The organism is Azospirillum sp. P4_B5 (assembly GCF_056402275.1).
In genome coordinates this window covers 1-47,285 of record NZ_JBFUHT010000039.1, presented here as the reverse complement: position 1 = coordinate 47,285, position 47,285 = coordinate 1, and the positions used below count along the sequence as shown (strand labels likewise).

Below are 47,285 nucleotides of genomic sequence, written 5' to 3'. Positions count from 1 at the left end.
GCTCAGGCAATAGCGCGGCGGAACCGTCATAGAGACGTTGACTCATATCCCGAGTCGCCGCGCAACACCCGATCGCCAGCCACCCCCAATGCGCGGCCGCCCCGGCCGGCAGCGTGCGCTCAGCCACCCCCGTGAGCAATCACCCCGGCCCCGCCGAGGCGGCTTTTTTCATGCCCGAAGGAGGGACACCCATCATGCTGCCACTACCTATCCCCATCATCTCTGCCCTGGCCCCGGTGCTGAGGGCACGCTTTTGACGGCATACCGGGTTTCACCGGCGGGAAACGCTCCCATCTCTACGGCACCCGGTCACGGCGGGGAAAGGAGTCCCCAGCCCCAGCAGAGAAGGGAACCATGAGCAACCTGAGCAAAGTTCTCGGTGTCATCCTGGCCAATGGACTGGCCGGCCGCACCAGCCGGGGACCAGCCTTTGCCGCTGCGCTGCCTCTGGTCCTTGGCAAGAAAGGCAAAAAGAAGAAGAGGGGCCATTACGGCCATGGCTACGGCGCTCCGCAGGCGCCGGCTGGTGGCATGGGCTTGTTCCAGAAGGCGGGGCTCGCGTCTCTCGCCTACCTCGCTTACAAGGCGTATCAGGACAACCAGAAGCGCTCCACCGCCGCCGGTCATCCTTCGGCCCAGCCGGGCGGACCGGTGAGCGGCGGGGGCTTGAGTGGCATTCTCGACCGATTCGGCCTCGGAGGGGCGCTGGGCGGTGTTCTGGGCGGCGCGGCGGCGGGAGGGGCCGTCGGCGGCCTCGGCGACCGTCTGGCCAACGTTCTGCGTGGTGGCGCGCCGGAGCCTGACCTCGGTGACGCAAAGGCGCTTCTGTTGATCCGCGCCATGATCGCGGCGGCAAATGCCGATGGCCGCATCTCGATCGATGAGCAGCGGCGGATACTCGACAGCCTCGACGCAGCCCAAGCCGAACCGGAAGACCGCCGGATCGTCGAAGCCGAGTTGCGCACGCCGCGGCCCATGGATGAAATCATCCGTGAAGTCCGCGACCCTGAGACAGCCGAGCAGGTCTATCTCGCCTCCGAACTGGCGGTGCGCGGCGGCAACGACGTCGATCGTCAGTATCTTGCCTACCTTGCCTCTCGTCTCGGCCTGACCGACGCGCGCCGTCGCGAGCTCGATTCGATGATCTGATGTTCTGACCGACGCAGGCCAACGATCTCCCCAGTACACAGATCGGCCGTCAGCAGAAACACGATGTGATCCCGTTGTGGTACTGGGGCTCGGGCACGCCAAGCTCTGATGACCTGCGCATCTGAACAGGATGCGCCTGACGCGCCACCCTGACAATCACCCCGCCGCCCGGCCCCGCCGAGGCGGCTTTTTTCATGCCCGCGCGCTTCTTCTTGTAGCGCGCGGGCATCACGGAGGCACCATGCCCACCCTTCGCTTGATCGTTTACGTCCTGGCCTGTGCACTCACCGCCGGGGCGGCCCTGGCCGCGTCCGATCCCCCGGCCACGGATCAGCTCGCCTCAGCGCTGGACCGGCTGGCCGACCTGCTGGAGGAGGGCGGGCCTGCCGTTTATGCCCTGCTCGGTATCCTGGCGCTTGCCTTCCTGGCAACGCTGGGGGCCTTCGTCATCGTCATCATGGCGGCACTCCAGAACCTGCCGCGAGTGGCCCGCCCGCTGGCCGACGCCGTAGCGACGATCCGGGGCGGCCCGACGCAGCGCGAGGAGGCCCTGCGTCGCGAAAACACGAGCCTGCGCAGCGAGGTCGAAACGCTGACCGGCAAGGTGTCGGTACTGGAACATTCCGAGGAAGAGCACCGCCGCATTGTCGGCGTGCTGCTGGAGCAGCTCGAAGCCGCCAACATCAACGTCGCCGCGGTGCGCGCGATCTACCGGGCTGAACCCGATGCAATCCCGGCCTGACCCCACCCAACCCGATGCCCAGCAGGTCGCCGACAAGGTCCTGGCCGACTGCGGCGGGGGACGAGGCCGCTGCCCGCCTCCTGCTGGCGCACCTACTCATCAACGCGCGCCGGGGCATGTGCTCCGGCTTCCAGCGGCTCGGGCCGTTGGAGCGGCGGTCTGCTGGCTGAACCTCCCCTCTGTCGGAGCCCCGCGCCGGCAAAAGAATGGCGGCCACAGAGAGCCGCCAAGGTTCAGCTAAATCTGCCCTGGAAGGCAGATCGGCGAATCCTATGTGACGCTGCCACCCTAAACAACCACAATGGGAATATGTCGAAATGACCACCACGCCCGCCGGCGCGGCGAACCCGCGCGAAATCCATCACGACGCCTTGGATCTCGTCCGCCGATCCGAGGGCCTGTACCTCAAGGCCTACCTCTGCCCGGCGGGGGTGCCGACCATCGGTTACGGCCACACCGCCGGGGTCCGGATGGGCCAGACCATCACCAGCCTCCAGGCCGAGGTCTTCCTGCGCGCCGACATGGCCGATGCCGCCGCGCAGGTCGCCCGGCTCGTCAAGGTGCCGCTGACCGATCGGCAGCGCGGCGCCTTGGCGTCGTTCGTGTTCAACCTGGGTGCCGGAAGCCTGCAGGAATCGACCCTGCTGCGCCTGCTGAACCAGCGGGACTATGCGGGGGCGGCTGGCCAGTTCGGCCGCTGGGTGTTCGCCACGGTGAATGGCGTCAAGACGGAGCTGCCAGGGCTGGTGAAGCGCCGGGCTGCGGAGGCGAAGCTGTTCGAGGCGGGCTGAACGTGGTCGGTAGACACAGCAGGGCAGAGCAGCCGGATAACTACCCGGGCGCGGTATACCTTGCGAGCCAGCGCACCAACATGTTGTCAGCGTGTTAATCGACTGCACGTCACCCAACGTGCTTGCTCCTGGACGATGATTTCCTCCCTGTGACTCAAGCAATCGCGGCGCCCTATGCCCCCTTTCACGGCGCCGTGATTGCATTTTTCTTTCCTTGGCTCCCCCCACCATTTTCGCTCGGCCCATTGGGTGGGGTGTCAGAGTCGCCTGCTAAAGGCGTCTCGCCGCCTAATACAGGGGAAGCCCCATGATCGAGATCCTCAGCCCGAAACCGGCCCGCCATCAATCCAGCAGCGCGTTCCAGGCATCCCAGCCGTCACGGCTGAGACGCCATGTCCCTGGCCCGTTGCCGGGATTGATCAGTCCCAGGTCGTAGCACTCAGCTATCAGCCATTCCAGAGAACCGCCTGGTTCCGCCACACAGACATGACCGGTCTCAGGATCAGCCGTCAGCAGGAGCAGGATCTGATCCTGCGTCAGGTATCCCTGGACCATGACCCTGCTGCTGTACTCGGGCTTGGGCATGCCGGGCTCCATCGACCTGTGCGCCCCAAAGGATGCGCCTGAACACCGTGCCCAGACAATCGTCTACCCAACCGTCGGTCCGCGATGCGGGCACACACGTCCTGCACTTCAAGCCGGATCTCGACAGCGCGCGAGACCAGTTCCTGGCTCTGTTCTTGCAACGCCACTGCTTGCCTGATGGCGTGCTCTTGAAGGAGCAGCAGTCGCTGAATCCGTTTTGGAGAAAACCGCGTGTTCATGATCGCCTACAATGGCAGAGGACGTAGTTCCCACCAATGCGCTTCTGATCCCGGAGGTAAATTCTGTGCATGCGCGCTTTGGCTGAGACTCCTGAAATTCTTTGCGTAAGCGACGAGACTCTTCGACCGCGGTGCGGGCTCGCGCGATTGCTTCTCGTTGGCGAGAAATCAGGAAATCAATATATAAACGCCGTTTTCGCTCATTCGTGTCTTCCTGCCGCACAGTGATCATTAGTCACTCCCGCTTTGCTCGAAAGGCGAACGACCGACGACAATCAGATAACGAGTAAACCAAAAGCACACCAACTCAACACGTGCTCTCATGACTTACCTATATCGTAAGTGAGCTAAGACAAGGTTGATCAGCTTCACCCACCAGCCGCCCGGCCCCTGCCGAGGCGGCTTTTTTCATGCCCGAAGGAGGGGCGCCCATCATGCTGCCACTGCTCATCCCTATCATCTCCGCCCTAGCCCCGGTGCTGCTGCCGGAGGTCGCCAAGGCCGCCCTCGGCACCGGCGAGACCGCCCAGAAGGTCGGCGAGGCTGCGGTGTCCGTCGTCTCCGCCGTGACCGGCCTGCCGATTACCACTCCGGAGGGTGCCAAGCGGGCTGTCGCCGCGGTCAAGGATGACCCGTCGATGCTGGCCGAACTGTACCGTCAGCAGGGCGATCAGGTCGTGGCGCTGCTCCGGCTGGACAACGAAGACCGGGCCGACGCCCGCGCCCAGACCGTCCAGCTTGCCCAGGCCGGCAGCCGCATCTCCTGGGGGGCGCCCATCGTCTCGACCATCGTCCTGGTGACATTCGGCATCGTGCTGTACCGGGTGCTGAGCCAACCGGCCGGTGCAATCGACCAGAACGCCACGCTGATGCTCGGCGCCCTGACCACCATGGCGTCGGCGGTGGTGTCCTACTGGGTCGGCTCCAGCGCCGGGTCCGCGGCGAAGGACAAGCTGCTCCGGAAGTGAGGGACTTGTTCTGCCCCTTCTTCACCTTTCTGTTCCCGGCATAACGAGCACTCGTGCAGGTGACTGGCGCCCTCAGAAAATCCCTGCATGGCGAATGGAGTGCGGCATGTCCAAGCTATTATCCACCGCTCAACACCAATCAGGTATTCCCGGGCTTCAAAGCCGATGGCGGCTTGATTGTGCTCTCGCAACGTCTTGAGTGCTCGGCAAGCCGAGTTGCACGCTGACGAAACATAATGGCACATGGCCGTTCCTAAAATGTCTTGCTCTGCGAAAAAGGGGTAAGGCAATAACCCAGTAGCCGTCGAGTCAAAATTGAGCTTCTGTCGGAATATCACATCCAAAAATTGCATGCTCGGGTATGTGGGCTGTTGAGCGTTCCCGCCATATCTGGGGCCATGAGTGTTCCGCGCTGGATTAGCTTCTCTGGAGGGTGTTGAGAGACCGTTTGAAAAGGTTTGGCTGTAGCGGCGTGATATGATTCAAACTTCGGATGTGGACCGAAGCGACGCGCAGCCGAATGGCCAGGATCGAGAAGAAGACGAAGCGGTATTCGACGGACCTGACCGATGAGGAATGGTGTCTGATAGAACCGCTGATGCCGCAGAAGGCCGACACCGGCCGCCCGAGGTCTGTGGACCTTCGGGAAGTCTTGAACGCCTTGCGCTACTTGGCCCGGACGGGCTGTGGCTGGCGGCTTTTACCGAAGAACTTCTCTCCGTGGCAGACGGTGTATTGGTGGTTTCGGCATCTCCTGCGGCGCTTGCTGTTTCAGACGATCCACGACGTGGCGTTGATGATCGACCGTGAACGGGCTGGGCGCGAGGCCAGTCCGAGCGCCGGGGTTGTGGACAGCCAATCGGTGAAAGCTCCCGCCGCCGCGGAGCGCGGCTATGACGCGGGCAAGAAAATCAATGGGCGCAAGCGGCACATCGCGGTCGACACCGATGGCCGCTTGTTGATGGTGAACCTGACCACGGCTGACATCTCCGACTCTGCCGGAGCCCAGAAAATTCTGGAGGCGATGCGCAAGCGTTGGCCGTGGATGAAGCACTTCTTCGCCGACAGCGCCTATGATCGCAAGAAGCTGATGGACAAGGCTGCCTTCCTCGACTTCACCATCGAGGTGGTCCGGCGAACCGACACAGAGCCAGGGTTCAAGGTCGTGCCGCGGCGCTGGGTGGGCGAGCGGACCTTCGGATGAATGACCCGCTGGAGACGTCTGGTTCGAGACTATGAAGCCCGGATCGACGTCTCCGGCGGCATGATGCAGCTCGCCATGGCAAGCCTGCTACTTCGACGAGTCTGCCAGTGAAACTGGTTGTCAAACGGGCTCTGAGATCGACCCTGCGGAGTGGGCCGCTTGGTCGGCGCGCCCGCACGCAGCTGGAAACACGCGAATCAACCCTCTACACTTCACCGCCTCGCTGTCGCTAAACTGAAGGTAGACTGGACAACCAGGAAGCCCTGGGGGAGGGTGATCCATGACACCGACCGATGCCGTCGTTGCCGTAGCCATGAAGCCAGTGGCGGAGCGCTTGGCGGTTGAACTCGCCGGCTTGCCGCCGGAGCAGGTCGAACAAGCAGTCTCCCAATATATTCAGCAAGCGCTCCGGGAGCTGGAGTTGAGCGACATCCCGAGGGAAAAGATTGTCCAGGCGGCTCTCGCGCTGCTGATCCACGAGCGGGAGCGGGTGCTGGGGCCGGAGAAGAGATAACTCCGGCTTGACCATGGCCGGATCGTTGCCTCTGCTGTACAAGGCCGGGCCGATGTGGACTGGTTTTGGGATCTCCTCGGAGCGCTTCGGAAACGTGACGTCGAAGCGCTCCCACAGCCACTCCCTACCTCCCAAGGGCCAACGCCGGGGCTGCCTTCCGCTGAGCCGCGATGAGGAGCAGGATCAGGAGGAACGGCCGGATGCAGGTGAGAACGAGAAGGATGCCGGCGTTTCCAGGTGCATAGTTCCCGGCCACCCAAATCTGATGAAAGTGGCCGTATGCCACGCCGACGTAGAACAGCGACGCATAGGTCACGACCGCTGCCTTGAAGTCGAGCGATCTCCGGAAGGCGAACACTCCCATGGCCCCCAGCGCTATGTCGGCGATGCCGATCTCGAACTGAAACGGGCTTGTCGTCCATCCGATGAACGCTGCGGCGCGCTCCGGAGCGAACACGTGGAACAGCCCCGCCCAGAGGGCATCGACGCCAACGGCGAGTAGCAGCAGCCAGGACAAATAGCCTTCCGGGGTCCGATCAGACCGGCTGAGGGTTGGAATGATGATCGCCAACAGGAAGGTGATCAAAGGAATGTGCGTCAGGACAAATCGTATCGAATTAGCGACGTCCATTTCGTCCTCCACGGAAGAGACGACAAGCAGACGTTGAGACGCTTCGCTCGCCCGTTCCAAGAGGCTATCGGAAATACCCCGATGTAGGCGCTGTCCTCGCGCCTGTATCTGTTATGGCGAGGTGCGCAACCCTATCGATCCTGCGAACTGATGTCTGCAGATCGTCGGCCTGACTACCCAATTCCTATCTTCAACCAAAGGATACCAACCGTGAACGTTATGTTCCCGGCGCGCACCGTCGCGTCCGACTTCCGCCTCGTCAAGATCTTGTCGGTGAGCGCCAGCCCGCTGGTCCCGGCGCTGGGATGGGCATGACAGCGGAGCTGGTCAGCGCGATCCTAGTGCACTGACTCATTCAGAAGGTGCAGGCAGACGGCTGAGTTTTTCGAGGATGGCATCGGCGGACTTGGTCCAGACGAATGGCCTGGACGCCTTGTTGTGCTCGCGGATGTAGCTCGCGATAGCATCCTGGAGATCGGCCACGGACTTGAAGACACCCCGGCGGATGCTCCGGCGGGTGATGATCGAGAAGAAGCCCTCGACGGCGTTGATCCACGAGGCCGAGGTGGGCGTGAAATGGAAGACCCAGCGCGGGTGATCGGCCAGCCATTCCAGTACCTTGGGATGCTTGTGGGTGGCGTAATTATCGACGATGGCGTGGATCACCTTGCCCGCCGGAACGGCGCGCTCCACGGCGTTCAGGAACTTGATGAACTCCTTGTGGGTGTGCTTGGGTAGGCAACGCCCGACCACGGTGCCGTCCAGCGTATTCAGCGCCGCGAACAGCGTGGTGGTGCCGTTGCGCTTGTAGTCGTATGTCATCGTTCCGCACTTGCCGGGCTTCAGCGGCAAGCCGGGCTGGGTGCGGTCGAGCGCCTGGATCTGGCTCTTCTCGTCGATGGACAGCACCACCGCATGGCAGGGCGGGTCCATGTAGAGGCCCACAATGTCCTCGACCTTGGCCGCGAAGGCCGGATCGCTGGAGCGTTTGAAGGTGCGCAGGCGATGCGGCTGAAGGCGGTTGGCCTCCCAGATGCGCTGCACGGCGCGCAGGCTGATGCCGACCGCCTTGGCGACCGCCCGACCAGTCCAGTGGGTGACGGCGCCGGGTGGTTCCGAACAGGTCAGCGCCAGCACCTTGGCGACAGTCGCGGGCGGCAGCGGTGCCCGGCCGGGCTTGCGCGTCTTGTCGCGCAACAGCCCCTCGACGCCTTGTTCGGCGTAGCGCACCTGCCAACGCCAAACCGCCGGACGGCTGACGCCGGCTTGGCGCGACACGTCCAGAACGGGCAGCCGTTCAGCCGACAACAGGATGATGTTTGCCCGCTGAACATGCTTCTGCGGGCGGTTGCGGGCGGCGAGGATCGTGGCCAAGCGCGCACGATCCTCCGGTCCAACGATGACGCTGACGGTCTGGGCCATGCCGGCAGAATCGCACGTCGAACGCCGCCTGTGAATCCTCTGTCTGTGTCAGTGCACTAGCTTTGGTGTCAACGACCCTTTGTTCTTGAAAAGTTCTTTTCCCGCGTCATCCTCCCAACAAGGTCAGGTGGGTGGAGGGGAGCATGCAGGCGCCAGAGCCGATAGGGGTCGCGGCTGAAGGATGATTGTCGCGCGCGGCGGCGGTTTTCAAGCCTCCTGTCGCGGCGCGTCAATCTGGTTGGCGTTGATTGTCGCGCGGGAGGGCGGCCGTCCCGGCCCGCGTTTGCGCTCCAGGGCGGCTCGCCGGCGATAGCTTTCGACGTTCATCTCGAAGATGGTGGCGTGGTGGACGAGGCGGTCGATGGCGGCCAGGGTCATGGCCTGATTGGGAAAGATCCGCCCCCATTCGCCGAACGGCTGGCTGGCCGTGATCAACAGCGAGCGGCGCTCGTAGCGGGTTCCGATCAACTCGAAGATGACGCTGGTTTCGGCCTGGTCCTTGTTGACGTAGGCGAAGTCGTCGAGGATCAGCAGGTGGTACTTGTCGAGCTTGGCGATCGCCGATTCCAAAGCGAGGTCGCGCCGGGCGATCTGCAGCTTCTGCACGAGGTCGGTGGTCCGGGCGAACAGGACGCGCCAGCCGTTTTCCACCAACGCTTAGCCGATGGCGGCGGCGAGATGGCTTTTGCCGCCGCCGGGCGGCCCGAACAGGATCAGGTTGGCGCCCTTTTCCAGCCAGCTGTCCCCGGCGGTGAGCGCCATGACCTGGGCCTTGCTGACCATCGGCAGGGCGGCGAACTCGAAGGCCTCCAGCGTTTTGCCCGGCGGCAGGCGGGCCTCGTCGAGATGGCGTTCGATGCGGCGCCGGGCCCGTTCGGCCATTTCATGCTCGGTGAGCGCGGCGAGGAAGCGGGCGGCCGGCCAGCCCTCCTTGTCGGCGCGGGCGGCGAACTCCGGCCAGATCAGCTTGATCGCGGGCAGGCGCAGGTCGCCCAGCGCCAGCGACAGGCGGGCGGCGTCGATGGGATCGGACGGGCTCATGCCGCGGCTCCCGGGCGGACGGTGCCCAACTCGTCGAAAAGGCTCAGCGGCACCAGTTCGACCACGACGTCGGTGATGGTCGGAGCGGCGGGCTGGAATTGCTCGCGCAAGCCCGGCAGATCGGGCAGCCGGCCGGCGTCCAGGTCAGCGTCGAGCCGGTGGGCCAGTTCGGCCTCGCAGCCGCGTTCATGGGCGAGCGACAGCAGGCCGACGGCGATGGTGCAGGCGTGGCGCTCGTTGCCGGCGGCCAGCAGCGCCTTGAAGGCGCGGGCGTAGGCGCGGCGGGGAAACAGCTGGTCGCGGTAGACGAGGTTGAGCAGCGCCATCGGCTTGCGCCGCAGCGCGTGGATGACGTGGCGGTAATCGACGACATGGCCATGCTTGCCGTTGCCACGCGACCGGCCGCGGGGCAGCGTCGCCACCAGCGTGCCGCCCAGGAAGCAGTCCAGACGGTCGTCGCACAAGCGCACGCGCAGGCGATGGCCGATCAGCCGGGAGGGCACGGTGTAGAAGACCTTGCGCAGGGTGAAGCCGCCGCTGGAGGTGACGTGGACCAGGGCCTCCTCGAAATCGCCGGTGCGGCCGGCCGGCAACGGCCTGAGGGCGGCGCGCTCGGCGTCCACCGGCTTGGCCCTGCGGGCGTTCTGCTGGCCGACGATCTCGTCGATGAAGCGCCGGTAGGCGGCCAACTCGTCGAAGTCGCGGGTCCCGCGCAGCAGCAGCGCGTCGCGGACGGCGTTCTTGAGATGGCCGTGGGCGCTCTCGATGCTGCCGTTCTCGTGGGCGACACCGCGGTTGTTGCGGGTCGGGATCATGCCGTAATGGGCGCAGAGCTGCTCGTAGCGGCGGGTGGCGTCCTCGGCGGTGCCGCGCTCCAGGTTGCGGAAGGCGGCCGACAGACTGTCACTGCGGTGCTCGGCCGGCACGCCGCCGAGCGACCACAGCGCGTTCTGCAGCCCTTCGGCCAGAGCGACGAAGCTCTCGCCGCCCAGCACGACATGGGCGTGCTCCCAGCCGGAATAGGCGAGGCGGAAATGGTAGAGGCGGTGGTCGAGAGGCTGTCCAGCAATGGTGACGGCGAGTTCGGCCATGTCGGTGAAGTCGGACAGGCCCATGCGGCCGGGCACGTGCTCCTGTCGGAAGACGACGTCCTGATCGGGGCCGTTGACCGCCCGCCAGGCGCGGATGCGCCGTTCCAGCGTGCGGCGGACGCCCTCGCTCAGCTCGGGATGGCGCCGGCGGATTTCGGCGAACACGGCGATCGCCCGCAAACCGGGGGCGGCCTTGAGCATCGGCACCACCTCGCTGTCCCACAGGCCAGCCAGCGGATCGGGGCGCCGCCGGCCGCGAGGAATTGCTTTTTGTGACGGTGGACGTGGATCGTTTTCGATCCGGTAGGCGGTCGCCGTGCTGAACCCGGCCTTGGCCGCGGCGATGGCGGGGGTGTCGGACTGTCGGTGTTTCATGTAGAGCCTCATTTGGCGGTCGGTGATGTGTGGGCCCGGCAAGGTCGGGGTTCCTCATTGGCGTGAAGACCCTCGATCCTGGCCGCGGCTACCGCTTCCGCCAGCCGGCGTCTGTTCCATCGAACGGACGCCAACGCCGCCGTCGCGCCTTCGGCCGGGCTACGCCCGACCTCCGTCGCGACGGCGGCGTCCTTCATTCTCATCCAGATTGACGCCCATTCTCACCGTGATTGTCGGGCCATAATCACCGGACGCACGATGCCGCTGGCGTCCGGCCGCTTCACGATGCGCCTGGTGCGTCCGGTGAGTTCGGCCACCATGTCGGGGCCGAAGCGATCCAGAAGCTGCTCCAGTGGTCCGTTCGGAACACGGAGGCACCCGATGCGGCCCAGCAGGCTCTCCCGCATCTCCAAGGCTTCCTGGTTTATGATCGGGGCGCCGGTGCTGTCGGTGGCGGTCCGCGTTCGGATGTTTCCGGACTCATCGGCATAGGGTTCGTGCTGCTTCACCGGGAAGCAGAGTTCCAGGTACTGGATCAGGCTTTCCCGCGGCGACGTGTCGAGGTCGTCCAGGTTCTCCTCGGCTCCCTCGCGCGCCAACGCACGTTCCTGGGCGGCCTCGTTGGTGTTCACGAAGTAGAGCAGCGGCGACCGCCCGGCCCGGACATCCTCCTTCATCTCCTGGAGGATCGTTGGCATCATCATGGCGGTCAGCACCTGATTGAAGAAGCGCTGGTGCGTCCCCCAGAAGGCGCTCATTGTCTTGGACATCGCCTGTCCGTCGCTCGCGGTGCCGACCAGCTTGGTGGCTTGGTGGACGTTGGCCAGCACGATCTGCCACGCCTCGGCCATCTCGTCATAGAGCGCGACCTGCTCCGGCGTCAGGTCGTGGACCAGCCGCCGGTACTGGATATCTTCGTAGGAGAGGGAACGGGCACCATAGCGGCCAAGCGCCTTCAGGTCGCGGGTGACGATCTCCATTGCGGCGATGCCGCCGGACTTGATCTGGTCGATGAAGGCGAGCTTGCTGGAGAAGGGGGTGCCGAAGCCCCACAGCCCGAGACGGTCACAACTCGACAGGTTCTCGACTTTGTCCGCCAGGGTCGCCGAGACGAAGACGATCCGCGCCAACGGGAGGGATCGCTGGAGGTCCACCGATGCCAGCCCGGTTTGGCTGGCCTTCGTCTTGCCGCGACTGCCGTCCGTCTCCACCGCGTTCGCGGCGGCGTGGTGCTCGTCGGAGATGATGACGCCATCGAAGTCCGGGCCCAGCCAGTTGAGGATCTGCTGGAGACGGGTGATTTTCTCCTGCGGCTTGCTGCGCAGGGTGCCGGTGCTGACCAGCAGGATGCCGTGTGGCGCCTTGATGGCTTCGCCTGCTGGCGTCTTGGAAAGGGGGAAGATGATCGAGGGATCGCCGCCGAGATCGGACCAGTCCCGGCGCGCGGCGCCGAGCAGGGTGGAGTCGTTCTTGGTGATCCAGAGCGCCTTGCGGCGACCCTGGTGCCAGTTGTCGAAGATGATGCCGGCGGCCTCGCGCCCTTTACCGACACCGGTCCCATCGCCGATTGCGTAGCCGGCGCGGCAGGGCGTTTCCCCTGGCGCGGCCGGGAGGAACTCGCCGTGCGCCTGACCGGCGTAGATCACGGCTTCGAGCTGGGCGAGCGACAGCCGCCCCTCCAGGATGACGCTCTCCGGGAAGTGCGGGGCATACCGCGGTTCCGGCGGCAGCACGGCGGCCATCGCTGCGCTCTCGACCAGCTTGGAAGGGTGCGGCCGCGCGCCGGGCACCTTCAGGCGCTGCGGTTCATAGGGCTCGTATTTGGTGTCGGTGATCGGGGCATCGTGGCGGTCACGCGTCTTGGCCTGCTCGACGGCGATAGCCGGGGCCGGGGCCGGCTGCGGCTCGGGGGCTGGGGCGCTGGGCTTGGCCGCTTCATCGGCGGGGCGCGTGGGGGCCGGTGTCGGCGCCGCGGGGCGGGCGACCCCAGCCGGCATTTTCGGGCCAGCGGCGGGAACGACGTGCGGCCGGTTCAGCCGGACGGTCTCCAGCACCGCCATCATGCTGGCAACGGAGTCCAGTTCCGCCACGATGGGGCGGTTCGTTGCGGACGTCGGCCCGGTCTTGTCGATCACCGCTACCCGGACGGCGATGTCGGTCCCGGCTTTCCGGAAGGCGCGGGCGTCCAGCAGCACGTTCGCCTTGACCGAGTAGACCTGGATGATCTGCCGCCACCAGTCCCGGAACCGCGTGGCACCGAAGGCCATTCCCGGCGGCAGGATCGCGACCAGCCGCCCGTTCACCAGCAGCCGCTTCAGCGCTTGGTCGACGTGGCGGGCGGCGGTCATCGGGTCCGCCTTGTCGCCCAGCCGACCCGCGGTGGCGGTGAACGGCGGGTTGATCAGCACCGCTGTGGGCAGCACCTGTTTCGGCAAGACGGAATGGAGGTGGTCCGCGTTCTCACGGAAGACCGGTGCGAACCCCAGCCCCTCCAGGAGCCCGGCGCGCCGCTCGGACAACTCGTTGCACATCACCGTTGCGCCGGCGTTCCGGGCGTGGATGGCGAGGCCGCCGACACCGGCGCTCGGCTCCAGCACGACGTCGCCGGGCTTCAGGTCCGCGAGCCACGCCGCAGCGAAGCCCAGGGCCGGCGGCGTGCTAAACTGGTCGAACGCCTCGACCTCGTCATCCCGCCGGGTGCGCGTCGGCAGCAACGCGCCCATGGCCTCCAGGTCGCCGACCCGGACTTGGGCCGACACCAGCCCGACAGTCGGCGCCAGCATGACGCGGCGTTCCAAGATCAGCCTGTTGAGAGCCTGTTCCGCAAGGTCGTAGGCGTCCGCCGTCGTGTAGGTGCCTGTGGCCATGGTGCCGCCGAAGTGCTGGTTGGCGATGCCGATCAGGAATTGCGGGGAGATTTTGGTGCCGGCGCCGATCTGGGCGGAGAGGTCGGCAATCTGCGGAGCGCGCACCTGGGCGGAGACGGACATGCGGGTTCCCCAAGAATGGGCAAGAACGGGGGGTGCCCGGCATCGCGAAACGGATGCCGGGTCAGTAGAGCGGGCGGTGATGGTTTGAACTGCGCCGGTTTTCCCGGAGGCCATTTGTGTTGAGTCACGCCGCCATAGCGACGTCCTCGGCTTGGGCATAGTAGCGCGCTTCGGCCTCGGCAGGAGGAATGTTGCCGACGGGCTCGAGGAGGCGTCGGTGGTTGAACCAGTCCACCCATTCCAGGGTGGCGAACTCGACGGCTTCGAGTGTGCGCCACGGTCCGCGGCGGCGGATCACCTCGGTCTTGTAGAGACCATTGATGGTCTCGGCCAAGGCGTTATCGTAGGAATCGCCGACGCTACCGACGGAGGGCTCGACCCCGGCATCGGTCAGGCGCTCGGTGTATCGTATAGCGACATATTGCGACCCACGATCCGAGTGGTGGATGAGACCGCTGCCTCTGGCCGGTCGGCGGTCGTGAAGCGCCTGCTCCAGAGCGTCCAGCACAAAATCAGCGTGGGCTGTGCTGGACACCCGCCAGCCCACGATGCGGCGCGCGAAGGCGTCGATGACGAAGGCCACGTAGACGAAGCCCTGCCATGTTGACACGTACGTGAAATCCGCCAACCACAAGGCGTTCGGGCGGGACGCCTGGAATTGGCGGTTCACCCGGTCAGCGGGGCACAGTGCCGCCCGGTCGCCGATCGTGGTGCGCACCGTCTTGCCACGCATCGCTCCCTTCAAGCCCATCTGCTTCATCAGTCGGGCCACCGTGCAGCGCGCCACGTCGATACTCTCCCGCCGCAACTGCCGCCAGACTTTGCGAACCCCATAGACCTGGAAATTCGCGTCCCAGACCCGCCGGATAGCAATACTCAGTTCCGCGTCGCTTCGCGAGCGGGCTGGCGCCTTGGCCGGATCGGCCCGACGGGCGGCATGGGCATAATAGGTGGACGGGGCGATCGGCAGGACCCTGCAGATCGGCTCGACCCCGTAAACGACGCGGTGCGCGTCGATGAAGGCGATCATTTCTTGAACGGGCGGTCGAGCTCCGCCTGGGCGAAATACGCCGACGCCTTGCGTAGGATCTCGTTCGCCTGGCGCAGCTCCCGGTTCTCGCGCTCCAGCGCCTTGATCCGCTCCTGATCGTCCGTCGTCGCCCCGGGCCGCTTGCCCTGGTTGCGTTCGGCCTGCCGGACCCAGCCCCGCAACGTCTCGGGATTACAGCCGATCTTCGCCGCGATCGAGCTGATCGCCGCCCACTGCGAGGCGTGCTCACCTTCGTGTTCGAAGACCATCCGAACCGCGCGTTCGCGGACTTCAGGGGCGTACTTGGGTGATGCCTGTTTCGTCATGATGACCCCATTCTCTCAAGAAACGGGGCCTCCGGGAATCCCGGTGCGGTTCAGTTGATATTACGGTGGTGCTGTTGAGTGGACAACGAACACACAGAATGAAATAAGAAATTTATGTTTGAAAGAAAACGTGCGTTTTAAAATGGAAGGCGATTCACGAGGCGGCCAAGCTTGCTTCCATTCTGAGCGCGCACTGTTCGTCAGCGATGATCTGGCCATAGCTGGGTGAGGCACTTTTCCCCGATTAAGAGAAGCGGTGAGGCAGGAGGTGTTGGGCTTCCAGGATTATGGCTGGTGGATCGAATGGCGTTTGGGTTCCACGGGCTCTCTTGGGCAGCCGCCGGGACCATTACCGTCGAGCGTAAGGCTTGACTTGTACTCGACGGTGTCAGTCAGGAATGCTCCGTCGAGGACGGTCGGGCCGTGCGCCGCTGCACGACCGGAACCGCAGCAGCCGGCCCGACGAACGCGCGGTGGAAGCGGCGCGCCGCGCGGTCCTGCTGCGCCGGGCTGGTGCCGATGAGCAGGCTCAGAGGCGGCAGCACGACCCCTTGGTCGCGGTCGATGGTCTCCAGCAGCCAGCGGCAGGTTTCCGAATGGTTCCGTCAGTCGCAGATGAACGGGCTCGCGAACAGGCGGTCGCAAAGGAATTCCGTCTGTTCCGGGGCAAGCCGATGGGCATGGTCGTAGCCCTGGGCGGCTTTTGCCGTCCGCTTCGCCGCACGCAGGCTGTGGGCGTTCTCGCGCCATGCGTCGGCCGAATCCGGCTGGAGCGCCAGCGCCCGCTTGTGGGCCTCCAGCGCCTCCCCGTTCCGCCGCTCGTCCCGGAGCAGGGTGCCGAGCCGGGTGAAGGGCAGGGCGTCCGGCTCAAGGCGGAGGGCGCGCTTGGTCAGCGTCGCGGCGCGGCGGGGATGGGTTTGGTGTTCCAACAGGGCAAGGTTGTTGAAGGCGTCCACGAGGTCCGGCTGCAAGGCGAGGGCGGCGGCGAAGCACTGCTGCGATTCCTCCAGCCTTCCCAGCGAAAACTCTACCACCCCCAGCAGGAAGGCGGCCGCCGGCTGGTCGGACGAGGTGGCGAGGATCGCCCGGCACAGCGCGCCGCTCTCCTGTTGCTTCCCTTGCTGGTAGAGGGTGAAAGCCCGGCCCAGCGCATCTTCCGGCCGCTCTACGGGCTTGGCCTCGGGTCCGAAGCTCGGCGTTCCGGCTGGCGCCCCGTGGCTGAGCGGACGCACGACGGTGCCACCGTCGGGCGTGGAGAGGGTATGCGGGTCCTGCTTGCGAGGCAGGGGATAGCCCGCTAAATGCAGGATGCCGAGCGGGGCGTGGGGAAGCTCCGGCTCCAGCAGCAGCTGGCCGTCCCCGGAGCTGAAGGGCGTGGCCCGGAAGCAGATCCAGTTGCAGCGCCCCGGCAACTGGCTGAACGGCAGCCCGCCGGTGCGCAGGGCGACGTTCAGCGCGACCTGCTCGCTGACGAAGAGCACGGTCCGGCGGAGGGAGCCCGCCAGCAGGCGCGCCCAGAGCGTCCAATGCGGCGCGTTGCGTTGCGCGGCGAAGACTCCGCAGTTCAGCAGAGGGTAGGCGAAGAGCCGGCGCGCCGTAGCCTCGTCGAAGCAGGCCTTGTACCAGTTGTGGAGGTGGTGGGCGTAGGGCGCGCCGTCGTAGAAGGGTGTGTAGGCGCGGTCGAGCTCCGGCACGATGGCGAAGCCGGTCGCCGCCGCTCCCGCCAGCAGCAGGTCGACGGCCGACCAGTCCTGCACCCAGCAGTCGGCGTCCAGCCAGAGGATGACGGCGGCGTCGGGAACATGCCTGGGGAGATGCGGGCGCGACACCATCGCCTTGAAATACTCTGGCATCGGCTGGTCGAAAGGATGGTCCCAGCCCGGCGCCACCAGCCGCGCCCCTTCGTTTGCCAGCCAGCGCCGTTCCTCCGCTCCAAGCCCAAGGTCGAGCACGGTGATGGGGACGCCGGCCCCCTGCGGAAAGGCACGGACCGAGCGGACGAGTCCCTGGAGCAGAGGGAAATAGGCGCTGTCACCGGCCGTCGCGATCACGAAGGGATGCACCGGTCAGTCCCCGGCCGGCGTTCTTCTCCCGTGGCGGGGGAGGAACTGGAGAAGAATGTGTTGTGCGAAGCGGGAACCGGCGGTGTATTCCATGCGTCCCCTCCTTCCATCGGTCAGGGGACGACCCTGCATCATCGGCCGGGTCTTGGCAATCCCGCGGGCGTCCCAGCCCGCCGGCGCGTTCCACTCCATGCCCTCTTGCCCCCAAGCCCGTCGAGGTCCTGGTATGTCCCTTCGCCCGCCTCCGATTCGCCCGAGACAGACGTGCCGGGTCTGCGGTTCGCCGGTCCTGGTGCCGGTCATCGACCTTGGCCCGCAGGTTCTGCAGGGAGCCTTCGCCAAGCCCGGGCGGGCGACGTTGACCGGAGAGGCCTTTCCCATGCAGCTCGTGCGCTGCGGCGCCGACCGGAATCCGGGAGCCTGCGGGCTGTTGCAGACCTCCGCCAGCGTGCCTCCCGAACGGCTGTACCGGACCTACTGGTACCGGTCAGGCCTCAACGCGACGATGCGTGACCATCTGCGCGGCATCGCCGAACAGTCTGGGGCGTTGGCCGGCCGGCTGGCGCCGGCGGTGCTCGACATCGGCTGCAACGACGGTACCCTGCTCCGCGCCTACCCCGCGGCGTCGGCGCGGGTCGGGGTCGATCCGTCCGACATCGCCGCCGGGCTCGAAGGCGACATTACCGTCGTCAACGCCTTCTTTCCGTCCGAAGCCGCGCTGACGGAACTCGCCGGCGCCCGGTTCGACATCGTGACCTCCATCGCCATGTTCTACGACATCGAGGATCCCTGCGGGGCGGCCGCCGCGATCGCCCGGCTGCTCGCTCCGGACGGGCTGTGGGTATTGGAGCTGTCCTACCTGCCACTCATGCTGCTGCGGAACGCCTTCGACACGGTCTGCCACGAGCATCTGGAGTATTACAGCCTCACCGTGCTGGAGACCATCGCGCGGCGGGCCGGGCTGCGGATCTTCCGGGCGGAGGTCAACGGGATGAACGGCGGCAGCATCCGTTGCTTCGTCTGCCACGCCGCGAACGACCGGCTCGGCACGGTAGGGGATCTCGCCTTCCTGGAGGCGCTGCGGCGCCGGGAGGGTGCGATGGGGCTGGCGACGGACCGTCCCTACCGTGCCTTCCAGGCGCGGGCGGAGGCCTTGCGGGAGGAGCTGCTCGGCCGGCTGCGCGCTGTCCGCGACGGGGGCGGGCAGGTGCATGTCTATGGCGCTTCCACCAAGGGCAACGTGCTTCTGCAATGGTGCGGCATCGGCCGGGATCTTATCGAGTGCGCCGCCGACCGCAACCCCGAAAAATTCGGCGCTGTCACGCCGGGCACCGGCATCCCGATCGTTTCGGAGGCGGAGTCCCGCGCGCTGCGGCCCGACCTTTACCTCGTGCTGCCCTGGCATTTCCGCCGCGAGTTCTTGGAGCGTGAGCGCGCGATGGTAATGGGCGGAACCAAGTTGCTGTTTCCGCTGCCCAGCGTCGAAATCGTGGAGGCTGGGAACTTCGAGCAGGCGCTGGCCCGCCCGGATTGCATGGAGAAGCTGCTGCTGGGAGGTGGCGAGGGGCCGGACGGCGGCTTACCCTGATCCCGAAGGGTGAGCCAGAACCTCGTCCAGCAGCCGGCCGAGCGTGTCGGGGGCGATCCGCACGGGAATGTCGAGCCGGGCGAGCAGATCGTCGGGCCGGCCGGCCGGATCGTCGGTGAAGCGGCCGGCCAGATGGTGGAAGCAGCCGAGCAGCGGGACCTGCACGCCCATCTGCGCATTCCAGGGGGAGTCCGGATGGAAGAAGTCCGGGTTGCAGAGATGCACCCACCGCCCGCCCGGCGGCAGGAAAACCTGGTTGGCGGTGGCCGCCCCGACCGGGGCCACCACCACCTCCGCTTCCGCCATCAGCTCAATCGTTTCCAGCACGCCGAGCCGTTCAGGTTGCACCGTTTCGAATCCCCGGGCGGCGAGCAGGGCCGCGACTTCGGCGTCGTTGGCGATGCGGTGCTTGGGCGCCGAGCCTCGCCGCGACAGGTAAAGGCGCCGCGTCGGCGGCCCGTGCCTGCGCCGCAGCGGCAACAGGCGTTCCCGCAGCCAGTGATAGGCGGCGGGGTACGGAACGGCCGACGGCACCGCCGCTCGGTTCAGACGGTAGAGGACCTGGGCGCTGTCCGGACCCATCAGTTCCCGCGCGTCGATGATCTGTTCGGCGGGCAGGCCGACGAGCTGAAGCATTTCCCGATGGTAGGGTCGCACATCGAAGAGAAGCACCGGCAGGGCGCGTATCCCGGCCACACGCTCCCGCACCATCAGCCTCGGCAGCACCTCGACGAGGAAATGCCAATAGTTGGGCGTGGAGGGAAGGAAAAGCACCGGCTGGTCGATCACCATCGTCCGGTAGAGCGGGCGGGGCAGGCGGAAGGCGCCCGCCGTGGCGCCGGGCGTCACGCCGACCAGCGGCACGCGGGGACCTTGTACGACCGTGTCGGTCACCTCGCGCAGCAGGAACCGCCGGCCGGCCAGCAGATGGCTTTCATAGTTGTCCTTGACGTAGAAGCCCTGGACGACCTCGATCTCCGCCTCGAGCGCCACGCCCACCGGTTCCTGCGCCAGCACCAGCAGCCGATCGATCTGGGGGTGCAGCCAAGGGGGGCTTGCCGATAGCAGCGCCTGGCCGGGCTCCTGGGCCGGCGCTTGCCACGCCTCGTGGCGGAAGCCGCCGGCGGCGCACCAAGCCGGGAAAGACAGCAGGGCCAGAGGAAAGCGGTCGATGTCCTGGGGCCGGACCTCGGGGAAGTCGAGCGGATCCTTGATCGCCAGAAATTCCATGGCGAGGGCCGGCCTCTCGACGAGCAGCGCCATGCGCACGAGCCGCTCCAGCAATCCCCAAAGGGCCCTGGTGACGGCGGGCGCCTCCCGCAGAAGAGGAAGCGCCCGTTCGCAAAGGGCAGCGGCGCCCTCTGGATCCCCGCGGCCCAACGCGCGGGCGGCAGCGCGCTCGCAGAAGCCGGTGTAGGCCTCCCGCAGAGGAAGGAATCCGGGAGCCCGCGCCACACCCTGTCGCAGCCAAGCGACCGCTTTCGGCTCGTCGCCAATCTGGTCATGCAGCAGGGCCAGTGCGAGGTGGGTTTCTCCGTCATCGGGTCGCAGGGTCAGGGCGCGCTGGTAATGCCGGCACGCCACCACCAGGCGGCCGGCGGCCTGCTCCAGGATGGCGAGGTTGCGGTGGGCGTCGAAGAAGGCGGGATCCAGCGCCGCCGTGACGGTGAGGAGCGCGCCAGCCGCGTCCAGGCGGCCTTGCCCGAACGCGATGGTGCCCAACAGGCAGCGGGTCTCCGCTTGCTCCGGCAAGGCACGCAGGATCGCGCGGCAGAGATCGCCCGCCTCCCTGGCGCGACCGGTCTGATGGAACGCGAGCGCCCGGTCCAGGGCCTCGTAGAGCGTGATGGCGCCTTGCGGCGGAGCGACGTCCATCCGACAATGGTTATCATTAGCCGCAGGCCCATCGACAGGATTTTTCCGAAGGGCGCTTTTTTGCGGCGTCCGTGAAGAGGGGACGGTGGGCGAGGAAGCCTTTCTCCAGCGATTCAACCAGGGGCTGTTTGTTCCACGTCGAGCTTTCGAGGCTGCTTGATGCGGTGGCGAGCTTCCGGGCTGCCACCGCCTTGCATCCAGACCATCCGGTGCCGTGGTTCCTGTTGGGGGACACCCTCTGCGGACGGCCGGCCGTGCAAAGGAGGCCGTGGCGGCGCTGCACGCGGCGCTCCGCTTGCGGCCTGAGCATCCCGACACGCTCTTCCACCTCGCCTCCACCCATCTGGAACTGCTGGGTCCGGACCAGATGTTCGCGGCCTTTACGCTGGGCCGCGCGCTGATGACGCTTGACGACCCGGAGGCGGCGGAACGCGCCTTCCGGCTGACTGTGCCGACGCTGTGCGTCCATCTCGCCGCCATCGCCACTGGCCACCGCCTCGCCGGAGTTCCGGTCGACCTCAAGCACCCGCGCGTCGCCCTGGTGTGTGAATCGGCATGGAATAAGGGCTCTGTCGCAGATTTGATGGTGTGAACTCATCCGGGACCGATGACGCGCGCTTGAAGGATGTCGAGCTTGCCGCGGCCATACATCTGCCGCTTCACCAGCTTGAGCTTGGTGATCTGCCCCTCGGTCTGACCGTTGGACCACGGCAGAATGATTGCCGCGATGACGGCATTCCGGTCCTTTACGACGCCATTGGCGAAGGACGCCACCAAGCTCGCCTTGGCCCGCTGCAACCAGGGCCCCAGCTCCTCGGCGCTCTTCTTGCGGATCATCGACTGGAACGCCGCAACGATCTCGCGTGCCTCGACCAGCTGCGGCACGCCGCCCTCGATCGCCGCGACCGTCACCGTCTCCGCTTTGCTCAGGGCATCCCGGCCGATGGTGAGCAAGCGTGCGATCGTCCGCGCCGCTGGCGTGCGGCCGAGCGCCCCGGCTTGCGCCTGATCTGAGCGCCGACGGCGCGTCGCCCATTCGCCCACGACACGAAGGCTGCCCCGGAACCCACTCCTTCTCAACTGGCGCCAGAGGTCGGTCGCGTTGTGTTGCCCGGCAGCCCACTGCGCGTCCAGCCAGGGGAGATGCAGGTCAAGCGAGCTTTCCCGAACCCTAAAGATGTCAGACCGCTGGCCGCGCACGACCTTGCGGACGAGCTTGCGGCTGTGGCCAGTGCGACGGACGATCTCCTTGATGGCAATGCCCTCCTTGGCCAAGGCGAGAATGGCGCCGTTGGTCTCCTCCCGGCGCAGATAGCCCTCGTACTGGATGCGCTCCGCCGCGGTGAGCAGGGCGGGATCGACGGTCGCCGCACCAATGGCGGCGCGGATCTGGCGCATCGACTTGCGCACGGCATCCAGGAAGGCGTGGCTGGCATTCTCCATGAGGTGCCAGCGGTCGGCGACCTGGACGGCATGCGGCAGAGCGTTCGAGGCCGCTTGGGCGTAGGCGCCACTGCGGTCGCGCGCCACGATGGCGATCTGCGGCTGATCCAGCAGCCACTCCTCCGCGGTCGCCGGCTCGCGGTTGGGCAGCAGAGCGATCGTGCGGTGGCGATCGAGGTCGCAGATGAGCGTTCCGTAGCGCTGGTTGCGCCGCCATGCCCAGTCATCAATCCCGATGGCCGAGGGCGGCAGGAATGAAGGACGGCCGTGCCGCCGCATGGTGCGCAGAGGCGTGTCCTTGGTGATCGGCACCATCAGGCGTCGTGCCAGTCGCGCTGCGGGGCGTCCACCAAGGGCGAGACCGAGATGATGGACGACATCGTCGAGCCGCGCCGTTCGCCGGGCCCATGGCTTCAGAACATCTGGATCAAAGCGCTCGGCGAAGATCCGGCGCCGACAGGTTGGAACATCGCAATGGAAACGCCGCGCCTGGAGGTGCAGGTGGACGTTACGCCCCGAGAGCGGCAGGTCGAGAAGGAGGCGCTGGTACCGGCTGTGCACCCGACACGAGTGCCCGCCGCACACCGGGCAAGGGCTGAACGTGGCGGTGGAGCGCACCGTGATCTGAACTGCGAGGCCGGCGTCCGCCGCCTCGATGACCACGAAGCCGGGCGGCACACACCCCGTGCAGCGAAGCGACTGAGCCATGATGCTGATTCCGCTGGTGAAACCAAAGCCAGCAACAGTCCAGCACCATCAAATCTGCGACAGAGCCCCTTTTCCGTGCCGATCCAGGGTCACTATCTCAAGCCGATTGACAGATGGCCGGGATTCCATAGCTCCGGCCATGAATGCGGAAGCGGTGCAGGTGTTCGTCCGTCGAGCCCATCAGCACCTGGATGACCCGGTGCAGATCGGCGACCGACAGGCGGTCCACCATCCGCACCCGGCGCCACACCGCCGGATGGACGTCACGCAGTTGCACCTTCAAGTGCAGTGTTTGGATTGGGGGCGAGCCGAACATCGCTCCAGCTATAGCTCAGCCGAGTCGCCGTTGCCCCCGTTTTGTGATGGGCTCCTCGGCCTGCGCAACCGCGCCATGCTGCTGATCGGCTACGGCGCCGCGCTCCGGCGCTCCGAGCTGGTGGCGCTGCGCGTCGCCGACGTCGTCCGCCATCCCGACCGCGGTGTCGAGGTGACGGTGCGCCGCTCCAAGACCGACCAGCGCGGGCGCGGCGACGCGGTGGCCATCTGGGCGGCCGCCGATCCGGATCTCTGCGCCCTGCGTGCCCTCGACGCCTGGCTGGCGGTGCGCGGCGCGTTGCGCCCCGAGGACCCGCTGTTCTGCGGTGTGCTGAAGAACGGTATGGTCACCGGCAAGCCACTGTCCGACAAGGCGGTGAACCGGCTGGTCAAGGAGAGCGCCGTCCGGGCCGGCCTGCCCGAGCCGGAGCGCTTCTCCGGCCATTCTCTGCGCGCCGGCCTCGCCACCGCGGCGGCCGAGGAGGAGGCGCAACTCCACGACATCATGCGCCAGACCCGCCACAAGTCCACCGAGGTGGCGCGGCGCTACCTGCGCTCGCGCGACCGCTGGCGCAACAACGTCACCGAAAAGCTCTTCCGCTCACGGGGTGGGGGCGGCTCCTGATCGGGAAATTTGGTCACCATTTCCCGGATTAGATGTGCTCTCACCGTGCGTTGCGTCATTGTCGTCGGGAACAAGGACCATGTGCCGTCTACCCGGATCGAATCGCCGCGATCGAAGAACAAACCGTTACCTCGTCGTACAGGGAGCGAGCCCGGCGTAGATCCTGCGTCCCCCAGCCTTCGCCGTACCGCCCGAGCACGTTGGACAACGTCGTGGTCGCTTCGGCCGTGTCACCTTGATCGCGGAGGAACCGGGCGAAGCTCGTCGCGGCACGCAATTCCCAGGCAAGGGCGCCCTGCCGTCGGCTCTCGGCCAACGCGCGTTCAAACCAGCGCCGCGCCTCCACCAGGTTGCCATTCCGGGCTGCCAGTTCACCACGCACCCGCTTCAAATCGGCCGCGCACCACCCTTCGCCATTCCGGCGCAGGCGGTTGAAGGCCTCGCGCAGGGCCCGCTCGGCCTCAACAGGGCGGCCGGCGTCGATCAGGATCGCCGCATACTCCCCAAGCATATGCGTCAGAAGCGGTCCATGTCGGATGTGGCGCAACTCGCCCAAGACCTCAGCCAGTTGACGCAGGCCGATGTCACGCCGGCCGTGACCGATCAGGAGGAAGCTCTCGTAGCAGCGGCCGAGAGTGTGCCAGATGGCCAACCCTGCGCCCTTGGTGCGGGCCATCAAAAGACCGGCGAAGCCATCCAACTCTTCGAGGTTGCCGTTGCGCAGAGCGATCGGGCAGGCCGCCTCCGACAGGGCATAGCTGATGCTGCCGGCATGGTCGCTGGACACCGCATCCTCGACGTTGCGCCGGCTGACGGCGCGCGCCTGTTCGGGGAAGCCCTGCAGCCACAGGATTTGCGCCTCGAAGCAGCGGGCGGCGACCGACTGGTCGAACTGGAAGGCGGCGATCTGCGCCGAACGGGGAATGGTTCCGCTGCGCGCGAGCATGCGTTCGATGCTGCCGCGCGCCGTTGCGAACCGTCCGACAAAGAAGTGTGAGACGCCAAGCATCCGATCGCCGAGGATGGCGAACAGCGGATCGTCGACACCGCTGGACAGGCGCGCATAGGTTTGGGCGATCGTCAGCGCTCCACGGGCGTCACCCTGATTGCGCCGGTCGATCCACAGCCCCCACAGCGCCTTCAGCCGTGCCTCGCGGTCGCCCAGATCCTCGGCGATGGCCAGCACGGTACTCCAGGCGGCTTGCACGCGCTCGCCGGCTCCGTCGATGTTCATCAGAGCGCCGCCCAGCGCGGCGTGAAGCCGCATCACGTCGCGCCGCCGCGTGGGATCACCCGGCGGGATGGCGCCGAGTGCGTGCCCGACGGCCTCGATGGTTTCGGCGATCAGCGACAGGTTGGTCCACAGCGGCACGGCGGCGAGGGTAAGACGCACGCCAAGCGGTTGCCCCTCCTCCGTCGACCAGCACCAGCGCAACGCCGAACGGACGTTGGTGAGCATCGCCTCCCAGCCTGTCCGTTGTGAAGCGCCGTCCGCCGGCTCCGGCGTCCAGTTCTCCAACCGCATCGTCCAATGCTCGGCATGCCGTGCCATCGCGGCATCCTGTTCGCCGTTGGCGACCAACTCCGCCCAGGCGAAGTCCCGGTTGGTGTCGAGCATGCGACAGCGGACGCCAAGCCCGTCGGGCGTCACCTCGATCAGCGATTTCGAAGCCAGCCGCTGGAGCAGACCTTTCACGGGGGCGGCGTCGGCGGCATCGAAGGAAAGGACGGCAACCGCGTCATCCCAGGCGACGGCGCCGCGGAGCACGCTGAAGCAACGAAAGACCCTCCGCTCCGCCTCGTCTAGCAGGCGATAGCTCCATTCCACCGTCGCCAACAAGGTCTGGTGGCGGGGCAGTGCCGTGCGGTAACCGCTGGTGAGCAGCGCGAAGCGATCGGAAAGCGCCTGCAGAAGACCGGCGACACCGAAATGGGGAACCAGGGCCGCAGCCAGTTCGATGGCCAGCGGCAGCCCGTCCAAGCGCCGGCAGATGTCCGCCAGGATGGGCGCCTCCGCCGCACCGAAGCGCAAACCGGCGGAGGCCGCGCCGGCGCGTTCGATGAACAGCCGCACCGCCGGGAAGGTCAGCGCGTCGGCCGGTGCCACTTGGCCGGCGACCGGCGACGGTAGGCCATGCACCGGATGAATCTGTTCCTCCGCAACACGCAGCGCCTCTCGGCTGGTGGCAAGAATACGGACCCCCGGTGCCACCGCCAGAACCGCCTCGACGAAGCGCGCCGCCGTAGCGACGAGATGTTCGCAGGTGTCGAGCAGCAGAAAGGTGCGCCGGTCCGACAGGTAGCGCAGGATCGTCGCCGTGGGGTTCAGGCTATTGCCCGGCAGACCGAGCCGACCGGCCACGGCGGCGGCCAGCAGTTCACCGTCCGGCAGCGGCGACAGATCGACGGGAACCACCTCCTCCCCTCTGCCCGCCGCCAAGGTAGCGACCCGCATTGCCACTGCCGTCTTGCCGGCGCCGCCCGGCCCGACCAGCGTGACCAGCCGATGAGCGCCGATTTGTCGTCCGACCTCGGTGACCAGCGCGTCACGGCCGATCAGCCGCGTCAGCGGAAGCGCCGGTTGGGGCGGTGACAGATCATGCTGCTCCGGCGCGGTGGAGAGCGGGCGGAGCGGAGTGGTGGACACCGATGGCACGGCAAACGCATAACCGCGCCCCGTGACCGTGACGATGCAGTCCAGACAAGACGGCTCGACGCCGAGCAGCTTGCGCAGCGCGGCAATCTGGACACGCAGTGTGTTGCGCTCGACGTGGATGCCGGGCCAGACGGCGGTCATCAGTTCTTCGCTGGTCAGGGTCGTTCCCGCCCGTGTGGCCAGCAGGATCAGCAGATCCATGGCACGACTGCCGATGCGCACCACCGTATCGCCACGGTAGAGCTTGCGAGCCTGCGGCAACAGCCGATAAGGGCCGAAGACGATCTCGCCCAAGTCAACGGCGTGACTGGGAGCCTGAGAGGGGGGACCCAGCGAAATCGCGGGTACCCCCGGAACGTGCGCTTTGCGTGCCGACTGTGATCCAGCAGCCGGACATGGTTCCACGCCACACCGGCTCTCGCCGAAATCCCCCATGGTACCCCCGGCGCTCTCCGGCCGTCCCCGCCCTCCGGCGGTGGTGCAAAATCATATCGTACGGGACCAAAACGGCAACTTCACCTTTGTAAAGTCAGCCTCACCTTTGTGATAGCGCGCCCCCCATCGGCGCGCCTCACACATTTTCACACCATTTAAGTCGGTCTGCTCAGTTCCGGCTGCCTAAGGTTGAGACCGCAAACCGACCCGTCTCTGCCTGACCGACCGCCGGGCAGCCACCGCACCAGGACATCGCAAGCACGGCCGAACATCGCACCAACAGCGCATCGCAAGGGAGCCTCCGACCATGCCCCACACCCTTAACGTCAATGGTATGACGCACACGGTCGATGTGGATGGAGACATTCCCCTGTTATGGGTGCTGCGCGACGTTCTCGGTCTGACCGGCACAAAGTTCGGCTGCGGCATCGCCATGTGCGGCGCCTGCACCGTCCATCTCGACGGGCAGGCGGTGCGGTCCTGCGTCACCACCGTTGCGGATGCCTCCTCCTCCACCATCACCACCATCGAGGCGGTCGGTAAAACCGACGAAGGCGCGCGCGTCCAGCGCGCTTGGTTGGCCGAAGAAGTGGTTCAATGCGGCTATTGCCAGTCCGGGCAGATCATGGCGGCGGCGGCCTTGCTGGCCGTCAACCCACAGCCCAACGACGAGGACATCGATGCGGTGATGTCCGGGAACATTTGCCGTTGCGGGACCTACCCGCGCATCCGTGCCGCCATCAAGCGCGCCTCCGGCGTCATCGTCAGCGAGGAGAATCTGTGACATGGCCATGGCTAACCGGAACACACTGTCCTCGCCTCCCGCCAGCCCGCTTTCCCGCCGGGGCTTCCTCATCTCTGCCGCCGCTGTGGGGGGCGCCCTGGTGATCGGGCTGTGCCCCGCCGGGGTCGCCGCACAAAATGAAGGTGGAACAGCGGCCGAAGCGGCGACGGTTGGCGATGCTACCCTCACTCCCTTCATCCGCATTCCGCCAGCCGGGGCGATCGAGGTGATCGTGCCATCGGCCGAAATGGGGCAAGGTGTCTACGCTGCGATCGCTACGCTGATCGCCGAGGAGTTGGAGGTGCCGCTGGACCAGATCCGGGCCGTGCCGGCGCCGGCCGACCCGGCGCGCTACGCCCACCCTTTGCTTGGCGACCAGATCACCGGTGGTTCGGTCACCATCCGCGGTTTCTGGACACCCATGCGCCAGGCCGGGGCAGCGGCACGGACGATGCTGGTCGCTGCGGCGGCGCGGCAATGGGGCGTGTCCGCTGACTCCTGCAAGGCCGAAGCCGGGGTCGTGCGGCACCCCGAGAGTGGACGCAGCGCTCCCTACGGCACACTGGCCGCCGCCGCCGCGCGGGAACCGCTTCCGGAAACCGTGATGCTCAAGCCGGCCTCGGCCTTCACCCTGATCGGCAAAGCGCTGCCCCGCATCGACTCGCCGGAGAAGGTGGACGGAACCGCCCGTTTCGGGCTCGACGCCCACCCACCGGGGGTCAAGTTCGCGGCTTTGGCCATCTGCCCGACCTTTGGGGGCACGCTGAAGGCGGTGGACGACAGTGCGGCGCTCGCCGTCAAGGGGGTTCGGCAGGTGGTCCGACTGAGCGATGCCGTCGCCGTGGTCGCCGACCACACCGGAGCGGCCCGCAAGGGGCTGGCGGCGCTGCGCATCACCTGGGATGCCGGGCCGAACGGCGGCCTGACCACCGAGGAATTGGAGCGGCGCGCCGACGCCGCCATGGCGGGGGCGGCTCTGGTCGCCCATGAGGCCGGCGACGTGGCCGCGGCGGAGGCGGCACAGGCCCGCGGCCTTGACACCCTGTACCGGTTGCCCATCCTCGCCCATTCGGCGATGGAGCCGATGAACTGCACCGTGCATGTGCGCAAAGACTCCTGCGACGTCTGGGTTGGGACCCAGGTGGCCGGGCGGGCCCGCCAAGCGGCGGCGGCGGTCACTGGCCTGCCTGTGGAGAAGGTGGTGGTCCACAATCACCTGCTCGGCGGCGGCTTCGGCCGGCGCCTCGATTATGACGGCATCACCCTGGCGACCCGCGTGGCCCAGCAGGTCGACGGGCCCGTGCAGGTGGTGTGGAGCCGTGAGGAGGACATCCGTCACGACTCCTTCCGCTATCTGAACCTCAGTCGGCTGCACCTCACGCTCGGCCCCGATGGGCTGCCGGTGTCGTGGCGCCACCGCGTCGTCGGACCGGCGATCATGGCGCGCTTCTTGCCGGCCTTCTTCAAGGACGGCATCGATCTCGACATCGTTGGCGGCGCCGAGGGACCCTATGATATCCCCAACAAGCGCGTCGAGTACGTCCGCCACGAAGCGCCCGAGGGCATGTTGACCGGCAACTGGCGCGGCGTCGGCCCGACCCGCAACGCCCCAGCCATCGAATGCGGCATCGACGAGGCGGCCCATCTTGCCGGCCAGGACCCTGTGATCTATCGGCGGCGCCTGCTCACCGGAACACCGCGGTTGCGCGCGGTGCTCGACCTTGCCGCGGAGCGGGCCGGGTGGGGAACGCCGCTCGAACCGGGGCGCGGACGCGGCGTAGCGGTAATCGCTGATTTCGGAAGCTTCGCCGCCCTGGTCGCCGACGTTCAGGTGACACCGGGCGGCACCGTCCGGATCGACCGCATGGTCTGCGCCGTCGATTGTGGGCAGGTCATCAATCCGGTGATCCTCAAGCAGCAGGTGGAGAGCGGGATCGTCTACGGCCTGAGCGCGGTGCTCTATGGCCGTCTGACCGTGGCCGACGGCGCCATCGTCGAGGGCAATTTCGATGACTCGCCAGTTCTGCGCATCAACGAGTGCCCCCGGATCGACGTCCATATCGTGCCGAGCACCGAGGCACCGGGCGGCGTCGGCGAACTGGGCACGCCGCCCGTAGCCCCGGCGGTGATGAACGCGATCTTCGCGGCGACCGGACAAAGGCTCCGCAATTTGCCGATCGACGGCAGCAGGCTGAGGAGGGCATGACCATGCGACGTATCGCCCGTCTCATCCTTCCCGCCGTGACCGTGAGCGCCCTGGCCCTGGCCGCTGCCATCGGCACCGCCCGGGCGGATACCACCGATCTCGGGCGCGGCCTGAAAAGCCCCGCCGAGATCGTCCCGACCGGAGATCCCGCGTCCCGCTCGCGCGCGCTCTTCACCGAAGCGGCCAAGGTTCTCACCGATCCCCGCTGCATGAACTGCCACCCGGCCGACCGCCAGCCGACCCAGGGCGATGCGATGCGCCCGCACGCTCCGTTCATGCAGGCCGGGGAGTCCGGGTTCGGTCAGCCCGGATTGAACTGCAACTCCTGCCACCGGACGGAGAACACGACCCTGGTCGGCAGCCGCATCGGCTCCGTTCCTGGCGCCACGCCATGGCTTTTGGCGCCGGCCAGCATGGCGTGGCAGGGGCTGACCCTCGGCGGGATCTGCCAGCAGTTGAAGGACCCGGCCCGCAACGGCGGCCGCAGTCTTGCCCAGATCCACACGCACTTGGCCGAGGATCATCTCGTCGCCTGGGCTTGGCATCCCGGCGAAGGCCGCCGTCCGGCACCGGGCACGCAGGCCGCCTTCGGCGCGTTGATCGCCGCCTGGATCGAGACCGGCGCCGAGTGCCCGCCCTGATCCGGTTCGCTGCAGGGATGCCGGCTCAGTACCGCTCGAACAGACGCAGGCGGAGGGCGACCACTGTCGCGGTGGTCAGCAGTGTACCGTCGAAGCCCGCCACAGCCGCCCGCCGGTCCAACCCTTCTGGCGCCGCGTTGGCGCTTGCTATACGGTCTGCACGATCCGCGCCCGCGCGGCACCGATGGCCTGTTCGTGAGCTTCCGCCCCCAAAGCCAGCCGTTCCGCGCGGATGAATGTGACGTCGGTAATGCCCATGAACCCAAGCAAGGCTCGAAGATGCGGCTCCTGTGCGTCCATCGCCTGCGCCGGGCCTTCGCTGTACAGACCACCCCGGCTCTCGATGACGATTGCCCGCTTTTCCGTGAGCAGCCCCGCCGCGCCGCTGGCGGAATACTGGAACGTGACGCCGGCGCGCAGCACATGGTCGAACCATGATTTCAGGGTCGACGGAATGCCGAAGTTGTACATCGGCGCACCGATGATCACCGTATTGGCCGCTTTGAGCTCGGCAACGAGATTGTCCGAAAGGGCGCGGGCTTCCGCCTGATCGGCGTTGGCCGGATCACCGCCCCGCAGCGCGACGGCGGCATCAATGGTCAGGTGGGGAAGCGGATTGCGGCCAAGATCCCGGGCGATGATTTGAAGATCGGGTTCCTGCGAGCGTAGACGTGCAACCACCTCTTCGACGAGGCGGTTCGAGACGGACGCTTCGCCAAGGACGCTGCTGGTAAGGACGAGAACTGTGGACATGGATTTGGACCTCTTGAGCCATCCGACGATGGCGACCGGTCCAAGTTAGCGGTTCACCTGGCGGGCCAGAATGGCCTTAAATGCGCCCAGACTGTTGCCTGATTGGGAACACCGGCATGCCAGAGTTCGCGGACCTGAAGAGCTTCGTCGAGATCGTCGACAGTGGCGGCTTCAACCGGGCGGCGCATCGTCTGGGCATTTCAAAGTCGATCCTCAGCCGGCGGATGGCGCGGCTCGAAGCCGAACTCGGCACCCGCCTTCTCAGCCGCACCACGCGCGGCATCAGCCCGACCGATGCCGGTCTCGAATTCAAAGCGCGGTGCGAGCGGATTCTGGCGGACTTGGAGGACGCGCGTGACTCCGTCGCCCAACGAGGGGGTGGGATGATCGGGCGGTTGCGCCTTTCCGTGCCCGCGGCTTTCGTCCATCACATGGCTCCGGTCCTGGCGGACTTGGCCCGGCTCCACCCCAGACTCGCCATGGATGTGTCCTACAGCGACCGGATTGCCGACCTGATTGGCGAGCGTTTCGATGCCGCGGTCCGCATTGGCACGCTGCGCGATTCCAGTCTCGTGGCGCGCCGGATCGCGCCAGTCCGAGCCGTGCTGGTCGCCAGCCCGGAGTATATCGGACTACACGGCCGACCGGGCGCGCCGACTGACCTTGCCGTCCATGAGTGTCTGATCTACAGCGGCGCGGTACAGACGGAGTGGCGGTTCCGCTCCGGTAAAAATTGGCTGTCGGTTCGCCCGGAAGGGCGTCTCCGGACCGACAGCGGGGATGCCATCGTGCAGTGGGCGATTGCGGGGCTTGGGATCGCCGCCGTTCCGTTGTTCCTCGTGTCGGAGTTCATCGCGAGCGGAAGGCTCGAAGCGCTCCTTCTCGATTACGACATGCCAGAACATGGTCTCTACGTTTTGCGACCTCCCGGCCCCCATGTTTTGGGAAAGGTCCGGATACTGATCGATACGCTTGTCGCGCGCTTCGGCGGCGAACACGCCTCATGCGTCGGTTCGCCGTCTCCGCAGGAGGAACGTCCGCCACGCGGCAATTGATGCGCCTGCCGCGTGGTGGGCAGGACAACTGCTCTGCTACTGCGTCGGCGTCACGCGCTGCCAGAAATCGTTGAACGCGATGCTGTCGAAGAACGCGGTCGCTTTGATGATCCGGTCGTTCCGCAGCGTAAGGAACCACGCGTAACTGTTGCGATACGGCTGGCCATCGCGGGCCGTTCCTTCCGCATCGAAATGCACGATCACCGTGTCGCCGTCAGCATAGAGATTCCGGATTTCCGGAACGAAACGGCTGGCCATGCGGGCACCGAAGGGCCGGATCACGTTGCTGAGGAAGTCCTCTCGGCCTGTACCGCGGCCCGGAAATGAGACAGCCGGCTGGGCTTGTTCAGGCGGCCAAGGGTAGCTCGGCCATGAGCGTCTCATCAACCCCGAGCTGGTCGGCGCGCACCTGGGCCGGGGTGCGGTGTCCATGTCGGGCGACGAGCCAGGTTTCGTTGTAGTGGCGGGCGAACTCGACCAAGGCCAGCCTCAGCTCCTCGACGGTGTCGAAGGTGTGGACCCAGAGGAAGTTCTCCTTGAGCGTCCGGATGAAGCGCTCGGCCACGCCGTTGCCCTCCGGCTCACGCACGAAGGAGGGCGAACTGGTGATGCCCAAGCATTTGATTTCGGCCTGGAAGTCGCCGGACATGTAGTTCGAGCCGTGATCGTGGCGCAGCGTCAGCCCGGTGGCCACACCCGGGCCGATGCCGCCGAAATGGCGCAACACGCCCTGGCGGACCGGTTCCAGGGCCTCGAAGCGGTTGCCGCTTTTCGAGGCGTGAATGCCCACCACCTCGGAGTTGGCGTGATCGACCGCGATGAAGACGCGCGCCACGCCCTCGGCCACGGTGATCGTCTCGGTCATGTCGGTGCCCCACATCACGTTCACCGTCTCGGTGACAATGGTGCCGTCGTGCGCTCGGGTGCGCCGCCGCCCGACCCGATGCGGCGCCAGCAGTCCGTGCGCCCCCATCAGCCGCCGCACCCGGCGGGCCGAGGTGCGAATGCCGGCATGACGCAGACGCGCCCAGATCTTGCGGTAGCCCTCACCGTGAAAGCGCGAGGCGAGGATCTGCTGGCGGATGTGCTCGACCAACTCGGCATCCCGGCACGGGCCAAGCGGGCCTGGGCGCCGGGGCATCGCAGGTGGGCCGACCGTCCGGTGACGGTAGACGGTGGCGCGCGACACGCGCCAGATCCGGGCAACCCGGGCCAGACCGTAAGGGCGACCAGTGGAGGGCGAGGTGGTCCGGCTCATCGTCTCGACCTCCGCCGGGCCAAAGGGCGCTTGCCCTCCAGCGCGCTGATCTTCTCCTCCAGCAGCTCGTTGGCCATGGTGATCTCGCCGACCTTGGCCTTGAGGCGGGCGATCTCCGCATCGCGCTCGTCGCGCTCGCGTTCCTTCATGGCCGACGCGGCGGCCGCCAGAGCGCGCTCGCGCCACTCCGATAGGCGTGCCACGGTGACGTTCAGCTCGCGGGCCACGACCTCCAGCGGCTCGCCGCGCAGCAGGCGCGTGACCGCCGCCACCTTGCGCGCCGCGGAGAAGCGTTGCGGCGTGCCGGCGTCCGCGCCCGAGGGGGCGCCTGCGCCAGCGTGATGGGCGCGCTCCGGCGCCCCCTCGGGCTTACGCCCCTGTTCCTTGTCCATGTCAAAGACCTCCCGTTGCGGTTCAATCTACCGCAGCCGGGTGTCTCATCGAACAGTGCCGCGCCCCAGAAGTCCTCTCGGCCCGTGTAGGTGCGCGCAACCAGGGATGCACCGACGATGGTCCAGTCGGCGTTCTCGTCAAGCAGGTCGTAGGGGCTTCCCGTACCGTCCCGCCATGCCTCGAAGCCTTTGGTAACCGTCGCCCGATTGCGCACCTCCACGCTGTCGGGCGTCTGCTCCGCCGCAACCGCCGGAACCGAAAGGGCGCTTCCGAACGCCAGCGGCACGCACAACGCTAAGGGAGCAAGGGTCCATTTCCTTTTCCGTTGCCGCGTTTGCACGGTCACGCCTCCTTCAGAAAATGATCGATCCGAGCGTTGGCAGAGCAGCGTGCAACACGCTGAGCGCTTTGGGCCGTGAAGCGTTGTTGCGTAATGTTAAGAGGTGTTCAGTGCCGAGGTGGGAACAGGCGTTTCATCGTTGCGATGCTGTTGCCGGCTGTCGTACCTCCCCGCCCCCCGTCGGAGCGATGCCCTTACCGGTTCCTCGTGCTGCCGACAAAACTGCCGACCGCAGTTTGTCGAGGCCGAACGGCATTTCGAGAATCGGCACCTTGTCCTGCATCAGCCAATCTGACGTAAGAAAATGTGCCGCCAAGCCGATGGCGCCGATCGGGTGCCGACGCAACAGGCTTTCGATCTCGTTCAAATCGCTCACCAAGTCTATGTTGAACAGAACAACGTCGGGTGTGGCCTCGCTCAGCGCCGCGGCCAACTCGGTGCGCGTGGAAACTACTTCGCACCCTCCCACACCCCACTGCTCAAGCATCAGGCGGAGGCCCGACGCAATGGCAGGATTGGCATCGGCAATCAAGACTCTGACTTCGCTTAGCATGGGCATTGTCATTCCGCCTGCTGGGTCGGAATTACGCCAAATCTCTTGCTGCAAGAACCCACGCAGTCGAGCCGGCGTCTGTTCCGCGATTGATACGGCACGCTGTGCCTGAAAGCGGTTGTACGCCGTTCATGCCGGAGTCATAATCCGGAGATTTGTTCTTTCCTTGATGAGCTGGATTCAGCAGTGGTGATTGTTGCGATACCCCCGTCGGACCAGGGGATCAAGCTTTGATCGCCTCGATCAGAGCGCGCATCGCCGCCGATACATGGCGCCGGTTGGGATAGTACAGGTAAAGCCAATCCTCCGGTGCGCACCAATCATCCAGACATTGGAACAATCGACCCGCCTCAATATAAGGGCGCGCGTAGCCTTCCCAGACATAGCCCAGGCACACCCCGCCCAACACAGCCTCGATCATCAGTTCGTTGTCGTCGAGCGCCAGCGGCCCGCTCGGCTCGAAGACAAAGCGCTCACCATCCTTTTCAAATTCCCAAGGATAGGAGATGCCGCTCGGGTACACATTCTGGATGCAGGTGTGCTGCCGCAGATCCTGCGGCAACTGCGGGAGGGGACGAGTTTCAAAATACTCGGGTGATCCCACGACGACAAGGCGCAGGCGCGGTCGCAGCTTTACACCGACCATGTCCTGCGAAATCGTTCCGCCCAGCCGGATTCCCGCGTCGAACCCGTCGTTGACGATGTCCACCATCCGGTCCGTCGCGATGACTTCGAGACGGAGCGCGGGATTGTTGCGGATCAGGGGGCCGATGACCTTGCCGAGGACGAATCGTCCGATGGAGTGCGGCACGTTGATGCGCACCGTTCCGAAGGGCGCATCGCGAAACTGGTTGAGGCTGTCTACGGCATCACGGATCTCCAGAAACGCCGGGGCCAGCCGTGCGTTCAGGAGATCGCCTGCGTCGGTCAGCGACACGCTGCGCGTCGTGCGGTTCAGCAAACGGACCCCGACGCGTTCCTCCAAGCTCGTCACCGCATGGCTGATCGCCGATGCGGTGACTCCGCGTTCCAGGCCGGCAAGTCGAAAATTCCGTGTCTTGGCCACGGAGACGAAGGCTGCCAGCTCGGACAGTTCGGACGCGCGCATTCCCAAATCCGTTCATCAGCGTCATGACCACCCCAACTCTAGCCGAGGCAGGTGGCCGACACCACGGATCAGAGATCAACGCGGCGGCATCCGCTTGAAGCTTCCCTGCGCCGTTGCGACGACCGAACCGTCGCCGGCATGGACCACTCCGTTTGCGAAATAGATGCGCCTTCCGCCCCCCGTGACCGTCCCTACGGCGCGCAAGCGACCACCCTCCACACGCGCCAGATAGTTCACCATCAAGGACAGCGTCACGGCTTGACCCTCGCCCACACCCTCGGCCACGCCGGTCCCGTCATGGAGGCCGGCATAGCCGCAGGCGGCATCAAGCATGGTCGCAAGAACCCCTCCTTGCAGGATGCCCTGTCGGTTGGTGTGGCGATGATCGACCACAAGGTCGAACTCCGCCATGCCCGGCTCCCACCGCGAGAGCGTGAGGCCGATCATGGTGAGGAATGCATTGTTGTGATGATCGAGATTCATGACGCCTTCCAAAATCCGCCACCTACAGCGTGATGATGACCGACTTCAGCTGGGTGTAGTGCGACAGGGCGTCGATGCCCTGCTCACGCCCATAGCCGCTGTGCTTGAAGCCGCCGCAGGGCGTCTGGACGAAGCCGCCGCTGTAGTCGTTGACGACGATGCGCCCGGCTTCGAGCCGTGCGGCAACGCGGTGGACGCGCCCGACATCCCGGCTCCAAATTCCTGCGGCCAGCCCGAAGTCGGACTCGTTCGCGATGCGCACCGCGTCGCCCTCGTCCTTGAACGGAATGACGCACACCACCGGGCCGAAGATCTCCTCGCGCGCGACGGTCATGTCATTGGTGACGCCGGTGTAGACCGTGGGTTCGATGTACCACCCGCCGCCCAGGCGGGGATCGTCGGCCACGCGGCCACCGATGGCGGGCGTCAGCCCGTCGCGCGCCGCGGCCTCGAAGTAGCTCTGGATCTTCAGGAACTGCGCGTGGGTGGTGATGGGACCGGACGTCGCGCCATGCTCGGGACCGACGCGCAGTTCGGCCACGGCCGTCAGCAGCTTGTCCACGAAGCGGTCATGGATGCTCTCCTGCACCAGAAGGCGCGTGCCCGCCGCGCACCACTGCCCGCTGTTCCAGGTGAAGGCGCGCGTCGAGCCGATGGCCGCGGCGTCGAGGTCGGCGTCGTCGAAGACGATGTTCGCCGACTTGCCGCCGAGTTCGAGCGTGAGCGGAAGAACGCGGTCCGCCGCGATGCGGCCGAGTTCCTGGCCGACGCGCACGCTGCCCGTGAAGGAGATCTTGCGCACCTCCGGGTGGTTGGCCATCGCCGGGCCGATCACGCTGCCCTTACCCACGATCACGTTGAGCACGCCGGGCGGCAGCCCGCCTTCCTCGACCGCGATGCGGGCCAACTCGACCAGCGAACCCGACGTGTGTTCGGACGGCTTGGCGGCGACCGTGTTGCCCGTCGCCAGTGCCGGCGCGATCGCCCGTGCCGCCTGATGAAGCGGGGCGTTCCAGGGCAGGATCACGCCGATCACGCCGAACGGATCGCGGCGGGTGTAGACGTGATGTCCGGGCCCGACATTGATCACCTCGCCGTCCATCACGTTGACGATGCCGCCGTAGAACTCGAAATACTGGGCGGTCAGGTCGATGAGCTGGGCCATCTCGATGCCCGGCTTGCCGGTCTCGCGGGATTCGATGGCGCCGAGCCGCTCTTCGTTGCGGCGGATTGCGCGCGCGGTCTCGACCAGGATGCGGCCGCGTTCGGACGGTCGCGTGTCGCGCCACGCGGCCAGTGCGTCCGACGCCGCAGCGACGGCCCGGTCGAGATCCTCGGGCGTGCTGTCGGCGACCCGCTGCATCCGGGTGCCGGTGCGCGGATCGAACTTGTCGAGATAGGCCCCCTTCAGCGGTGGCGCGGAGCGTCCCGCAATGTGGCTGTCGACGGTCGCAAGCATGGCTTCTGTCCTCCCGTAATCTGGTCTTGTCATGGGGCCGTCCGCGGGTACTGGGAGCCGATCACCTTGCGGTCGAGCAGTTCCGCGATGGCGCCGCGGGAAAATCCGAACGACGCGAGGATGTCGGCGGAATGCTCGCCGAGCGCGGGGGCGGGGGCGTGCGGCACCGCGTTGGACTCGCGACTGTTGATCGGGAAGCCGGGAACCCGGATCGTTCCCAAGGCAGGATGGCTCATCCCGGCGATCATACCGTTGGCCGCCACCTGCGGATGCCCGACAAGGTCTGCGTAGTCGGCCACCCGTGTGCACAGGACGTCCACCTTGCGCAAGACGGCCAGCCAGTGTTCGCTCGGCTGCGCTTTGAAGAGTGGGCCGAGCGTGTCGCGCATCGCCTCCCGATTGGCGACCCGCGTTGCGGAGGTTTCGAACCTCTGGTCGTGAATCAGGTCGACGCGCCCCAGCACCTCGCACAGCCGGTCCCAGCGACCGCCGTTGTAGGCCGCGACCATGATCCAGCCGTCGGCGGTCTCAAACGCCTCGTTGGGGGCTGAATAGGGCGCGGCGCTGCCCTGGCGTTTCGGCAGCACACCGTCCGCCAAGTAGCCGGCAATGGAGGGCTGCTGGAGTGCCAAGGCGGCGTTCAGCAGGTTGATGTCGAGCTGGCCGCCCTTGCCGTCGCGCCGGCGCTCCATCATCTTGGCCAGGATGCCGAGCGCCGCGACGTAGCCGGTGAACACGTCGACCACCGGCGCCTGGACCTTGCACGGTTCGCTCGCGGGCGTTCCGATGATGCTCATCAGGCCGCTGTCGGCCTGGATGATCCCATCGACACCGGGGCGCTCGGCGTAGGGGCCGTCCTGCCCATAGGCCGAGATCGACGCGTAGACGAGACCGGGGTTGTCCGCCGAAAGCACGTCGTAGCCGAGGCCGATGCGCCGCATCACGCCGGGCCGCATGCTCTCGACCAGCACGTCCGCCGTCCGGGCAAGGGTCCGGGCGACCTCGACTCCCTGCGGGGTCTTGAGGTCGAGCGACAGCCCCAGCTTGTTGCGGTTGAAGGCGTGGTACAGCGCGCTGTCGTCCCCGATCCAGGCCGGGCCGAGTTGGCGGCCGAGTTCGCCTTGCGGCGGCTCGACCTTGATGACGCGGGCGCCCATGTCGGCCAGAAGCATCGTGCAGGTCGGGCCCGCGCCGATGTGCGTGAAATCGAGGACGGTCAGGCCGTCGAGAGCATGACGCATCATGGCGTGACTCCATTCGTTCAGGGAACGGCGGCGTGCCGCCTCCGGTGTCAGGAACGGGCGATCTCCGCTCCAGCGGCGCGCTCCAGCTCCTTCACGACGACCGTCATGTCGTCGTGTCCGCCGCCATGGGCGTGGGCCAATTCGTAGAGTTGCTTGGCGAGCGCGCAAACCAGCATCGGCGCGCCGGCGGCCTCCGCCTCGGCCACGCACAGCCGCAGATCCTTGCGCATGAGTTCGAGCCGGAAGCCGAAGTCGAAACGCCGGTCGAGGACGCGGTCCGCAAGGATGCTCTCCGTGACGAAGCTGCGCGCCGTGCTGGCGTTGAGCATGTCGAGGATGGCGTCGGCGGACAGGCCGAAGCGGACCCCGAACAGGATCGCCTCGCTGGCCGCGACGAGGTTGGCGCCCACGATCATGTTGTTGATCAGCTTCAGCGCCTGCCCCTGGCCGACGCCCGTGCCGACATGGACGACGTGGCGGCCGAAGCTGCGGAAGACGGGGGCGAGCGCCTCGTAGGCCCAGGTCTCGCCGGACACCATGACGGACAGCGTGCCGGCCTGCGCGCCGGACACGCCACCGGCCAGCGGTGCGTCCAGGGCCGTGATCCCACGGCCCGCGAGCCGATCCGCGATCTCGCGGGCGGCGCTCGGCCCCGTCGTCGAGTGGTCCACGCAGATCCGGACCTTGCTCCCCTCGATCACGCCGCTGGGGCCGAGCACGACCTGCCGGACGATGTCCGGTGTCGGAAGGCAGACCAGCACCGCCTCCGCCGCATGGCCGACCGCCGCCGCCGACGGGCAGACCGTCGCGCCGAGCGCCGCCGCGGCATCGAGGGCAGTGGGGTTGGTGTCGAAGACGTGCAGGTCCTGGCCAGCCTTCGCGAGATGGCGCACCATTGGGGCGCCCATCGCACCAAGCCCGATGAAACCGATCGCCATGCCTTCCTCCCGTCTGTTGAAGCGACCGCCGGGTCGCCTTGAATTGCCGACCACGCTGCGGCACGACGGTTCGCCGGGCAAATGAGTTTCCGGCCGCGGTCCGTTGACCTCAACTCAACGACATGGGGCGCAACGGATAAGAGAAAGCGCCCGGGCCGACAGCCTCTGTTGACCTGAGGTCAACAGCACCTTGCGAAAAGCTCGCTTATTGTTTGATGACCGAACATTCACCCTTTCCCCATCGGCGCGGCTGGTCGCCGCATCGTCAGCAACGCTTGGGGAGGAAAAGGAAATGGAACGGTTGGAGGCGGCGCGTGCGCCGAATTCCGCAGCGATCTTCGCGTCATCGGACAATCCGTCATCGGACGACGCCGACGTCCGGCGGCTGACCGCCGCTCAGAAGAAGGCGATCATCGCCGCAACAGCGGGCACGATCGTCGAATACACGGACTGGGTGATCTATGCGATTTTCGCGTCGATCCTCGCGAACAAGTTCTTTCCGGCGGGCAACTCCTTCACCGCCCTTCTTTCGGTTTTCGCCATCTTCGCGGTCGGCTTCATCATGAGGCCGGTCGGCGGCGCGGTCCTCGGCGCCTTTGCCGACCGCCACGGCCGCAAGAAGGGCCTGACCCTGTCCATCCTGCTCATGTCGGGCGCGTCCTTCGTGATCGGTGTCTGCCCGACCTACGACCAGATTGGTCTGGCCGCCCCGATCATCCTCGTGCTGGCGCGCCTGACGCAGGGATTCTCGGCTGGCGGGGAATTCGGCTCCGCCTCCACCTTCCTGATCGAATCCGCGCCCGCGGACCGGCGGGCCTTCGCCGGGTCCTGGCAATGGTTCGCCATCAACGCGGGCACGCTGATCTCCTTCGTGCTCGCCTTCTCCTTCACGGTCATCGGGAGCGATGGGGGGCTGTCGTCCTGGGGATGGCGCGCCGCCTTCATCATCGCTGGGCTGCTGGGCCTGGTCACGTTGTGGATTCGGCTCTCCGTCGGTGAGACCGAGGTCTTCAAGAAGCGGGCGGCCACGGAGGGCGTCCAACGGCACCCGATGATCGACGTGTTCCGCAAGCATCCGCGCGACGCCCTCCGCGTCATCGGCATCGCCATGGCCGGCAATCTGCTCAACTACGTGTGGATGGTGAATTACCCGAGCCACGCGCACCTCGTCACCGGCCTGCCGATGAGCCAGACGCTCCTGGCCGGCATCGTTTCGGTCACCGTGTCGCTCGTCCTGATCCCCTTCGTCGGCATGCTTGCCGACCGGATCGGGCGGCGCCCGGTCCTGATCGCCTTCGCCTTCAGCTCCGCCCTCTACGCTTGGCCGAGCCTCGCGCTGCTCTCCCCGGCCACCAGCTTTCCCGAACTCGTGGCGATCCAGACGGTCGCCATGGTGCTCATGACCGGCTTCGCCGGGGCCGGGGCCGTCACGATGGCCGAGCAATTTCCGACCGAAGTGCGGGTCACCGGCATCGCGCTGCCCTATGCCCTGTCCGTCACGCTGTTCGGCGGAACCGCGCCCTACCTGATCACGGCCATGGGCGGCTGGGGATACGGCCACCTCGTGTGGATTTACCTCGCGGCCATCAGTGTGATCGGCGGGATCGTCTACACGCTCATGCCGGAAACCAAGGGCAAGCCGCTGCCCTGATCGGTTCTCTCCCCGAGGGGCGGCTGGCGGATGCCCGTCAGCCGCCCTTTCGCATGTCTTGGCCGACGCCTACGTCCGGGTTTGCGCCAGAAGCCACTCCCGGAACCGGCGGAAAGCCGGGTTGCGCATCCGGTTGCGGGGATAGATGAAGTAATAGGTGAACTCTCCGCGGTCGAGCGGCGGTCCGAAGGGCTGCACCAGACGGCGGGCACGCAGATCCTCGGCGAACAGCGCCTTCTGCGCGATCATGACGCCCTGGCCTTCCAGGGCCGCCTGATAGGCGAGCGTGGAACTCGCGTATTTCGGCCCGGCATAGGGATCGATGCCCTCGGCGCCCGCCGCTTCCAACCAGTAGCGCCAGTCGTCGAGCCGCACCAGCGAGTGAAGCAGCGTCTGACCCGTAAGGTCGCCGACCTTTTTCAAACCCGCGCGCCTCCGCAGGGCGGGGCTGCACAACGGGACCAGTTCGTTCGCGATGAGCCGGTCCACCTCGACGCCAGGCCAGTTGCCGTCCCCCAGCCGGATGGCGCCGTCGAGGTTTTCCCGGTCGAAATCCACCGTCTCCACGGAGGTCGTGAGGCGCACCTCGGTGGTCCTGTTGTCCGCATGGAACGACGATAGGCGTGGAATCAGCCATTTGACCGCGAAAGTCGTGTAGGCGCGGATTCGGACGACCTCGATGGTCGTCTGGCCGGTGAGCTTCCGGGTGGCCTCGCGGATGCCGTCGAAATGCAGCGTGATCGCCGCCAGATACTGCTCCCCTTCGGGCGTCAGGACGATTTCCCGCGGCTCCCGGCGGAAGAGCGGCGTGCCGAGATGGCTTTCCAGGCTCTGCACCTGACGGCTCACCGCACCCGGCGTGACGGACAGTTCATCCGCAGCCTTGCGGATGCTCCTGAGCCGGCCGGCGGCTTCGAAGGCGCGCAACGGGTTGAGTGGGGGAAGCCGATCCATGGCATTAGGATTGATCCGCTGTTGAGCTTTGGTCAACGGTGAATTCGGACCCGTTCGCGGCGCTCCACCCCCTCCATTGCTGAACGCCGTGCAACAGCCTGTGAAAAAGGCGGCGGATTGTTCGGGTCGGCGCCGGGTCGTAGCTTTTCCTCACCACGCCGGACCGGCGGGGCCAGGAGAAACGGACGGGCTTTCATCCCCGGCCGCTCCGTCACAAAGACCACCCTTCGTTCCATTGTTCCTGAGAAGAGGAGACGCTCCATGCGTGTGTGGTTCATCACGGGTGCTTCCCGCGGTTTCGGTTCGCTCATCGCTGCCGAAGCCCTCGCCGCCGGCGATGCGGTCGTCGCGACCGCCCGCAACCCGAAGGCGGTCACTGAACGGATCGGCGATCATCCCAACCTGCTCCCCGTGGCGCTCGACGTGACGGACGAGGCTCAAGCCCAGGCCGCAGCCGCGGCGGCTGTGGAACGCTTCGGTCGGATCGACGTGCTGGTCAACAACGCCGGTTACGGCCTGCTCGGCGCGGTCGAGGAGTCGAGCGGTTCCGAAGTCGAGAAGATCTTCGCGACCAACGTCTTTGGCCTTCTCGCCGTAACCCGGGCCGTGCTGCCGCACATGCGGCGCCAGCGTTCGGGCCATGTCATCAACATCTCGTCCATCGGCGGCTACGGGGCCTTCGTCGGCTGGGGCGTCTACGGTTCCACCAAGTTTGCGGTGGAAGGCATCACCGAGGCGCTCGCCGCCGAACTCGCCCCCCTCGGCGTCAAGGCGACCGTCGTGGAGCCGGGCTTCTTCCGCACCGATTTCCTGGACGAGCAATCGCTGGCGGTGAGCGCTGAGATCGCCGACTACGCCGAGACGGTGGGAGCCATGCGCCGTTTCGCGGCGGACGCCAACCACGCCCAGCCCGGCGATCCCACCAAGTTCGCCAAGGCGATGCTCACGCTCGCCGACGCCGAGAATCCGCCGGTGCGGCTGGCGGTGGGCAGCGACACGGTGGCCCACATCGAGCGCAAGAACGCGACGGTCGCAAGGGAACTCGATGCGTGGCGGGAGCTTTCGCTGTCGACCGACTTGTCGGCGACCGCCGGGTAACGCCTCCCGCATCGCAAGCGCACATCGTCTTCTGAACGAAGGGCCGTGGCTGCCGGGTTTTCCCGGCAGCCACGGCCCTTTTCGTCGTTCCGCCCGCCTGTCGGCAACCGGCGTTCCTGTTGAGTTTTGCTCAACCATGCTTGCCGCATTGTCGTTCTGAATGCCGGGCTTTCCTCACCTATCCTCTCACCATCGCAGCGCTGCGCTGCGCATCCAAAGGAAGGGGAGGACCCATGGAAAGGCCGAACGGAGAGAACCCGCATCCGGAGCCGTCCTGGCTCGACCGGAGCAACGGCGCCCCCCGGCTGGCTGCCTCGCGCCACCGGGACACAGGCCGCTGCGTGTTTCCGCGGGTGCCGGCCGCGTCGCCGGCGGCGCCGCGCTACGAGCCGGTGACCTTGTCGTCCCATGCCCGGCTCTACAGCCACACCGTCATCCACCCCAACCCGAAGACCGGCCAGGCTCCGTTCGCTCTCGTCTATGCGGATTTTCCGGAAGAGGTCCGGGTTTTCGGCCGGCTGGACCTGCCGGAGGGTGTGCGCCCGTCCATCGGAGCGCGGCTGGAAGCCGTCATCGACGAGTCCGCGGACGGCAACGCCCGCTATGTGTTCGTTCCCGCAGAGGAGGCCGTTCCATGAGCCGCGACGTCTACATTGCCGGGGCCGCGATGACCCCGTTCGGGCGCCATGACGCCCGATCCATGCAGGATCTGGCGCAGGCCGCCGTGCTGGGGGCGCTCGCCGACGCTGGTGCGGACCAGAATCGCATCCAGGCCTTCTACAACGCCAACGTCTATGGCGGCATGGTGCTGGGGCAGGTGCTGATGCGCGATCTCGGCATCACGGGGCCGGCGCTCTACAACGTGGAGAACGCCTGCGCCAGCGGCGCCACCGCCGTGCATCTCGCCTGTCAGGCGCTGCGCCTCGGCCTGTACGACACCGTGCTCGTCTGGGGCGTGGAACAGCTGACCCGGCTGGGTGGCGGCACCATCCCCCTCCAGCGCAACGACTACAAGACGGAGCTTTACGCGGCGCAGGGGATGACGCTGCCCACGGTCTACGCCATGCGCGGCAGCCGCTATCTTCATGAACGCCGGGAGACGCCGGAAATCCTCGCCCGCATCGCCGTGAAGAACCGCGCCCACGGCGCGCGCAACCCCTACGCCCAGCAGCGCAAGGAGGTCACGGTGGAGGAGGTGCTGAATTCCCGCCCTGTCGCGGAGCCGCTGACGCTGCTGCAATGCTGCCCGTCGCAGGTCGATGGGGCCGCCGCCCTCGTGCTGACGACGGTGAAGCCGGCATCCTCCCGGCGTCCGGTGCGTGTTCTCGGCTCCGCCGTCCAGTCCGGCCATCTCGAAGAGGGCTGCGACGACATCCTTGACGCGGAAATCACCGCCCGCACGGCGCGGCTCGCCTACGAGGAGGCTGGCGTCGGCCCGCGGGACGTCGGTGTCGTCGAGCTGCACGACGCCTTCACCATTGCCGAACTTCTCTATTACGAAGCGCTCGGCCTCTGCGAGAAGGGCGGGAGCGCCGATATGCTGCGGCGTGGGGACACCGCGCTCGGTGGCCGCGTTCCCGTCAATCCGAGCGGCGGCCTGCTCGCTAAGGGTCATCCGCTGGGCGCCACCGGCGTCGCGCAGATGGTGGAGATCGCCTGGCAGCTTCAGGGCCGTGCCGACGGGCGTCAGGTCGAAGGGACCCGCATCGGTCTGACGCAATGCACCGGTGGCGGAATCGCCGGCGTCGACCATGCGGCGTCCTCTGTCCATATTCTGGGGGTGTGAGCCATGGAAGCGCGGGATATCGTCGTCGTCACGGGCGGAGCCCGTGGCATCGGCTTCGGCATCGCCCGCCTCATGGCGAGCAGGGGTTACGACGTCGCTCTGTTCGACCGTGACCGGGCGGCACTGGACGAGGCGGCCGTCACACTGCGCGACAGCAGCGGTGCGCGGGCAGTCCCGGTCGCCGTGGACGTCACCAGCCGCATCGAGGTCGAAGAGGCCGTCGCCGCGGTCACGGCGGAGTTCGGCCGCATCGACGTGCTGGTCAACAACGCCGGCATCGTCCGTGACAAGCGGCTTTTTGCCATGGAGGAAGAGGATTGGGACGCCGTGGTGGCGACCAATCTCAAATCGCAGTTCCTCACCTGCAAGGCGGTCCTGCCCGGCATGGTCGAGCGCGGCTATGGCCGAATCGTCAACATCTCCTCGCGCGCCTGGCTCGGCGGCTTCGGTCAGGCGAACTATTCGGCGGCCAAAGGCGGTGTGGTCAGCCTCACACGCAGCCTGGCGATCGAGTTCGCTGCAAAGGGTGTCACCGTAAACGCCGTCGCTCCGGGCATCGTCGACACGCCCTTGTTCCGCACGTTCAGGGAGGATGTGCAGGAGCGCTTGAAGACGAGCGTTCCCGTGCAGCGGATCGGCACACCGGAGGACATCGCCCAGGCGGTTCTGTTCTTCGCGGCGCGCACGAATTCCTACATCACTGGCCAGCTTCTCTACGTGTGCGGTGGCCGGTCGCTCTCAAGCCCTAGCGTCTGAAGGAGAGGTGCGCCATGACCATCACCAGCAACGTCGAGGATCGGATTGGCACAATCACGATCGACCGCGCCGAAAAGCTCAACGCACTCGACCCAGAGCATCTGCGGGCGCTGCGGCGGCATCTGGCCGGCCTTTCGTCCGATCCGTCCGTAAACGTCATCGTGATCACCGGTGCGGGTGGTCGGGCCTTTTGTGTCGGTGCCGATCTCACTTCCGCTCCGGCCAGCGATGCGGGCGTCGCCGAGGCCTTTCCCATGGATCTGGAACAGTCAGGCGAGAACGGGCTCTACATCCGCCTGTTCGACCTCTCCGGCCTGCAGATCCGTAAGCCGTTGATTGCAGCCGTCGACGGATACTGCCTTGGCGGAGGATTGGAACTGGCTCTGCAATGCGACCTCGTTGTCGCATCGGACAAGGCATCTTTCGGTCTGCCCGAGGTGGCGGTGGCAAGCGTGCCCGGCGGAGGCGGAGCGACCAACCTGATGCGGGCCATCCCTCGCGCCGTCGCGATGCGGATGCTGCTGACCGGCGAGCGCATCGACGCGCAACGGGCGCTCGCCATCGGCCTCGTCAGCGACGTCTGGCCCGCGGAACGTTTTGCCGACGAGACCAATGCGCTCGCACGCCGTATCGCCGACAATGGCCCGCTGGCGGTTCAAATGATCAAGATGCTGGCCAGCCAAACCACGACGCTGCCAAGTCTTCAGGCGTTCCAACTGACGGAACTGGCCTGGAGCCTGCTGCGCGACACGGCTGACCGCCGCGAGGGGCGGCAGGCCTTTGCCGAAAAACGTAAGCCGATTTACATTGGCCGCTGATGGTTTGGGATGGTGCCGGAAACTTGTAATCTCTCCGGTTTCCGGTGGGCATCGTCACATAAACTGCGGGGCTGGCGAGCCGGAGGTGCGCCGGGCATGGTAGCGGGATGAGACGCGAGCCCGATCCCCACTACCGCCACCGCTTCCCAGCCGAGCTGATCGCGCACGCAGTTTGGCTGTACCACACGTTCCCGCTCCCGC

The 47,285-nt window shown here is 66.6% G+C and carries 40 protein-coding genes, 3 pseudogenes and 1 other annotated feature; of the genes and pseudogenes, 19 read left to right on the top strand and 24 right to left on the bottom strand.

Annotation, left to right across the window (positions count from 1 at the left end):
* The first annotated feature begins 354 nt into the window (after positions 1 to 354).
* Positions 355 to 1,149: a tellurite resistance TerB family protein gene (locus AC1DVI_RS24945; RefSeq protein ID WP_476960251.1), complete on the top strand. Its 795-nt coding sequence runs from the start codon at positions 355 to 357 to the stop codon at positions 1,147 to 1,149.
* 49 nt (positions 1,150 to 1,198) lie between these two features.
* Here the strand turns inward: AC1DVI_RS24945 and AC1DVI_RS24940 are convergent, their stop codons facing one another.
* Positions 1,199 to 1,378, bottom strand: coding sequence for a hypothetical protein (locus AC1DVI_RS24940; RefSeq protein WP_476960250.1), 180 nt, complete (start codon positions 1,376 to 1,378; stop codon positions 1,199 to 1,201).
* 12 nt (positions 1,379 to 1,390) lie between these two features.
* On the opposite strand from AC1DVI_RS24940, the gene AC1DVI_RS24935 reads away from it, so the two are divergent.
* On the top strand, positions 1,391 to 1,891 hold the full coding sequence (locus tag AC1DVI_RS24935; RefSeq protein ID WP_476960249.1) for a hypothetical protein: 501 nt from the start codon (positions 1,391 to 1,393) through the stop codon (positions 1,889 to 1,891).
* A gap of 317 nt (positions 1,892 to 2,208) precedes the next feature.
* Positions 2,209 to 2,682 (top strand): lysozyme, encoded by a 474-nt coding sequence (locus AC1DVI_RS24930; RefSeq protein ID WP_476960248.1) that lies wholly within the window; start codon positions 2,209 to 2,211, stop codon positions 2,680 to 2,682.
* 342 nt (positions 2,683 to 3,024) lie between these two features.
* On the opposite strand, the gene AC1DVI_RS24925 is transcribed toward AC1DVI_RS24930, so the two are convergent.
* A complete protein-coding gene (locus AC1DVI_RS24925; protein ID WP_476960247.1) occupies positions 3,025 to 3,267 on the bottom strand; it encodes a hypothetical protein in 243 nt (80 codons plus the stop codon).
* A 673-nt stretch (positions 3,268 to 3,940) separates the two neighbouring features.
* Between AC1DVI_RS24925 and AC1DVI_RS24920 the strand changes: the two genes are divergently transcribed.
* The 3 genes and pseudogenes from AC1DVI_RS24920 (at position 3,941) to AC1DVI_RS24910 (ending at position 6,192) form a co-directional block, all read left to right on the top strand.
* On the top strand, positions 3,941 to 4,474 hold the full coding sequence (locus tag AC1DVI_RS24920; RefSeq protein ID WP_476960246.1) for a hypothetical protein: 534 nt from the start codon (positions 3,941 to 3,943) through the stop codon (positions 4,472 to 4,474).
* Positions 4,475 to 4,967: 493 nt separating this feature from the next.
* A pseudogene (locus AC1DVI_RS24915) lies at positions 4,968 to 5,789 on the top strand (IS5 family transposase).
* A 169-nt stretch (positions 5,790 to 5,958) separates the two neighbouring features.
* On the top strand, positions 5,959 to 6,192 hold the full coding sequence (locus AC1DVI_RS24910; RefSeq protein WP_476960245.1) for a hypothetical protein: 234 nt from the start codon (positions 5,959 to 5,961) through the stop codon (positions 6,190 to 6,192).
* 124 nt (positions 6,193 to 6,316) lie between these two features.
* On the opposite strand, the gene AC1DVI_RS24905 is transcribed toward AC1DVI_RS24910, so the two are convergent.
* From AC1DVI_RS24905 to AC1DVI_RS24870, 8 genes and pseudogenes are all read right to left on the bottom strand, one after another.
* On the bottom strand, positions 6,317 to 6,823 hold the full coding sequence (locus AC1DVI_RS24905; RefSeq protein WP_476960244.1) for a DUF6790 family protein: 507 nt from the start codon (positions 6,821 to 6,823) through the stop codon (positions 6,317 to 6,319).
* Between the two features lie 351 nt (positions 6,824 to 7,174).
* Positions 7,175 to 8,245: an IS630 family transposase gene (locus AC1DVI_RS24900; protein WP_476960243.1), complete on the bottom strand. Its 1,071-nt coding sequence runs from the start codon at positions 8,243 to 8,245 to the stop codon at positions 7,175 to 7,177.
* A gap of 207 nt (positions 8,246 to 8,452) precedes the next feature.
* Positions 8,453 to 9,286 (bottom strand): annotated as a pseudogene (istB, locus tag AC1DVI_RS24895) (IS21-like element helper ATPase IstB).
* On the bottom strand, positions 9,283 to 10,794 hold the full coding sequence (gene istA, locus AC1DVI_RS24890) for an IS21 family transposase (protein WP_476960242.1): 1,512 nt from the start codon (positions 10,792 to 10,794) through the stop codon (positions 9,283 to 9,285). The pseudogene istB and the gene istA overlap by 4 nt, the downstream one beginning before the upstream one ends.
* A gap of 179 nt (positions 10,795 to 10,973) precedes the next feature.
* A complete protein-coding gene (locus tag AC1DVI_RS24885; protein WP_476960241.1) occupies positions 10,974 to 13,742 on the bottom strand; it encodes a strawberry notch-like NTP hydrolase domain-containing protein in 2,769 nt (922 codons plus the stop codon).
* A 124-nt stretch (positions 13,743 to 13,866) separates the two neighbouring features.
* Positions 13,867 to 15,098, bottom strand: a protein-coding gene (locus AC1DVI_RS24880; RefSeq protein WP_476960240.1) for an IS3 family transposase whose coding sequence is annotated in 2 segments (ribosomal slippage) — positions 13,867 to 14,804 and positions 14,804 to 15,098 — 1,233 coding nt in all. Because the reading frame shifts where the segments join, the coding sequence is not laid out codon by codon here.
* Positions 14,698 to 14,814, bottom strand: a sequence feature (AL1L pseudoknot). Its footprint overlaps the gene before it by 117 nt.
* A 392-nt stretch (positions 15,099 to 15,490) precedes the next feature.
* A complete protein-coding gene (locus tag AC1DVI_RS24875; protein ID WP_476960239.1) occupies positions 15,491 to 15,643 on the bottom strand; it encodes a hypothetical protein in 153 nt (50 codons plus the stop codon).
* A 60-nt stretch (positions 15,644 to 15,703) separates the two neighbouring features.
* A complete protein-coding gene (locus AC1DVI_RS24870) occupies positions 15,704 to 17,149 on the bottom strand; it encodes a tetratricopeptide repeat protein (RefSeq protein ID WP_476960238.1) in 1,446 nt (481 codons plus the stop codon).
* A 304-nt stretch (positions 17,150 to 17,453) separates the two neighbouring features.
* Here AC1DVI_RS24870 and AC1DVI_RS24865 point away from each other — a divergent pair, with 304 nt between their 5' ends.
* Positions 17,454 to 18,749 carry a class I SAM-dependent methyltransferase gene (locus AC1DVI_RS24865; RefSeq protein WP_476960237.1) on the top strand — a complete coding sequence of 432 codons (1,296 nt, stop codon included), beginning with the start codon at positions 17,454 to 17,456 and terminating at the stop codon, positions 18,747 to 18,749.
* Here the strand turns inward: AC1DVI_RS24865 and AC1DVI_RS24860 are convergent.
* Complete coding sequence (locus AC1DVI_RS24860; protein WP_476960236.1) at positions 18,741 to 20,624, bottom strand: glycosyltransferase 61 family protein; 1,884 nt, start codon at positions 20,622 to 20,624, stop codon at positions 18,741 to 18,743. The two genes, AC1DVI_RS24865 and AC1DVI_RS24860, sit on opposite strands and share 9 nt — an antisense overlap.
* Before the next feature lie 268 nt (positions 20,625 to 20,892).
* On the opposite strand from AC1DVI_RS24860, the gene AC1DVI_RS24855 reads away from it, so the two are divergent.
* Complete coding sequence (locus tag AC1DVI_RS24855; protein WP_476960235.1) at positions 20,893 to 21,216, top strand: hypothetical protein; 324 nt, start codon at positions 20,893 to 20,895, stop codon at positions 21,214 to 21,216.
* A 2-nt stretch (positions 21,217 to 21,218) separates the two neighbouring features.
* Here the strand turns inward: AC1DVI_RS24855 and AC1DVI_RS24850 are convergent, their stop codons facing one another.
* Positions 21,219 to 22,775 (bottom strand): ISL3 family transposase, encoded by a 1,557-nt coding sequence (locus AC1DVI_RS24850; RefSeq protein WP_476960234.1) that lies wholly within the window; start codon positions 22,773 to 22,775, stop codon positions 21,219 to 21,221.
* A gap of 97 nt (positions 22,776 to 22,872) precedes the next feature.
* Positions 22,873 to 23,058 (bottom strand): IS1096 element passenger TnpR family protein, encoded by a 186-nt coding sequence (locus AC1DVI_RS24845; RefSeq protein WP_476960233.1) that lies wholly within the window; start codon positions 23,056 to 23,058, stop codon positions 22,873 to 22,875.
* A 63-nt stretch (positions 23,059 to 23,121) separates the two neighbouring features.
* On the opposite strand from AC1DVI_RS24845, the gene AC1DVI_RS24840 reads away from it, so the two are divergent.
* Positions 23,122 to 23,715 carry a site-specific integrase gene (locus AC1DVI_RS24840; protein WP_476960232.1) on the top strand — a complete coding sequence of 198 codons (594 nt, stop codon included), beginning with the start codon at positions 23,122 to 23,124 and terminating at the stop codon, positions 23,713 to 23,715.
* A gap of 88 nt (positions 23,716 to 23,803) precedes the next feature.
* Here AC1DVI_RS24840 and AC1DVI_RS24835 read toward each other — a convergent pair whose 3' ends face one another.
* On the bottom strand, positions 23,804 to 26,665 hold the full coding sequence (locus AC1DVI_RS24835; protein ID WP_170295690.1) for an ATP-binding protein: 2,862 nt from the start codon (positions 26,663 to 26,665) through the stop codon (positions 23,804 to 23,806).
* Positions 26,666 to 27,113: 448 nt separating this feature from the next.
* Here AC1DVI_RS24835 and AC1DVI_RS24830 point away from each other — a divergent pair, with 448 nt between their 5' ends.
* Genes AC1DVI_RS24830 through AC1DVI_RS24820 form a run of 3 tightly spaced genes read left to right on the top strand, consistent with a single transcriptional unit; the run spans position 27,114 to position 30,437 of the window.
* Positions 27,114 to 27,590 (top strand): (2Fe-2S)-binding protein, encoded by a 477-nt coding sequence (locus AC1DVI_RS24830; RefSeq protein WP_149162896.1) that lies wholly within the window; start codon positions 27,114 to 27,116, stop codon positions 27,588 to 27,590.
* 1 nt (position 27,591) lies between these two features.
* Positions 27,592 to 29,796: a xanthine dehydrogenase family protein molybdopterin-binding subunit gene (locus AC1DVI_RS24825; protein ID WP_149162897.1), complete on the top strand. Its 2,205-nt coding sequence runs from the start codon at positions 27,592 to 27,594 to the stop codon at positions 29,794 to 29,796.
* A complete protein-coding gene (locus AC1DVI_RS24820; protein WP_476960231.1) occupies positions 29,793 to 30,437 on the top strand; it encodes a hypothetical protein in 645 nt (214 codons plus the stop codon). The genes AC1DVI_RS24825 and AC1DVI_RS24820 overlap by 4 nt, the downstream gene beginning before the upstream one ends.
* 147 nt (positions 30,438 to 30,584) lie before the next feature.
* Here AC1DVI_RS24820 and AC1DVI_RS24815 read toward each other — a convergent pair whose 3' ends face one another.
* Positions 30,585 to 31,190: an FMN-dependent NADH-azoreductase gene (locus AC1DVI_RS24815; RefSeq protein WP_476960230.1), complete on the bottom strand. Its 606-nt coding sequence runs from the start codon at positions 31,188 to 31,190 to the stop codon at positions 30,585 to 30,587.
* A gap of 116 nt (positions 31,191 to 31,306) precedes the next feature.
* Here AC1DVI_RS24815 and AC1DVI_RS24810 point away from each other — a divergent pair, with 116 nt between their 5' ends.
* On the top strand, positions 31,307 to 32,245 hold the full coding sequence (locus tag AC1DVI_RS24810; RefSeq protein WP_476960229.1) for a LysR family transcriptional regulator: 939 nt from the start codon (positions 31,307 to 31,309) through the stop codon (positions 32,243 to 32,245).
* Positions 32,246 to 32,281: 36 nt separating this feature from the next.
* Here AC1DVI_RS24810 and AC1DVI_RS24805 read toward each other — a convergent pair whose 3' ends face one another.
* The 8 genes and pseudogenes from AC1DVI_RS24805 to AC1DVI_RS24770 all read right to left on the bottom strand — a co-directional run bounded on the left by AC1DVI_RS24805 (position 32,282) and on the right by AC1DVI_RS24770 (position 40,021).
* Positions 32,282 to 32,629 (bottom strand): nuclear transport factor 2 family protein, encoded by a 348-nt coding sequence (locus AC1DVI_RS24805; RefSeq protein ID WP_476960228.1) that lies wholly within the window; start codon positions 32,627 to 32,629, stop codon positions 32,282 to 32,284.
* A pseudogene (locus tag AC1DVI_RS24800) lies at positions 32,592 to 33,823 on the bottom strand (IS3 family transposase); the annotation flags it as partial. The pseudogene AC1DVI_RS24800 and the gene AC1DVI_RS24805, both read right to left, overlap by 38 nt.
* Positions 33,824 to 34,369: 546 nt before the next feature.
* On the bottom strand, positions 34,370 to 34,789 hold the full coding sequence (locus tag AC1DVI_RS24795; RefSeq protein WP_476960227.1) for a response regulator: 420 nt from the start codon (positions 34,787 to 34,789) through the stop codon (positions 34,370 to 34,372).
* Positions 34,790 to 35,012: 223 nt separating this feature from the next.
* Complete coding sequence (locus AC1DVI_RS24790; RefSeq protein ID WP_476960226.1) at positions 35,013 to 35,897, bottom strand: LysR family transcriptional regulator; 885 nt, start codon at positions 35,895 to 35,897, stop codon at positions 35,013 to 35,015.
* Between the two features lie 75 nt (positions 35,898 to 35,972).
* Positions 35,973 to 36,380, bottom strand: coding sequence for a PaaI family thioesterase (locus AC1DVI_RS24785; protein WP_149162903.1), 408 nt, complete (start codon positions 36,378 to 36,380; stop codon positions 35,973 to 35,975).
* A 22-nt stretch (positions 36,381 to 36,402) separates the two neighbouring features.
* Positions 36,403 to 37,839 (bottom strand): aldehyde dehydrogenase family protein, encoded by a 1,437-nt coding sequence (locus tag AC1DVI_RS24780; RefSeq protein WP_149162904.1) that lies wholly within the window; start codon positions 37,837 to 37,839, stop codon positions 36,403 to 36,405.
* A gap of 29 nt (positions 37,840 to 37,868) precedes the next feature.
* On the bottom strand, positions 37,869 to 39,083 hold the full coding sequence (locus AC1DVI_RS24775) for a CaiB/BaiF CoA transferase family protein (RefSeq protein WP_149162905.1): 1,215 nt from the start codon (positions 39,081 to 39,083) through the stop codon (positions 37,869 to 37,871).
* Between the two features lie 47 nt (positions 39,084 to 39,130).
* A complete protein-coding gene (locus AC1DVI_RS24770) occupies positions 39,131 to 40,021 on the bottom strand; it encodes an NAD(P)-dependent oxidoreductase (RefSeq protein ID WP_149162906.1) in 891 nt (296 codons plus the stop codon).
* A 292-nt stretch (positions 40,022 to 40,313) separates the two neighbouring features.
* Between AC1DVI_RS24770 and AC1DVI_RS24765 the strand changes: the two genes are divergently transcribed.
* The gene (locus AC1DVI_RS24765; protein ID WP_149162907.1) at positions 40,314 to 41,672 is read left to right on the top strand and encodes an MFS transporter; all 1,359 of its coding nucleotides are present in this window, start codon (positions 40,314 to 40,316) and stop codon (positions 41,670 to 41,672) included.
* 69 nt (positions 41,673 to 41,741) lie between these two features.
* On the opposite strand, the gene gcvA is transcribed toward AC1DVI_RS24765, so the two are convergent.
* Positions 41,742 to 42,626: a transcriptional regulator GcvA gene (gene gcvA / locus AC1DVI_RS24760; protein WP_149162908.1), complete on the bottom strand. Its 885-nt coding sequence runs from the start codon at positions 42,624 to 42,626 to the stop codon at positions 41,742 to 41,744.
* 261 nt (positions 42,627 to 42,887) lie between these two features.
* Here gcvA and AC1DVI_RS24755 point away from each other — a divergent pair, with 261 nt between their 5' ends.
* From AC1DVI_RS24755 to AC1DVI_RS24735, 5 genes are all read left to right on the top strand, one after another.
* Complete coding sequence (locus tag AC1DVI_RS24755; RefSeq protein WP_149162909.1) at positions 42,888 to 43,724, top strand: oxidoreductase; 837 nt, start codon at positions 42,888 to 42,890, stop codon at positions 43,722 to 43,724.
* Positions 43,725 to 43,957: 233 nt separating this feature from the next.
* Entirely contained in the window at positions 43,958 to 44,362 is a 405-nt protein-coding gene (locus tag AC1DVI_RS24750) for a Zn-ribbon domain-containing OB-fold protein (protein ID WP_149162910.1), read from the top strand.
* Positions 44,359 to 45,510, top strand: coding sequence for a thiolase family protein (locus AC1DVI_RS24745; protein WP_476960225.1), 1,152 nt, complete (start codon positions 44,359 to 44,361; stop codon positions 45,508 to 45,510). Before AC1DVI_RS24750 ends, AC1DVI_RS24745 begins: the two co-directional genes overlap by 4 nt.
* A gap of 3 nt (positions 45,511 to 45,513) precedes the next feature.
* Positions 45,514 to 46,266, top strand: coding sequence for an SDR family oxidoreductase (locus tag AC1DVI_RS24740; protein ID WP_476960224.1), 753 nt, complete (start codon positions 45,514 to 45,516; stop codon positions 46,264 to 46,266).
* A gap of 14 nt (positions 46,267 to 46,280) precedes the next feature.
* On the top strand, positions 46,281 to 47,084 hold the full coding sequence (locus AC1DVI_RS24735; protein ID WP_476960223.1) for an enoyl-CoA hydratase/isomerase family protein: 804 nt from the start codon (positions 46,281 to 46,283) through the stop codon (positions 47,082 to 47,084).
* The last annotated feature ends 201 nt before the right edge of the window (positions 47,085 to 47,285 follow it).

Coding starts and splice junctions, on each gene's coding strand:
- AC1DVI_RS24945 (WP_476960251.1), top strand. CDS start 355: ATGAGCAACCTGAGCAAAGTTCTCGGTGTCATCCTGGCCAATGGACTG.
- AC1DVI_RS24910 (WP_476960245.1), top strand. CDS start 5,959: ATGACACCGACCGATGCCGTCGTTGCCGTAGCCATGAAGCCAGTGGCG.
- AC1DVI_RS24885 (WP_476960241.1), bottom strand. CDS start 13,742: ATGTCCGTCTCCGCCCAGGTGCGCGCTCCGCAGATTGCCGACCTCTCC.
- AC1DVI_RS24815 (WP_476960230.1), bottom strand. CDS start 31,190: ATGTCCACAGTTCTCGTCCTTACCAGCAGCGTCCTTGGCGAAGCGTCC.
- AC1DVI_RS24935 (WP_476960249.1), top strand. CDS start 1,391: ATGCCCACCCTTCGCTTGATCGTTTACGTCCTGGCCTGTGCACTCACC.
- AC1DVI_RS24820 (WP_476960231.1), top strand. CDS start 29,793: ATGACCATGCGACGTATCGCCCGTCTCATCCTTCCCGCCGTGACCGTG.
- AC1DVI_RS24940 (WP_476960250.1), bottom strand. CDS start 1,378: ATGCCCGCGCGCTACAAGAAGAAGCGCGCGGGCATGAAAAAAGCCGCC.
- AC1DVI_RS24765 (WP_149162907.1), top strand. CDS start 40,314: ATGGAACGGTTGGAGGCGGCGCGTGCGCCGAATTCCGCAGCGATCTTC.
- AC1DVI_RS24850 (WP_476960234.1), bottom strand. CDS start 22,775: ATGGCTCAGTCGCTTCGCTGCACGGGGTGTGTGCCGCCCGGCTTCGTG.
- AC1DVI_RS24740 (WP_476960224.1), top strand. CDS start 45,514: ATGGAAGCGCGGGATATCGTCGTCGTCACGGGCGGAGCCCGTGGCATC.
- AC1DVI_RS24925 (WP_476960247.1), bottom strand. CDS start 3,267: ATGCCCAAGCCCGAGTACAGCAGCAGGGTCATGGTCCAGGGATACCTG.
- AC1DVI_RS24795 (WP_476960227.1), bottom strand. CDS start 34,789: ATGCTAAGCGAAGTCAGAGTCTTGATTGCCGATGCCAATCCTGCCATT.
- AC1DVI_RS24810 (WP_476960229.1), top strand. CDS start 31,307: ATGCCAGAGTTCGCGGACCTGAAGAGCTTCGTCGAGATCGTCGACAGT.
- AC1DVI_RS24755 (WP_149162909.1), top strand. CDS start 42,888: ATGCGTGTGTGGTTCATCACGGGTGCTTCCCGCGGTTTCGGTTCGCTC.
- AC1DVI_RS24790 (WP_476960226.1), bottom strand. CDS start 35,897: ATGCGCGCGTCCGAACTGTCCGAGCTGGCAGCCTTCGTCTCCGTGGCC.
- AC1DVI_RS24900 (WP_476960243.1), bottom strand. CDS start 8,245: ATGGCCCAGACCGTCAGCGTCATCGTTGGACCGGAGGATCGTGCGCGC.
- AC1DVI_RS24770 (WP_149162906.1), bottom strand. CDS start 40,021: ATGGCGATCGGTTTCATCGGGCTTGGTGCGATGGGCGCCCCAATGGTG.
- AC1DVI_RS24750 (WP_149162910.1), top strand. CDS start 43,958: ATGGAAAGGCCGAACGGAGAGAACCCGCATCCGGAGCCGTCCTGGCTC.
- AC1DVI_RS24830 (WP_149162896.1), top strand. CDS start 27,114: ATGCCCCACACCCTTAACGTCAATGGTATGACGCACACGGTCGATGTG.
- AC1DVI_RS24825 (WP_149162897.1), top strand. CDS start 27,592: ATGGCCATGGCTAACCGGAACACACTGTCCTCGCCTCCCGCCAGCCCG.
- gcvA (WP_149162908.1), bottom strand. CDS start 42,626: ATGGATCGGCTTCCCCCACTCAACCCGTTGCGCGCCTTCGAAGCCGCC.
- AC1DVI_RS24930 (WP_476960248.1), top strand. CDS start 2,209: ATGACCACCACGCCCGCCGGCGCGGCGAACCCGCGCGAAATCCATCAC.
- AC1DVI_RS24745 (WP_476960225.1), top strand. CDS start 44,359: ATGAGCCGCGACGTCTACATTGCCGGGGCCGCGATGACCCCGTTCGGG.
- AC1DVI_RS24905 (WP_476960244.1), bottom strand. CDS start 6,823: ATGGACGTCGCTAATTCGATACGATTTGTCCTGACGCACATTCCTTTG.
- AC1DVI_RS24780 (WP_149162904.1), bottom strand. CDS start 37,839: ATGCTTGCGACCGTCGACAGCCACATTGCGGGACGCTCCGCGCCACCG.
- AC1DVI_RS24785 (WP_149162903.1), bottom strand. CDS start 36,380: ATGAATCTCGATCATCACAACAATGCATTCCTCACCATGATCGGCCTC.
- AC1DVI_RS24860 (WP_476960236.1), bottom strand. CDS start 20,624: ATGGACGTCGCTCCGCCGCAAGGCGCCATCACGCTCTACGAGGCCCTG.
- AC1DVI_RS24735 (WP_476960223.1), top strand. CDS start 46,281: ATGACCATCACCAGCAACGTCGAGGATCGGATTGGCACAATCACGATC.
- AC1DVI_RS24805 (WP_476960228.1), bottom strand. CDS start 32,629: ATGAGACGCTCATGGCCGAGCTACCCTTGGCCGCCTGAACAAGCCCAG.
- AC1DVI_RS24775 (WP_149162905.1), bottom strand. CDS start 39,083: ATGATGCGTCATGCTCTCGACGGCCTGACCGTCCTCGATTTCACGCAC.
- AC1DVI_RS24920 (WP_476960246.1), top strand. CDS start 3,941: ATGCTGCCACTGCTCATCCCTATCATCTCCGCCCTAGCCCCGGTGCTG.